Annotated in this window: 54 protein-coding genes and 4 tRNA genes (2 of these 58 cut by a window edge); 30 read left to right on the plus strand and 28 right to left on the minus strand. The window is 74.8% G+C overall.

The features are described 5' to 3' along the window. Positions 1–740 carry the 3' portion of an amidophosphoribosyltransferase gene (gene purF / locus ACI79H_RS07120; protein WP_456553682.1) on the plus strand. Its footprint begins 799 nt before the window's first position, so the window shows 740 of its 1,539 coding nt (coding positions 800–1,539); the start codon falls outside the window, past its left edge; its stop codon occupies positions 738–740. Then, entirely contained in the window at positions 737–1,798 is a 1,062-nt protein-coding gene (purM, locus tag ACI79H_RS07125) for a phosphoribosylformylglycinamidine cyclo-ligase (RefSeq protein ID WP_456553683.1), read from the plus strand. Before purF ends, purM begins: the two co-directional genes overlap by 4 nt. A 71-nt stretch (positions 1,799–1,869) precedes the next feature. Here the strand turns inward: purM and ACI79H_RS07130 are convergent, their stop codons facing one another. Both ACI79H_RS07130 and ACI79H_RS07135 read right to left on the minus strand, forming a co-directional pair. Then, a complete protein-coding gene (locus tag ACI79H_RS07130; protein WP_456553684.1) occupies positions 1,870–2,100 on the minus strand; it encodes a DUF3073 domain-containing protein in 231 nt (76 codons plus the stop codon). A gap of 162 nt (positions 2,101–2,262) precedes the next feature. Continuing rightward, positions 2,263–3,327 carry a Glu/Leu/Phe/Val family dehydrogenase gene (locus ACI79H_RS07135; protein ID WP_456553685.1) on the minus strand — a complete coding sequence of 355 codons (1,065 nt, stop codon included), beginning with the start codon at positions 3,325–3,327 and terminating at the stop codon, positions 2,263–2,265. Between the two features lie 143 nt (positions 3,328–3,470). Between ACI79H_RS07135 and ACI79H_RS07140 the strand changes: the two genes are divergently transcribed. The 8 genes from ACI79H_RS07140 (at position 3,471) to ACI79H_RS07175 (ending at position 12,815) form a co-directional block, all read left to right on the plus strand. After that, positions 3,471–4,457 (plus strand): sugar ABC transporter substrate-binding protein, encoded by a 987-nt coding sequence (locus tag ACI79H_RS07140; RefSeq protein ID WP_456553686.1) that lies wholly within the window; start codon positions 3,471–3,473, stop codon positions 4,455–4,457. Between the two features lie 23 nt (positions 4,458–4,480). Then, positions 4,481–5,539 (plus strand): ABC transporter permease, encoded by a 1,059-nt coding sequence (locus tag ACI79H_RS07145; protein ID WP_456553687.1) that lies wholly within the window; start codon positions 4,481–4,483, stop codon positions 5,537–5,539. After that, on the plus strand, positions 5,536–6,339 hold the full coding sequence (locus ACI79H_RS07150; RefSeq protein ID WP_456553688.1) for an ATP-binding cassette domain-containing protein: 804 nt from the start codon (positions 5,536–5,538) through the stop codon (positions 6,337–6,339). Before ACI79H_RS07145 ends, ACI79H_RS07150 begins: the two co-directional genes overlap by 4 nt. 357 nt (positions 6,340–6,696) lie before the next feature. Then, positions 6,697–8,004 (plus strand): M23 family metallopeptidase, encoded by a 1,308-nt coding sequence (locus ACI79H_RS07155; protein ID WP_456553689.1) that lies wholly within the window; start codon positions 6,697–6,699, stop codon positions 8,002–8,004. 43 nt (positions 8,005–8,047) lie between these two features. After that, positions 8,048–8,917 carry an MBL fold metallo-hydrolase gene (locus ACI79H_RS07160; protein ID WP_456553690.1) on the plus strand — a complete coding sequence of 290 codons (870 nt, stop codon included), beginning with the start codon at positions 8,048–8,050 and terminating at the stop codon, positions 8,915–8,917. Beyond that, positions 8,914–10,233 carry a class I adenylate-forming enzyme family protein gene (locus ACI79H_RS07165; RefSeq protein ID WP_456553691.1) on the plus strand — a complete coding sequence of 440 codons (1,320 nt, stop codon included), beginning with the start codon at positions 8,914–8,916 and terminating at the stop codon, positions 10,231–10,233. The genes ACI79H_RS07160 and ACI79H_RS07165 overlap by 4 nt, the downstream gene beginning before the upstream one ends. Further along, the gene (mftG, locus tag ACI79H_RS07170) at positions 10,226–11,752 is read left to right on the plus strand and encodes a mycofactocin dehydrogenase MftG (RefSeq protein ID WP_456553692.1); all 1,527 of its coding nucleotides are present in this window, start codon (positions 10,226–10,228) and stop codon (positions 11,750–11,752) included. Before ACI79H_RS07165 ends, mftG begins: the two co-directional genes overlap by 8 nt. A gap of 109 nt (positions 11,753–11,861) precedes the next feature. After that, positions 11,862–12,815: a phosphotriesterase family protein gene (locus ACI79H_RS07175; RefSeq protein WP_456553693.1), complete on the plus strand. Its 954-nt coding sequence runs from the start codon at positions 11,862–11,864 to the stop codon at positions 12,813–12,815. A gap of 67 nt (positions 12,816–12,882) precedes the next feature. On the opposite strand, the gene ACI79H_RS07180 is transcribed toward ACI79H_RS07175, so the two are convergent. Next, positions 12,883–13,101, minus strand: coding sequence for a hypothetical protein (locus ACI79H_RS07180; protein ID WP_456553694.1), 219 nt, complete (start codon positions 13,099–13,101; stop codon positions 12,883–12,885). Between the two features lie 251 nt (positions 13,102–13,352). Here ACI79H_RS07180 and ACI79H_RS07185 point away from each other — a divergent pair, with 251 nt between their 5' ends. Both ACI79H_RS07185 and ACI79H_RS07190 read left to right on the plus strand, forming a co-directional pair. Beyond that, on the plus strand, positions 13,353–14,063 hold the full coding sequence (locus ACI79H_RS07185) for a phosphodiesterase (RefSeq protein WP_456553695.1): 711 nt from the start codon (positions 13,353–13,355) through the stop codon (positions 14,061–14,063). Between the two features lie 164 nt (positions 14,064–14,227). After that, positions 14,228–15,259, plus strand: coding sequence for a glycosyltransferase (locus ACI79H_RS07190; protein WP_456553696.1), 1,032 nt, complete (start codon positions 14,228–14,230; stop codon positions 15,257–15,259). 49 nt (positions 15,260–15,308) lie between these two features. Here the strand turns inward: ACI79H_RS07190 and ACI79H_RS07195 are convergent. The 6 genes from ACI79H_RS07195 to ACI79H_RS07220 all read right to left on the minus strand — a co-directional run bounded on the left by ACI79H_RS07195 (position 15,309) and on the right by ACI79H_RS07220 (position 18,190). Next, positions 15,309–15,382 (minus strand) — tRNA-Phe (locus ACI79H_RS07195). A 22-nt stretch (positions 15,383–15,404) separates the two neighbouring features. Further along, positions 15,405–15,481, minus strand: a tRNA-Asp gene (locus ACI79H_RS07200). Positions 15,482–15,497: 16 nt separating this feature from the next. Beyond that, a tRNA-Glu gene (locus ACI79H_RS07205) sits at positions 15,498–15,570 on the minus strand. A 125-nt stretch (positions 15,571–15,695) separates the two neighbouring features. Beyond that, positions 15,696–16,031 (minus strand): hypothetical protein, encoded by a 336-nt coding sequence (locus ACI79H_RS07210; protein WP_456553697.1) that lies wholly within the window; start codon positions 16,029–16,031, stop codon positions 15,696–15,698. Positions 16,032–16,054: 23 nt separating this feature from the next. Further along, positions 16,055–17,614, minus strand: a complete 1,560-nt coding sequence (locus ACI79H_RS07215; protein WP_456553698.1) for a metallophosphoesterase family protein — start codon at positions 17,612–17,614, stop codon at positions 16,055–16,057. 54 nt (positions 17,615–17,668) lie between these two features. Beyond that, a complete protein-coding gene (locus ACI79H_RS07220) occupies positions 17,669–18,190 on the minus strand; it encodes a GtrA family protein (RefSeq protein ID WP_456553699.1) in 522 nt (173 codons plus the stop codon). A gap of 182 nt (positions 18,191–18,372) precedes the next feature. Between ACI79H_RS07220 and ACI79H_RS07225 the strand changes: the two genes are divergently transcribed. The 3 genes from ACI79H_RS07225 (at position 18,373) to ACI79H_RS07235 (ending at position 20,620) form a co-directional block, all read left to right on the plus strand. Then, complete coding sequence (locus ACI79H_RS07225) at positions 18,373–19,254, plus strand: Rieske 2Fe-2S domain-containing protein (RefSeq protein ID WP_456553700.1); 882 nt, start codon at positions 18,373–18,375, stop codon at positions 19,252–19,254. Positions 19,255–19,712: 458 nt separating this feature from the next. After that, positions 19,713–20,468, plus strand: coding sequence for a maleylpyruvate isomerase family mycothiol-dependent enzyme (locus ACI79H_RS07230; protein ID WP_456553701.1), 756 nt, complete (start codon positions 19,713–19,715; stop codon positions 20,466–20,468). Positions 20,469–20,547: 79 nt separating this feature from the next. Next, positions 20,548–20,620: transfer RNA gene (locus ACI79H_RS07235), tRNA-Lys, on the plus strand. Between the two features lie 23 nt (positions 20,621–20,643). Here ACI79H_RS07235 and ACI79H_RS07240 read toward each other — a convergent pair. Further along, a complete protein-coding gene (locus ACI79H_RS07240) occupies positions 20,644–21,075 on the minus strand; it encodes a hypothetical protein (protein WP_456553702.1) in 432 nt (143 codons plus the stop codon). A gap of 176 nt (positions 21,076–21,251) precedes the next feature. Here ACI79H_RS07240 and ACI79H_RS07245 point away from each other — a divergent pair, with 176 nt between their 5' ends. From ACI79H_RS07245 to ACI79H_RS07280, 8 genes are all read left to right on the plus strand, one after another. Next, positions 21,252–21,452 carry a hypothetical protein gene (locus ACI79H_RS07245; protein ID WP_456553703.1) on the plus strand — a complete coding sequence of 67 codons (201 nt, stop codon included), beginning with the start codon at positions 21,252–21,254 and terminating at the stop codon, positions 21,450–21,452. Between the two features lie 153 nt (positions 21,453–21,605). Further along, complete coding sequence (locus ACI79H_RS07250; RefSeq protein WP_456553704.1) at positions 21,606–22,100, plus strand: DUF2975 domain-containing protein; 495 nt, start codon at positions 21,606–21,608, stop codon at positions 22,098–22,100. Further along, the gene (locus ACI79H_RS07255) at positions 22,100–22,345 is read left to right on the plus strand and encodes a helix-turn-helix domain-containing protein (RefSeq protein ID WP_456553705.1); all 246 of its coding nucleotides are present in this window, start codon (positions 22,100–22,102) and stop codon (positions 22,343–22,345) included. The genes ACI79H_RS07250 and ACI79H_RS07255 overlap by 1 nt, the downstream gene beginning before the upstream one ends. Continuing rightward, complete coding sequence (locus ACI79H_RS07260; RefSeq protein WP_456553706.1) at positions 22,342–23,283, plus strand: ABC transporter ATP-binding protein; 942 nt, start codon at positions 22,342–22,344, stop codon at positions 23,281–23,283. The genes ACI79H_RS07255 and ACI79H_RS07260 overlap by 4 nt, the downstream gene beginning before the upstream one ends. Then, the gene (locus tag ACI79H_RS07265) at positions 23,280–24,080 is read left to right on the plus strand and encodes a hypothetical protein (RefSeq protein WP_456553707.1); all 801 of its coding nucleotides are present in this window, start codon (positions 23,280–23,282) and stop codon (positions 24,078–24,080) included. Before ACI79H_RS07260 ends, ACI79H_RS07265 begins: the two co-directional genes overlap by 4 nt. After that, positions 24,077–25,315, plus strand: coding sequence for an NAD(P)/FAD-dependent oxidoreductase (locus ACI79H_RS07270; protein WP_456553708.1), 1,239 nt, complete (start codon positions 24,077–24,079; stop codon positions 25,313–25,315). Before ACI79H_RS07265 ends, ACI79H_RS07270 begins: the two co-directional genes overlap by 4 nt. Positions 25,316–25,521: 206 nt before the next feature. After that, positions 25,522–28,176 carry a putative bifunctional diguanylate cyclase/phosphodiesterase gene (locus tag ACI79H_RS07275; protein ID WP_456553709.1) on the plus strand — a complete coding sequence of 885 codons (2,655 nt, stop codon included), beginning with the start codon at positions 25,522–25,524 and terminating at the stop codon, positions 28,174–28,176. A gap of 328 nt (positions 28,177–28,504) precedes the next feature. Next, on the plus strand, positions 28,505–29,113 hold the full coding sequence (locus tag ACI79H_RS07280) for a hypothetical protein (RefSeq protein ID WP_456553710.1): 609 nt from the start codon (positions 28,505–28,507) through the stop codon (positions 29,111–29,113). Positions 29,114–29,122: 9 nt separating this feature from the next. On the opposite strand, the gene ACI79H_RS07285 is transcribed toward ACI79H_RS07280, so the two are convergent. Genes ACI79H_RS07285 through ACI79H_RS07300 form a run of 4 tightly spaced genes read right to left on the minus strand, consistent with a single transcriptional unit; the run spans position 29,123 to position 33,155 of the window. After that, the gene (locus ACI79H_RS07285; protein ID WP_456553711.1) at positions 29,123–29,770 is read right to left on the minus strand and encodes a phosphatase PAP2 family protein; all 648 of its coding nucleotides are present in this window, start codon (positions 29,768–29,770) and stop codon (positions 29,123–29,125) included. 6 nt (positions 29,771–29,776) lie between these two features. After that, positions 29,777–30,847, minus strand: coding sequence for a lysylphosphatidylglycerol synthase transmembrane domain-containing protein (locus ACI79H_RS07290; protein WP_456553712.1), 1,071 nt, complete (start codon positions 30,845–30,847; stop codon positions 29,777–29,779). Next, positions 30,844–31,443: a hypothetical protein gene (locus ACI79H_RS07295; protein ID WP_456553713.1), complete on the minus strand. Its 600-nt coding sequence runs from the start codon at positions 31,441–31,443 to the stop codon at positions 30,844–30,846. Before ACI79H_RS07295 ends, ACI79H_RS07290 begins: the two co-directional genes overlap by 4 nt. After that, positions 31,440–33,155: a phosphatase PAP2 family protein gene (locus tag ACI79H_RS07300; RefSeq protein ID WP_456553714.1), complete on the minus strand. Its 1,716-nt coding sequence runs from the start codon at positions 33,153–33,155 to the stop codon at positions 31,440–31,442. The genes ACI79H_RS07295 and ACI79H_RS07300 overlap by 4 nt, the downstream gene beginning before the upstream one ends. A 96-nt stretch (positions 33,156–33,251) precedes the next feature. Between ACI79H_RS07300 and ACI79H_RS07305 the strand changes: the two genes are divergently transcribed. Beyond that, positions 33,252–34,148, plus strand: coding sequence for an ABC transporter substrate-binding protein (locus ACI79H_RS07305; RefSeq protein ID WP_456553715.1), 897 nt, complete (start codon positions 33,252–33,254; stop codon positions 34,146–34,148). 5 nt (positions 34,149–34,153) lie between these two features. On the opposite strand, the gene phaZ is transcribed toward ACI79H_RS07305, so the two are convergent. The 3 genes from phaZ to ACI79H_RS07320 form a co-directional block, all read right to left on the minus strand. After that, positions 34,154–34,993, minus strand: a complete 840-nt coding sequence (gene phaZ, locus ACI79H_RS07310; protein WP_456553716.1) for a poly(3-hydroxyalkanoate) depolymerase — start codon at positions 34,991–34,993, stop codon at positions 34,154–34,156. After that, complete coding sequence (locus ACI79H_RS07315) at positions 34,977–36,683, minus strand: PHA/PHB synthase family protein (RefSeq protein WP_456553717.1); 1,707 nt, start codon at positions 36,681–36,683, stop codon at positions 34,977–34,979. Before ACI79H_RS07315 ends, phaZ begins: the two co-directional genes overlap by 17 nt. A gap of 82 nt (positions 36,684–36,765) precedes the next feature. After that, complete coding sequence (locus tag ACI79H_RS07320; protein ID WP_456553718.1) at positions 36,766–37,947, minus strand: acyl-CoA dehydrogenase family protein; 1,182 nt, start codon at positions 37,945–37,947, stop codon at positions 36,766–36,768. A 133-nt stretch (positions 37,948–38,080) separates the two neighbouring features. On the opposite strand from ACI79H_RS07320, the gene ACI79H_RS07325 reads away from it, so the two are divergent. After that, entirely contained in the window at positions 38,081–38,785 is a 705-nt protein-coding gene (locus tag ACI79H_RS07325; RefSeq protein ID WP_456553719.1) for a hemerythrin domain-containing protein, read from the plus strand. A 70-nt stretch (positions 38,786–38,855) separates the two neighbouring features. Here ACI79H_RS07325 and ACI79H_RS07330 read toward each other — a convergent pair whose 3' ends face one another. Beyond that, positions 38,856–39,914: a YihY/virulence factor BrkB family protein gene (locus ACI79H_RS07330; protein ID WP_456553720.1), complete on the minus strand. Its 1,059-nt coding sequence runs from the start codon at positions 39,912–39,914 to the stop codon at positions 38,856–38,858. Positions 39,915–40,193: 279 nt separating this feature from the next. Here ACI79H_RS07330 and ACI79H_RS07335 point away from each other — a divergent pair, with 279 nt between their 5' ends. Then, the gene (locus ACI79H_RS07335; protein ID WP_456553721.1) at positions 40,194–40,361 is read left to right on the plus strand and encodes a hypothetical protein; all 168 of its coding nucleotides are present in this window, start codon (positions 40,194–40,196) and stop codon (positions 40,359–40,361) included. 61 nt (positions 40,362–40,422) lie between these two features. Here ACI79H_RS07335 and ACI79H_RS07340 read toward each other — a convergent pair whose 3' ends face one another. The 3 genes from ACI79H_RS07340 to ACI79H_RS07350 all read right to left on the minus strand — a co-directional run bounded on the left by ACI79H_RS07340 (position 40,423) and on the right by ACI79H_RS07350 (position 44,571). After that, positions 40,423–42,219 (minus strand): acyl-CoA dehydrogenase, encoded by a 1,797-nt coding sequence (locus ACI79H_RS07340; protein ID WP_456553722.1) that lies wholly within the window; start codon positions 42,217–42,219, stop codon positions 40,423–40,425. A gap of 88 nt (positions 42,220–42,307) precedes the next feature. After that, the gene (locus ACI79H_RS07345) at positions 42,308–44,062 is read right to left on the minus strand and encodes an MDR family MFS transporter (RefSeq protein ID WP_456553723.1); all 1,755 of its coding nucleotides are present in this window, start codon (positions 44,060–44,062) and stop codon (positions 42,308–42,310) included. Then, on the minus strand, positions 44,059–44,571 hold the full coding sequence (locus tag ACI79H_RS07350) for a MarR family winged helix-turn-helix transcriptional regulator (RefSeq protein WP_456553724.1): 513 nt from the start codon (positions 44,569–44,571) through the stop codon (positions 44,059–44,061). Before ACI79H_RS07350 ends, ACI79H_RS07345 begins: the two co-directional genes overlap by 4 nt. A 191-nt stretch (positions 44,572–44,762) precedes the next feature. On the opposite strand from ACI79H_RS07350, the gene hrpA reads away from it, so the two are divergent. Then, positions 44,763–48,698: an ATP-dependent RNA helicase HrpA gene (gene hrpA / locus ACI79H_RS07355; protein WP_456553725.1), complete on the plus strand. Its 3,936-nt coding sequence runs from the start codon at positions 44,763–44,765 to the stop codon at positions 48,696–48,698. Positions 48,699–48,708: 10 nt separating this feature from the next. Here hrpA and ACI79H_RS07360 read toward each other — a convergent pair whose 3' ends face one another. After that, a complete protein-coding gene (locus ACI79H_RS07360; protein ID WP_456553726.1) occupies positions 48,709–49,104 on the minus strand; it encodes a hypothetical protein in 396 nt (131 codons plus the stop codon). A gap of 194 nt (positions 49,105–49,298) precedes the next feature. Between ACI79H_RS07360 and ACI79H_RS07365 the strand changes: the two genes are divergently transcribed. Next, positions 49,299–49,688: an ATP-binding protein gene (locus tag ACI79H_RS07365; protein ID WP_456553727.1), complete on the plus strand. Its 390-nt coding sequence runs from the start codon at positions 49,299–49,301 to the stop codon at positions 49,686–49,688. Between the two features lie 73 nt (positions 49,689–49,761). Further along, on the plus strand, positions 49,762–49,929 hold the full coding sequence (locus ACI79H_RS07370) for a hypothetical protein (RefSeq protein WP_456553728.1): 168 nt from the start codon (positions 49,762–49,764) through the stop codon (positions 49,927–49,929). 54 nt (positions 49,930–49,983) lie between these two features. On the opposite strand, the gene ACI79H_RS07375 is transcribed toward ACI79H_RS07370, so the two are convergent. Next, complete coding sequence (locus tag ACI79H_RS07375; RefSeq protein WP_456553729.1) at positions 49,984–51,297, minus strand: sulfate adenylyltransferase subunit 1; 1,314 nt, start codon at positions 51,295–51,297, stop codon at positions 49,984–49,986. A 68-nt stretch (positions 51,298–51,365) separates the two neighbouring features. Here ACI79H_RS07375 and ACI79H_RS07380 point away from each other — a divergent pair, with 68 nt between their 5' ends. Beyond that, complete coding sequence (locus tag ACI79H_RS07380; RefSeq protein ID WP_456553730.1) at positions 51,366–51,587, plus strand: hypothetical protein; 222 nt, start codon at positions 51,366–51,368, stop codon at positions 51,585–51,587. Here the strand turns inward: ACI79H_RS07380 and cysD are convergent. The 5 genes from cysD to ACI79H_RS07405 form a co-directional block, all read right to left on the minus strand. Continuing rightward, complete coding sequence (gene cysD / locus ACI79H_RS07385; RefSeq protein WP_456553731.1) at positions 51,578–52,486, minus strand: sulfate adenylyltransferase subunit CysD; 909 nt, start codon at positions 52,484–52,486, stop codon at positions 51,578–51,580. The genes ACI79H_RS07380 and cysD overlap by 10 nt on opposite strands. 84 nt (positions 52,487–52,570) lie before the next feature. Further along, positions 52,571–53,308, minus strand: coding sequence for an inositol monophosphatase family protein (locus tag ACI79H_RS07390; RefSeq protein ID WP_456553732.1), 738 nt, complete (start codon positions 53,306–53,308; stop codon positions 52,571–52,573). Positions 53,309–53,312: 4 nt separating this feature from the next. After that, entirely contained in the window at positions 53,313–54,023 is a 711-nt protein-coding gene (locus ACI79H_RS07395) for a PaaI family thioesterase (protein WP_456553733.1), read from the minus strand. A 22-nt stretch (positions 54,024–54,045) separates the two neighbouring features. Beyond that, the gene (locus ACI79H_RS07400; protein ID WP_456553734.1) at positions 54,046–55,551 is read right to left on the minus strand and encodes a sensor histidine kinase; all 1,506 of its coding nucleotides are present in this window, start codon (positions 55,549–55,551) and stop codon (positions 54,046–54,048) included. Further along, positions 55,548–55,656 carry the 3' portion of a response regulator transcription factor gene (locus ACI79H_RS07405; RefSeq protein ID WP_456553735.1) on the minus strand. Its footprint extends 650 nt past the window's final position, so 109 of the gene's 759 nt are visible here — the last part of the coding sequence; its start codon lies off the right edge, out of view — the gene reads right to left on this strand; its stop codon occupies positions 55,548–55,550. The genes ACI79H_RS07400 and ACI79H_RS07405 overlap by 4 nt, the downstream gene beginning before the upstream one ends.

Here is a 55,656-nt window from a genome sequence, read left to right on the forward strand (position 1 = left end):
TCGCGCGCCCCGACACCACGATCTCCGGCCGCGGCGTGCACGCCGCCCGCGTCGAGATCGGCCGGCGGCTGGCCAAGGAGCACCCGGTCGAGGCCGACCTGGTCATCCCGGTGCCCGAGTCCGGCACCCCGGCCGCCGTCGGCTACGCGCAGGCCTCGGGCATCCCCTACGGCCTGGGCCTGGTCAAGAACTCCTACGTCGGGCGCACCTTCATCCAGCCGAGCCAGACGATCCGTCAGCTCGGCATCCGGCTCAAGCTCAACCCGCTGCGCGATGTCATCCGCGGCAAGCGGCTGGTCGTCGTGGACGACTCGATCGTCCGCGGCAACACCCAGCGCGCCCTGGTGCGGATGCTGCGGGAGGCCGGTGCCGTCGAGGTGCACGTGCGCATCGCCTCGCCGCCGGTGAAGTGGCCCTGCTTCTACGGCATCGACTTCGCCAGCCCCGCCGAGCTGGTCGCCAACGGCCTGGACCTGGACGGCGTCCGCGCCTCAATCAACGCCGACTCGCTGGGCTACGTCTCCGAGCAGGGCCTGATCACCGCGACCGAGCAGCCGGCCAACCGGCTGTGCACCGCCTGCTTCACCGGGAAGTACCCGATCCCGCTGGAGGAGCCGGAGGTGCTGGGCAAGCACGTCCTGGAGGGCATCGGCAGCCGCGCCCTGACCGGGTGGACCGGCCAGCAGGCCGGCAGCGCCACGGTGCCGGGCGGCGCCGAGGACGCCCTGCTGCGGCCGTGAGCGGCGAGGAGTTCACCTACGCCGCCTCCGGCGTCGACATCGACGCCGGCGAGCGCGCCGTCGCCCTGATGCGGACGGCGGTCGAGCGCACCAACCGCCCCGAGGTCGTCGGAGGCCTCGGCGGGTTCGCCGGGCTGTTCGCGCTCGACACCGCGAAGTACCGCCGGCCCCTGCTCGCGTCGTCCACCGACGGCGTCGGCACCAAGATCGCCCTGGCCCGCCAGCTGGACCGGCACGACACCGTGGGCATCGACCTGGTGGCCATGGTCGTCGACGACCTGGTGGCCTGCGGCGCCGAGCCGCTGTTCCTGCAGGACTACGTCGCCTGCGGCACGGTCGTCCCGGAGCGGATCGCGGCGATCGTCACCGGCATCGCAGCCGGCTGCACGCTGGCCGGCGCCGCCCTGGTCGGCGGCGAGACCGCCGAGCACGGCGACCTCATGGACGCCGACGAGTACGACCTGGCCGCGACCGCCGTGGGCGTCGTCGAGGCCGACGCCGTCCTCGGGCCCGAGCGCGTCCGCGCCGGGGACGCCGTCGTCGCCATGGCCTCCAGCGGGTTCCACTCCAACGGCTACTCGCTGGTGCGCCGGGTGGTGTCCGCGGCCGGCCTCGACCTGCACGCCACCCCCGCCGGCCTGACGCGGGCCCTCGGCGAGGAGCTGCTCGAGCCCACGCGCATCTACGCCCTCGACTGCCTCGCGCTGGTCGAGCGGCACGGTGTCGACGCCGTGCACGCCTACGCGCACATCACCGGCGGCGGGCTGGCCGGCAACACCGCGCGGGTCGTCCCCGACGGGCTCGAGGCGGTGCTCGACCGCTCCACCTGGGCGCTGCCGGCCGCGGTGCGCCTGATGGAGGAGCGCGGGGTGCCGCGCGCGGAGTCCGAGCGCGCGTTCAACTGCGGCGTCGGCATGGTCGCCGCCGTCGCCCCCGAGGTGGCCGACGACGTCGTCGCGCAGCTCACCGAGCGGGGCGTGCCCGCGTGGGTCGCCGGCACGCTGCAGGAGCGCCCGGACGACGGGCCGGCCGCGCGCCTCGTCGGCACCTACCGCTGAGGGCCGCACGACAGCACCGCCTCACCCCGGAGGGAGAGGCGGTGCCCGGTGTCGGAGCAGGGCCGGCCGCGTCAGCGGGTGGCGGCCCAGTCGTCCCCTGAGTCGTCGTCCGCCCAGCGGTCGGCGTACTCGTCGTCGTCCTCTTCGTCGTCGTCGTCGTCCTTGGCCGCGCTGGGCGCGGTGTAGGTCGACGACGACCCGGCCAACTCCCGCTGCAGAGCGGTGAGGTCGGTGTTGGGTGAGCTGTACTTGAGCTCACGGGCCACGCGTGTCTGCTTGGCCTTCGCTCGGCCGCGCCCCATCGGCTCGACCCCCTCGTTACCGGAGTGCGGCGGCCCAGCCCGCGGCTGGACGGCCCGCGTGGCGACCCCGACTGAGTGACTGTGTCTCGGACAACCTTACGACACGGATCTCCGCGGAGCACACGTCCCCTCCCCGGAAGGGTGCAGCCGCGTCGTGCGACGTCAGCGCGGCAACCGGATCGCGGCCAGCCGGCCCACCGACCGGATGCGCTCCTCGGCCAGCCGGTCGGCGGCGACGGCCGGGGAGACGCCCTCGGCGTCGGCGGTCCGCAGCACCCTTTGGGTGACGTCGAAGATGCCCGCCGCCCGCGCCCGGGCGCGCTCGAACGAGAAGCCGTGCCGCTCGTCCTCCACCTGGATGACGCCACCGGCGTTCACCAGGTAGTCGGGGGCGTACAGGATGCCGCGGGCGACCAGGTCGTCCGCGATCCCCGGCGCGGCCAGCTGGTTGTTGGCGCCGCCGCAGACGATCCTCGCGGGCAGCACGGCCACGGTCGCGGCGTCGAGAGCGCCACCCAGGGCGCACGGGGCGTAGACGTCGTGCGGCGTGCGCACGAGCTCGGCGGTGTCGGCGGCCACCCGCACCGCGGGGTGTCGTCCGCGGACCCGCTCGACGGCCGCCGGGTCGACGTCGGTGACGACGAGCTCGGCGCCGTCGGCGGCCAGCAGGTCGACGAGCTCGGACCCCACCTTGCCGACCCCGGCCACCGCGACCGTGCGGCCGGCCAGCGACGGCTGCCCCCACGCGTGCTCCGCCGCGGCGCGCATCCCCTGGAAGACCCCGTAGGCGGTGAGCACCGAGGAGTCCCCGCAGCCGCCGTAGGCCAGCGAGCGCCCGTGCGCGAACCGGGTCTCCCGGCCGACGACGTCGAGGTCGGCGTTGAACGTGCCGACGTCGCAGGCGGTCAGGTACCGCCCGCCGAGCGCCTCGACGAACCGCCCGTAGGCGCGCAGCAGGGCCTCGGTCTTCTGCGTGCGCGGGTCGCCGATGATCACCGCCTTGCCGCCGCCGAGGTCCAGGCCGGCCAGGCTGTTCTTGTACGTCATCGCCCGCGACAGCCGCAGCGCGTCAGTGACGGCGTCGGCCTCGGTGGCGTAGGGGTGGAAGCGGGTGCCGCCCAGCGCCGGCCCGAGGGCCGTCGAGTGGACGGCGATGACGGCCCGCAGGCCGGATCCCGGGTCGCTGCAGAAGACGACCTGCTCGTGCCCGGAGTCCAAGATGTCCACGGCGCCGAGCGTAGGACCCGGGTACCGGCCCCCGGTGCGTCGCACCGGCCGGGCAGGACCGGCGCCGCTCCGGCAGGCATGATGCACCGTTGGACACCGGCGGAGGGCAGCGCAGCTCCTCCGCGGCACACAGGAGGACTCCCATGCCCGCACCCCGGCGACTTCTCGCGATCGCGCTGGCCGCACCGCTGCTGCTGGTGGCGTGCACCACCGACGGCGGCGACGACTCGGGCGGCGGCGGGGGCTCCGCGGAGGCGGGCGGCGGGGACGGCGACCTGACCTTCACCGTCGTCACCCACGGCTCGGCCGGCGACGCGTTCTGGGACGTCGTGCAGAACGGCGCCGAGGCCGCGGGCGAGGACCTCGGCATCGACGTCGACTACCAGAGCGACGGCGACCCGCAGCGCCAGGCGCAGCTCATCGACGCCGCCGTGAACCAGGACGTCGACGGCATCGTGGTGTCGATGGCCAACCCCGACGCGCTGCAGGAGTCGGTCGAGGCCGCGGTCGCCGCCGGCATCCCGGTGGTCACGATCAACTCGGGCGGGGACCGCTCGGCGGAGTTCGGCGCCATCGGCCACGTGGGCCAGGACGAGACGATCGCCGGTGAGGGCGCCGGGCGCGAGCTGGCCGCCGAGGGCGCCCGCAACGTGCTGTGCGTCATCCACGAGGCCGGCAACATCGGCCACGAGCAGCGCTGCGCCGGTGCCGCGACCGGCCTGGGCGCGCAGGTCACCCCGCTGCAGGTGGACATCAACGACCTCACGGGCGCGCAGTCGACCATCACCTCGCAGCTGCAGAGCGACCCCACCATCGACGCCGTCCTTGCGCTGAACTCGGCCGTCGCGGCGGTGGCTGTGGAGTCGGCCGCCGACGCGGGCTCCGACGCCAGCATCGCCACCTTCGACCTCAACCAGGACGTCATCAGCGGCATCCAAGACGGGTCGATCGCCTTCGCCGTCGACCAGCAGCAGTACGAGCAGGGCTACCTGCCGATCGTGATGCTGAAGCTGTACGCCGAGAACCTGAACACCGTCGGCGGCGGGCAGCCGGTGCTCACCGGCCCCGGCATCGTCGACGCCACCAACGTCGACGAGATCGCCGACCTGGCCTCGGCCGGCACGCGCTGAGCACCGCGGGAGCACCGCTCCCGGTGGGCACCGACCCGGCGGGAGAGCCCTCGACGCGGCGGGCTGACGAGCGGCTGAGCGCCGTGGGCCCGCTGCGGCGGTTGCTGGTCAAGCCCGAGCTCGGCGCGCTGGTGGGCGCCGTCGCGGTCTTCACCTTCTTCGCGGCGCAGTCGGAGGTCTTCCGATCCGCACGCGGCATCGCCAACTGGCTGGACCCCGCCTCGACGCTCGGGATCATGGCGGTGGCCGTCGCGCTGCTCATGATCGGCGGGCACTTCGACCTCTCGGCCGGCGTCATGACCGGCACGACGGCGCTGACCGTCGCCATCGTCGCGGTCGAGTTCGAGCAGAACATCTGGGTCGCCATCGGCGTCTCGCTCGTCGTCGCCCTGCTGATCGGGTTCTTCAACGGCTGGCTGGTGACCCGCACCGGCCTGCCCAGTTTCATCATCACGCTGGGCACCTTCCTGATGCTCCAGGGCCTCAACCTGGGCCTGACGAAACTGCTGACCGGCACCGTCACCGCCGCCGGGCTGGGCTCGGTGCCCGGCTACGGCAGCGCCGAGTGGGTCTTCGCCTCGCGCATGACGATCCTCGGCGCCGAGGTGCGCGTCGCCGTCCTGTGGTGGGTGCTGTTCACCGCGCTGGCCACCTGGGTGCTGCTGCGCACGCGCTTCGGCAACTGGGTGTTCGCCACCGGCGGTGACGAGGTCGCCGCCCGCAACGTCGGCGTTCCGGCCCGGCGGACGACGATCGCCCTGTTCATGACGACGGCGACGGCGGCCTGGTTCGTCGGGACGACGCTGGCGGTGCGGCTGACCTCCGTCCAGGCCAACACCGGCACGGGGCAGGAGCTCATCTACATCGTCGCGGCGGTGATCGGCGGCTGCCTGCTCACGGGAGGCTTCGGCTCGGCGATCGGGGCCTCGCTCGGGGCGCTGATCTTCGGCATGACCCAGCTGGGCATCCCGTACCTGCGCTGGGACGCCGACTGGTTCTACTTCTTCCTGGGAGCAATGCTGCTGCTCGCGGTGCTGGCCAACCGGCTGGTCCGGCGGTACGCCGAGGCGGCGCGCAGATGACGGCGACGACACCCCCGCCCGCCCCGCCGCTGCTGGAGCTGCGCGACGTCGGCAAGGACTACGGCTCGGTCATCGCGCTCGACGGGATCAGCACCACGGTGCGGGCCGGCGAGGTCACCTGCGTGCTCGGGGACAACGGCGCGGGCAAGTCCACGCTGATCAAGATCCTGGCCGGCGTGCACCGCGCGGACCGCGGGGAGCTGCTGCTCGACGGCCGCCCCGCCGCCTTCGGCTCGCCGCGGGAGGCGCTGGACGCCGGCATCGCGACCGTCTACCAGGACCTGGCGATGATCCCGCTGATGGCGATCTGGCGGAACTTCTTCCTGGGTGCGGAACCCACCCGCGGGTGGGGGCCGTTCCGCCGGTTCGACGCGGCGCGGGCCAAGGAGACGACGCGGCGGGAGCTCGCCGCCATGGGCATCGACATCCGCGATCCCGACCAGCCGGTGGGCACGCTCTCCGGCGGCGAGCGGCAGTCGGTGGCGATCGCGCGCGCGGTGCACTTCGGCGCCCGGGTGCTCATCCTCGACGAGCCGACGTCGGCGCTGGGCGTCAAGCAGGCCGGCGTGGTGCTGCGGTACGTGGCCCAGGCGCGCGACCGGGGGGTCGGCGTCGTGCTCATCACGCACAACCCGCACCACGCCCACCCGGTGGGCGACCGCTTCCTCGTCCTCAACCGCGGCCGCAGCCTCGGCTCGTTCGCCAAGGCAGACGTCACCCGCGACGAGCTGACCCGGCTGATGGCCGGTGGGGCCGAGCTCGACCAGCTGGCGCACGAGCTGGAGCGGCCGGCCGGCTGATCCGGCGTGCGACCTCGACTGCGCGGTGCGGTGGCCGTCCTCGCCGTCGACCGCGCGGCTCGCTGCCGTGCCGCGCGGTCGACGTCCGCGGCGGAGGTTGTCGACATACCGACGGTGCTGAAACGGTCACCGATCGAAGTTGGCGCGGCGCGTCCTGTGGTGCGCGTGTTGCCTTTGTGACGGGCGGTGACGCTGCGACTCTCGTCGGGCAGCACACCCCTTCCCCTTCCCCGGGAGTCAGCCATGCCCCACCGCCGTCCGACCGGATCGGCGACCGCGCGCCCCGGTGCCCGCCGGGCTCGACCGCGCCGGTCGCTCCGGTCCGCGCTGGTCGCGGCCGTCGCCGGAACGGTCCTGGTGGCCACCGCGGGCCCGGCCCTCGCCGTCCCCCCGCCGCCGCCGAACCCGACCGACAGCGAGATCGGTGCCGCCAAGTCGCAGCAGGACGCCGCGGCGGCCGAGGTGGGGCGGATCGCCGGCCTGGTCGCCAGCGCCGAGGCCGAGCTGGAGCGCCTGGGCGTGCAGGCGGAGGCGGCGGGCACCGCGTACGAGGTCGCCAACGAGGCGCTGCAGGTCGCGCAGGAGAAGGCCGACGAGGCCGCCGCGCAGCTGGCGGTCGCCGCGGAGGCCGTCGCCGCGGCGCAGGTGCGGATCGCGCACTTCTCCCGGGACAGCTACATGCAGGGCGGGTCGATGACCACCACGGCGGTGCTGCTCGACGCCACCGGGCCCGGGGAGCTCATCCAGCGCGCCGCCATGCTGGACTACGTCGCGGCGGACAAGGTCGACGTGCTCGGGCAGATGGAGACCGCCCGGATCGCGCAGGCCCAGGCGGAGGCCGCCGCGCGCGGCGCACGGGACGAGATGGCCGCGGCCGAGGAGTCCGCGCAGGCCGCGAAGGCGCAGGCCGACGCCCAGGTGGCGGTCCAGCGCGGCGCGTACGCGGAGATCGAGGCCCAGAAGGACGTCTACGAGCAGCAGCTCGAGGCCGCCAACATCCAGCTGCTGGAGCTGCAGGGCGCCCGGAACGCCCACCAGCAGTGGCAGCAGCAGAAGGCGGCCGAAGAGGCCGCGCAGCGGGCGGCGGCCGAGCGGGCGGCGGCGGAGGCGGCCGCGGCCGCGGCGGCGGCGCGGGCCAGCTCGGGCGGCTCGGGCGGCTCGGGCAGCTCCGGCGGGACGTCGGCCGGATCGTCGGGCGGCTCGGGCGGCTCGGGCAGCTCCGGCGGGACGTCGGCCGGATCGTCGGGCGGCTCGTCCGGCGGGCCCTACGTGAAGCCGACGTCGGGCCGGGTCTCCAGCTGCTTCGGCTGGCGCTGGGGAGCGCTGCACGGCGGCGTGGACATCGCCGCGCCCATCGGGACGCCGGTCTACGCCGCGCACTCCGGTGTCGTGCAGCGGGCGGGCACGGCCAGCGGTTTCGGCTACGCGGTCTGGATCCTCGGCGACGACGGCTACGTCACCGTGTACGGCCACGTCAACGAGTACTACGTCCGCGCGGGGGAGCGGGTGCGGGCCGGCGAGGAGATCGCGGAGGTCGGCAACCGCGGGGAGTCCACCGGGCCGCACCTGCACTTCGAGGTGCACCCGCGCGGCAACATGTACGCGGGCCACTCCGACCCGGCGCCGTGGCTGCGGGCCCGCGGCATCGAGCTGGGCGGGTGCTGACGCGGCTGCACGCGCGGGGCGGCGCGGCGCTAGCGTGCCGGGCGTGAACGCTCCGGTCGACCCGCGCAGCACCTGGCAGCTCCCGGCCTTCGGCGCCATGCCGCGGACGGCGGACCTCGAGCCGCTGGTCACGCGGGTCCTGGCGCCCAACCCCTCCGGGATGACCCTCGACGGCACCAACAGCTACCTGGTGGGCGCCCCCGGCAGCGGCGCGGCGGTGCTGGTCGACCCCGGCCCCGACGACGCCGCGCACCTCGAGGCGGTCGAGACAGCGCTGGCCGCGCGCGGCGCCCGCCTGGCCGCCGTGCTGGTCACCCACCACCACGGGGACCACGCCGAGGCGGCGCTGCCCTGGTCGGCGCGCTTCGGCGCCCAGGTGATGGCCGGCAGCGGCGAGGTGGCCGGACCCGACGGGCGGGTGCTCACCGGGGGCGACCGGCTGCGCCTGGCCGGCACCACGGTCGACGTCGTGCCGACGCCGGGGCACTGCTCGGACCACCTGGCCTTCCGGCTGGAGTCCGGTGCCGTCCTGGTCGGCGACCACGTCCTGGGGCGCGGCACGTCGGTGGTCACCCATCCCGAGGGCGACGTCGTCGCCTACCTGGAGTCGCTGCGCCGGGTGCGCGACCTGGGCCCGAGCGCCCTGTACTGCGGGCACGGACCCGAGCTGACCGAGGACCCCGGCGCGGTGCTCGACTACTACCTCGCCCACCGGGCCTTCCGCGAGGGGCAGGTGCTCGCCGCGCTGCAGGACGGCGCCACGACGGTCGACGAGCTGGTGGCCACCATCTACGCCGAGGTGCCCCGGGCGGTCTGGTCCGCCGCCGCCCAGTCGACCCGCGCGACGCTGGACAAGCTGGCCGCCGAGGGGCGGGTCGAGCAGGCGGCCGACGGCACGGTGCGCCCGGCGTGAGCACCCCGGTCCCCGTCGTCCGCAGCGCCGACAGCGAGCGCGACCAGCGGCGGGCCGCCGCCGCGCTCGCCGCGGCCGGGGTGCGCCGCGGGGACCGGCTGCTGGTCTCGGCCGCCGCCTCGCCCGCGCTGCTGGCCGTCGTCCTCGGCGCGCTGCGCACCGGGATCGTCCCCGTCGTCCTGGACCCCGCGATGCCGGCCGCGGAGCGCGCCGCACTCGCCGAGGACGCCGATCCGGCGCTCGACGTCGCCGACGACCCCGCCCGGCTGCTGGCCGGCCGGGACGAGGCCGAGCTCGCCGACGTGCCGCTGGCCCGGCCCATGCACTACACGTCGGGGACGACGGGGCGGCGCAAGGGCGTGTGGTCCGGCGTCCTCCCCGACGACGACGCCCGGGCGCTGGCGGCCGAGGAGATCGAGCTGTGGGGCTTCGGCCCGCACGACCGGCACCTGGTGCTCTCGCCGCTGCACCACAGCGCCCCCCTGCGCTTCGCGGTGCACACCCTGCTGGCCGGGGGAGAGGTGCTGCTCCCGGGCGCCTTCGACGTCGAGCGAGCCGCCCGGACGATCACCGGGTTGCGCCCGACCACCACGTTCTGCGTGCCGACCCACCTGCAGCGGCTGCTGGCGCGCGACGACGTCGACTGGTCCTCGTTCCGCCGCCTCGTGCACGCCGGCGCGCCCTGCCCCGAGCCGCTGAAGCGGGCGGTGCTCGCGGCGCTGCCCGACGGCAGCGTGTGGGAGTTCTACGGCTCCACCGAGGCGCAGTTCACCGTCTGCTCGCCCGACGACTGGCTCGCGCACCCCGGCAGCGTCGGGCGGGCACGGCCGGGGCGGCGGCTGGAGGCCGACGAGCGGGGCCAGCTGTGGTGCGCCGTGCCACCGTGGGCGCGGTTCGAGTACTGGCGCGCGCCGGAGAAGACCGCCGCGGCCTGGCGGGGCGACCGGGTGACCGTCGGCGACCTCGGCCGGGTGGACGACGACGGCGTGGTCTGGCTGGACGGCCGCCGCGAGGACCTCGTCATCTCCGGCGGCGTGAACGTCTACCCGGCCGAGGTGGAGGCGGTGCTCGACGCGCACCCGGGCGTGGTGGAGAGCGCCGTCTTCGGCGTGCCGGACCCCGACTGGGGGCAGCGCGTCGTCGGCGCCTACGTCGGGGACGCCGACGTCGCCGACCTGACCGGCTGGGCGCGGGAGCGGCTGGGTGCGGCCAAGCGGCCCAAGGCGCTGCACCGGCTCGACGAGCTGCCGCGGACCTCGACCGGCAAGGTGCGCCGGCTGGACCTGCCCGCCGTCCTGGGCCTGGACGGTGCCTGACCCCGGCATCCGCCGAAGTGGCCACTTCGGCGGGTCGGGGGCGTGGGACGTCGTCGTGGTGGGCGCCGGGACGGCGGGCTGCGCGCTCGCCGCGCGGCTGGCCGACGCCGGGCGGCGGGTGCTGCTGCTCGAGGCGGGGCCGGTGCCGGCGCCCGGGGACTGGCCGGCCGAGGTGCGGGACGCGACGAGCTTGGCGGCCAGCGCGCCGGGTCACCCGGCCAACTGGGACCTCGCGGCCGAGGTCGTGCCCGGCCGCGCCGTGCGCGTGCCCCGCGGCCGGATCGCCGGGGGCTCCAGCGCCCTGAACGCCGCGGTCTTCGTGCGCCCGGCGCGTGCCGACCTCGACGGCTGGGCCGCGGCCGGCAACCCGCTCTGGGCCCACGACGCGGTGCTCCCGGCCCTCCGCCGGATGGAGTCCGACGCCGACTTCGGCGACGCGCCGGGTCACGGGCGGGACGGGCCGGTGCCGGTGCGCCGGCTGCCCACCCCCTCCCCGCTGGCCGACGCCTTCGCCGCCGCGAGCGCGGAGCTCGGCCTCCCGGCAGAGCCGGACAAGAACGGCGACGCCGCGCCCGGCCACGGGCCCATCCCGTTCAACGTCGACGGCGGCGTGCGGGTCAACGCGGCGATGGCCTACCTCGGACCGCGGCGGGGGCTGCCCACCCTCACCGTGCGCGGCGGCGTCGCCGTGCGCCGTGTCCTGGTCGAGGGCGGCCGCGCGGTGGGCGTGCTCACCGACGAGGGGCCGGTCCGGGCCGGCGAGGTCGTGCTGAGCGCCGGCGCGGTCGGCTCGGCGCACCTGCTGCTGCTGTCGGGCCTCGGCCCCGCCGGTGACCTCGCGGCTGCCGGCATCGACGTCGTCGCGGACCTCCCCGGCGTCGGGACGGCGTCCAGCGACCACCCGCTGGTCTACCTGCCCTACCGGCCGGCCGAGGGGCTGCCGGCGTCCGTCCTGCCCCTGCACGGGGTCCTGCACGCGCGCGTGGACGCCGAGGGCCACGAGGTCGAGGTGCTGCCCTGGCTGCGGCCCTTCCCCGGGGACGCCGAGCCGCTCGTCGGGATCGGGCTGCAGCACCCGGTGGCCCGCGGCCGGCTGGGGCTGGACCCGCGCGATCCGGCCGGCCCGCCGCTGCTGGAGTACCGCTACCTGCGCGAGGAGGCCGACCGGCGTGGGCTGCGCGCCGGGGTGCGGCTGGCGGCGGCGCTGCTCGCGGCGGACGCGTTCGCCGGGACGGCCGGGCCGTCGGCTGCCCTGCCCGGGGCGGTCCTGGACGACGACGCGGCGCTGGACGGCTGGATCGCGGCCCGCACCGGCACCGCCGTGCACCTCTCCGGCACCGCTCCCATGGGCCCGGACGGCGATCCCGGCGCGGTGGTCGACCAGCACCTGCGCGTGCGGGGCGTCGCGGGCCTGCGCGTCGTCGACACCTCGGTGCTGCCGTGGGTGCCCAGCCGGGGGACCGCGGCGGCCGCGGTGCTGCTGGGCGAGCGGGCCGCCGAGCTGGTGAACGGGGCCTGAGCGGTACCGGTGCACCGCTGCGGGGTGCGGCCCGGCATCATCGCTCCCGTGTGAGGGCGGTCACCCGCCGCCCCGACCGCCAGGAGGAACCGTGCCGCAGGTGCAGACCGTGCGAGGCCCCGTCGACGTCGCCGAGCTCGGCCCGACGCTGATGCACGAGCACGTCTTCGTGCTCACCCCCGACGTCCAGCAGAACTACCCCGAGGAGTGGGGCAGCGAGGAGCAGCGGGTCGCCGAGGCCGTCAGCAAGCTCCAGGAGCTCGCCGCCGTCGGCGTGCGGACCATCGTGGACCCGACGGTCATCGGCCTGGGCCGCTACATCCCGCGGATCCAGCGCATCGCCGAGCAGGTCGACCTCAACATCGTGGTGGCCACCGGCTGCTACACCTACGACGAGGTGCCCTTCTTCTTCCACCACCGCGGGCCGGCGCTGAACGCGGCGCTCGGCACCGAGGTGCCCGACCCGATGGTCGACCTCTTCGTCCGCGACGTGGAGGAGGGGATCTCCGGCACCGGCGTGCGGGCGGCGTTCCTCAAGTGCGCCATCGACGCCCAGGGGCTGACCCCGGGGGTCGAGCGGGTGATGCGCGCCGTGGCCAAGGCGCACCAGCGCACCGGCGTCCCGATCACCGTGCACACCCACCCCGGCAACCGGACCGGCCTCGACGTGCAGCGCGTCCTCGGCGAGGAGGGCGTCGACCCGGGCCGGGTCGTGCTCGGGCACAGCGGGGACACCACCGATGCCGACCACCTCAGCGAGCTGGCCGATGCCGGCTTCGTGCTGGGCATGGACCGGTTCGGGATCAACCTGGACACGACCTTCGAGGCGCGGGCCGACGTCGTGGTCGAGATGTGCCGGCGCGGCTACGCGGAGCGGATGGTCCTGTCGCAGGACGCCTCCTGCTACATCGACTGGATCGACCCGGGGGTCATGGAGCTCCTGACCCAGTGGCGCTACACGCACATCCACCAGGAGGTGCTGCCCTACCTGCGGGAGCACGGGGTCTCCGACGACCAGATCGAGACGATGCTGGTGACCAACCCCCGGCGCTACTTCTCCTAGGACCGATCGTCCCGGCGGCGCGCAGGCCGCAACCGCCGGGACGCCGGAGTCCGGGGCGCCGCCGCGCTCAGCGGACGGCGGGCAGCTCGCTGGTCGACGTGCTGCTCGACAGCGGCGCCCACGCGTCGGGGTGCGGCTTCCCGGCCTGCGCGACCCACGACTCGCCGCGGCCGGCGCCCGACTGGCGCGCGACCGTCGCCGGGCGGGCGCTGAGGCTGACGATGAGAGCCAGCAGCACGAGCAGCCCGACGAGCACACCGCCGAGGACCAGGAGCGTCGAGAGCATGCGACGAAAGTAGTGGGGTGGACCGGTCCGTGTCAGCGGACCCGGCGGTCAGATTCCGCCGAAGATGACCGGTTCTGTGAGCACTGTTCGCTGCCCAGTCGCGGTGCAGGCGCCACCGGCGCGTGAGGAGTGCACAACACCGGCCCGCCACGGTAGCCGCCCGGCCCCCGGTTGGGAACATGGCCCCTGCGCACGCCTGCGTGGGGCCGGGTCGGCCCGGGTAGGGGGCGCGCGGCGAGGGGAGGACCGAGGTGGCAGACCTACCGCGAGGCGCCGGCCGGCTGGTGGCGGTGCCGCTGGCCGCCCTGGCCCGGTGGCGCGGCGGCAAGCCGATGCACCCGGCCGGCACCGTGTGCCGGGGGGTCCTGGAGCGGCACGGCGGCGACCGGCCGTGGGGCGTGCCGTTCCTGGACACCACCGCGCGCGAGGACGTCGTCGTCCGGCTGTCCCGGGGTGCCGGGCTCCCGGCCTCGCTCCCGGACCTGCTGGGGCTCGCGGTGCGGCTGGACGCCGGTGGGGGCGCGCCGGTCGACCTGCTGCTGTCGACCACCGGCCGGGGGCGGCTGACGCGCCTGATGCCGGTGCTCCGGCGCGACGCCGCCGCCCCGTACAGCTCGATCATGGCCTACCGCTCGGACGCCGGGGCGGTCCGGATCGCCGCCCTGCCGACCACCCGCGACGTCCCGTCGGACCCCGGGCCGCAGGCGGCGGAGGTGCGCCACCGGCCGCTGCGCTTCGTCCTCGCCGCCGCCCGCGGCCTCGGCCCGTGGCAGCCCTTCGGCCGGCTGGTCTTCGGCGAGCCGGTGCCCTCCGCGGACCCGGACCTGCGGTTCGACGCGGTGCGGCACCCGCCGTCGGGGCTGGTGGCCGACGGTCCGATGGCGCGGTTCCGGGCGCCCGCGTACGCCGCGGCCCAGGAGGCCCGGGGCGGGTCAGCGGCCAGGACCGGCACGCTCCGCTGACCCCCCGGATCGGGGTGCTCACCCGATGGAGTCGGTCACGGGTTGGCGGCGGAGTGGCAGGGTAGGGGGAGAAGCCGCCCCGCCCGGAACCCGCTGGCCAGGGCGCCTGACGTCGAGCGCCGCACCGACGCAGCGGTCGACCGCACGAGGAGCAGAACAGCACAGTGATCGCGCCAGAGCATCCCCCGGGTGCGCCGGCACCCGGGGCGCCGGGCCGCCTGCGGCTGGCCAGCGTGCCGTTCGGCGACCGCTACGTCGACGCGGTGCTGCCCGGCACCGCCGTCCGGGTGGGCGCGCCGGGGGAGCCCAGCAGCTGGCTCGACGAGGCCTACCTGGCCGAGCACGCCGGTGAGGTCGACGTGCTGCACCTGCACACCGGCTACGGGCACCTGGACGTGCCCGAGCTCGAGCGCTGGGCGGAGACGGTGCGGCGCCTGGGCGTCCCGCTGGTGGTCACGGTGCACCAGCTGCGCGACGCCGCGCAGGGCACCCGCGCCCGGCACGACGCCCACCTGGCGGCGGTCCTCGGGACGGCGGAGGTCGTGCTGACCCTGACGCCGTCGGCTGCCGACGAGATCGCCGACCGCTACGGCCGCACCGCCATCGTGGTCGCCCACCCCTCGCTCGCCGTCCCGGACCCCGAGCTGGGCGCCGAGCGCGGCCTCGTCGGCGTCCGCCTGGGCGTCGCGAGCGCAGCCGTGCCCGAGCCCGCGGCGGTGGCCCGGGCGGCGGCGTCCGGCGCGGTCTCCGGCGGCGGCCGGCTGCGGGTGCTGGCCCCGGCCGGCTCCGGCGTCGACCCCGGCGTGCAGGCGATGGCGGTGGACGGCGAGCTGGAGCTGGTGGAGTTCCGGCCCCACGAGCTGACCGCGCAGCTGCAGCAGCTGCACGTCGCGGTGCTGCCGGAGAGCTGCGGGACGCACTCGCGGGACCTGGAGGTGTGCCGGGACGTGGGCACCCGCGTGGTGGCGCCGAGCTGCGGGTTCTTCGCCGACCAGTGGTCGGAGGTGGTCACCTACGCCAACGACGAGGTCGACGGCCTGGACCCGGTCTCGCTGACCGCGGCGGTCTCCGCCGCGCTCACCCGGCCGATGCCGCGGCCGGCCGACCGGGCGTGGCGGGAGGAGCAGCGCGAGGCGGTGCGCCGGGTGCACGCCGAGGTCTACGCGCAGGTCGCCGCCGACCGCACCTGGGTCTGAAGGCGGCCCCGGCTGCCGGGATCCGGCGGCGGGGTGGGGGAAGAGAGTGTGGGCAGGGGCGGGGTCGAACCGCCGACCTCTCGCTTTTCAGGCGAGCGCTCGTACCGACTGAGCTACCTGCCCCTCCCGGTGCTCGCGCACCGGGTGGCGACCCTGACGGGACTCGAACCCGCGACCTCCGCCGTGACAGGGCGGCGCGCTAACCAACTGCGCTACAGGGCCAAACTGTGTCGTGCTGTGCCCCCAACGGGGTTCGAACCCGTGCTACCGCCTTGAAAGGGCGGCGTCCTGGACCACTAGACGATGAGGGCTCGTTGTGCCGGGGGCAGAGGGAACAATACATGCCGCCGGAGCGGCTCCCGCACAGGGTCCGGCCCTGCGTCCCCGACGGGGCCGTGCCCCGGCCGGGAGGCCGGCATGCATGGGCCGGGCCGGGTCAGCCCAGCGACGCGGTGAGCTCGACGCGGTCCGCGGTCACCGAGGAGCACTCCAGGTCCAGCTGACCGGCGGAGACGCTCTCGCCCTCGGCGCAGGAGACGCTGGCGCCGCCCACGCTGAGCGCCGCCCTGCCGTCCTGGGTGCCAGAGAAGCTGAGCGTCGTGCCCAGGATCTCGACCTGGGCGTCGGTGCCCTCGAGGGTCACGGTGCACGAGCTGGGCGAGCAGGAGACGTTCTCGGAGCCGAACGTGCACCCGGACAGGGCGGCGAGGCCCAGCCCGCCGGCGAGCAGGCCGGTGGCCAGACGGGCGCGGGAGGTCGTGGTCGCGGACATGGGCCGAGGGTAGGGCCGGTCGGTCACCCGGTCGGGGATGCCGGGCTGCCGTCGGAGGAGCGGTCGCCCTCCTCGTCGCCCGCGTCCTCCTCGCCTTCGCCGTCCTCGTCCGTGCCGTCGTCGCCCGGCGCCGCGACGACGGTGCGCTGGATGGTCACCTCGGACTCCCCCAGCCCGCCGAGGGTGATCTCGTCGTAGGCCTGCAGCCGGCCGGTGTCGGCGTCGAAGTAGAGCACCGTGCAGGTCAGGGGTTCGGGGAACTCGCCCTCGAGCGCGCGCAGCCCGGCTCCGCCGGTGGACCCCTGCACCATGAGCAGGGTGCCGTCGTCGAGCTCGGAGACGTCGCGGTCGTGGGTGTGGCCGGCGAGCACCACCGGCGCGAGGCCGTCGAGGGGCGGAGCCTGCTTCGGGTCGTGGACGAGGGCGACGTCCGGCGGCGTGTCGAGCGACTCGACCAGCTCGGCGAGCCGTTCGCCGGAGCGGACGAGCACCTCGGGGCCGGCGTCGTCGTCACCGGTGCTCTTGTCCGGGGTGAAGCGCGGGTCCCGCGCCCCGACGATCGAGATGCCCGCGATCTCGGTGGCGGAGTCGTCGAGCACCGTGGCGTTGGGCTGGGCGGCGACCCGCTCGGCGGTCACCGCGGAGTCGTGGTTGCCCCGGATGAACACGTAGGGCACGCCGAGCCGGCCGACGGAGTCGATGAGCGCGTTCTCGGGCGGGCTGCCCCAGTCGGTGATGTCGCCGGTGTCGAGCACGCCGTCGACCTGGAACTGCCCGACCACCTGCTGGACCAGGTCGAAGCCGGCCGGGTTGAGGTGCAGGTCGGAGACGTGCAGGAGGGCGACGGTCCGGTCGGCCGCGCCGGGCGGGGGGAGCGCGGACAGGGTGCTGTAGAGCGAGCCGACGTTCGCCACGAGGTCCTCGAGGGAGGCGCGGTAGGCGTCGAAGCGGGCCACGATGTCCTGGGCGCTGCCGATGAGGCTGTTCGCGTTGACGAGCAGGCCGGTGTAGGTGGGCGTGGACAGGGCCTCGGGCCGCCAGGTCGCGGCTCCGATGCCGCCGATGCCGAGCAGCAGCGCTCCGGTGAGGCCGGCGGCCAGCAGTGGTTCGCGGCGCCGCCGGAGCACCAGCCAGGAGACCAGCGCCGCGCCGAGCACGGCCACCAGAACGGTGATCAGGACGAGCCGGACGACGGCGTCCTGCAGGTCCTCGGTCACCCGGTCGACGACGCCGGCCAGCCGCACGGGATCGCTGGCCAGGGCCTGAGCTCGGACCTGGTCCACCCGCTGCAGCTGGACGTCCAGCCGCAGCGGGCCGTCGAACACGTCGACGGCGAGCGAGCCCAGCGGGGGGACCGCGACCTCGGCGCCACCGGAGCCCGGGCGGATGGCCAGGGTCGCGTCGAACGGCCCGATCGGCGCCGAGATGCGCGCGAAGAGCAGCACGGCGACCACGGCGCCGGTCAGCGCCAGCGCGACCCGGGCCGCCCACGTCCCGGCCCGGCGCCCGCGGTGGCGCCACGGCGACACCGCGCCCCGGGGCGGGTCGTCCCGGAGCTCGGTCGCTGCGCCACCGGCGGTCATCCTCCCCACGCTAGCGAGGAAGGCGCAGGCGCGACGGCGGAAGCGGCGAGCGGCTCAGATCCCGGAGCTCGCCGGGCGCCGGAAGATCCAGCGCAGGGCGATGAAGCGGAGCAGGCCGATGATCGCCGTCACGGTGACCACGGCGGTGATCTGCAGCCAGACCGGCGCGTCCGCAGCGGTGGTGTTGATCCAGCCGAGCGTGACGCTGGTGGCCACCAGGCCGATGGCGGCGACGGTGCTGGCCTCCCACTGGGCGGTGAACCAGCCCACCCGGTCCTCGGCGTGGAAGGTGAGCCGCCGGTGCATCTCGTTGGCCAGCAACGTGGAGAAGACGGTGCCGATCAGGTGCGCGGCCAGGTAGCCCAGCCCCTGGAGGGGGATGAACAGCAGCGCGTAGAGCAGGGTGGTCGAGCCGCCGACCAGGACGAAGCGGGCGAACTGCGCCAGGGTGTCGTCCTCGCGGAGCCGGTCGACCAGCCGCGTCATCCAGGGCGCCGGGGGTGCGATCTCCGCGACCGGCTCCGCGGCGACGTCGCGGTCCGGCGGACGGCGGCGCAGCAGGGACGGGCGGGTCACGAAGGGCCTTCCGGACGGCGGGAGGGGCGGCGCGACCCACTTTCCTCCTCGCGCCGCCCGTTGTCACAGGTCAGCATGCCCGTAACGGGTGACGGAACCAGCGGTTTTCCTCGCGGAGCAGCCGGACGAGACCGCCCCGTTACCCGGGAGTCGTCGCCGCGCGCCGCGGGTAGGGGGCGCCCATGAGCCTCATGGGGATCCTCGACCGGGTCGCGGACGTCGCGACGTTCGACAAGGCGATCGAGCCGGCCCGCCGGGCGGTGCTCGGCGCGCTGAAGCCGCCGGCGGTCAAGGACTTCCTGCACGGCACCTGGATCGGGCACCCGCTGCACCCGATCCTCGTGCAGGTACCGGTGGGCAGCTGGGTGTCGGCCGGCCTGCTGGACGCCATCCCGCGGATGCGCCCGGCGGCCACCACGCTGATCGGGCTCGGGGTGGCCGCGGCGGTGCCGGCCGCGGCGTCCGGGGCGGCCGACTGGTCGGAGCAGGGGACCGGCGTGCGCCGGCTGGGTGCGCTGCACGCCGTCGCCAACACCGTGGCCCTCGGGCTGTACGTCGGCTCGCTGGCCGCGCGGCGCAAGGACCGGGGCGTGCTGGGCAGGGTGCTGTCGTACAGCGGGCTGGCGGTCGCCGGCGGCTCGGCGGCGATCGGCGGGCACATGTCCTACGCGCAGTCCTCCGGCGCCTCGCACGCGGCGACGGCGATCCGGGCGCTGTCCACGGACTGGCTGGACCTCGGCCCGCTGGACGACTTCCCCGAGGGCCGGCCGACGCTGCGCACGGGGTCCGGCGGCTCGGGGGACGTCCCGCTCGCCGCCGTGCGGCGCGGCACGCGGGTCGACGTCTTCGTCGGCGCGTGCTCGCACCTGTCCGGGCCGCTGCAGGAGGGCACGGTCGAGGAGGTGCGCGGCTCGCAGTGCCTGGTGTGCCCGTGGCACGGCTCGGCGTTCGACCTGGACAACGGGGAGCCGCGTCGCGGGCCGGCGGCCAACCCGCAGGAGAAGCTCGAGGTGCGCATGGAGGCCGGGCGCGTGATGGCGCGGGTGCCGAGCCGGCACCGCTGAGAAGAGCCGGCCCGGCCGGCCCGGGGGGAACGGGTCGGCCGGGCCGGGGCACAGGGCGCCCGGGCAGAGCCGGGCGGGCAGTGATGACCCTACGTAACCGGCGACGACGGGTGGCATCCCCTGAACGGGTGGAAAGCCCGCACCCTCGGTGACGGACAGCACACATCACGCCTCCGCGGTTCGCGTCGTCGCCGGTCGGGCAGGGGGCGCAGGTGTTCTTCCTCTTCTCCAGCCGGCTCGGCTGCCTCGGCTCCCTGGCCCTCTCCGCGCTCCTGACGCTGGTCCTGCTGCTGGTGCTCGACGTCCTGTGACGGCCGACGTCGCGGCGGTCAGGTCCTGGAGGTGCCGCTCCGAAGGGCGTTGATCCCGCTCGGGAGGCGGGAGCATGCTGGTCGCGCCGGGGACGGCGGCCGGCGATCACGGGGTCCGGTACCCGCTGCTGACCCCGGAGGTCCGCCATGACCGCGACCACCACCGCCCGCACCGGCCCCCGGACCGCGCGGCTCACCAGGGACGAGGCCGTCCGGCTGGCCGGTGCGGAGTACGGCCGTTTCGCCGCCCAGCTGCGCCGGCTGGACCCCGCCGACTGGGCGCGGCCCACCGACTGCACCGCGTGGGACGTCCGGCAGATGGCCGCACACGTCCTGGGGATGGCCGAGATGGTGGCGACGGTGCGCGCGCTGGTGCGGCAGAACGCGCTCGCCGCGCGGGCCGGTGGCGGCATCGACGCGCTCACCGGGCTGCAGGTCCGGGAGCGGGAGCACCTGACGCCGGCGGAGATCGTCACCCGGTTCACCGAGGTGGCGCCGCGCGCCGCCCGGGGCCGCCGCCGGTTGTCCCGCACCATCGGCCGCCTGCCGCTGCCGGAGAAGCAGGTCGTGGGCGAGAGCAGGGAGCTGTGGCGGTTCGGCTTCCTCGTCGACGTCGTCCTCACGCGGGACACCTGGATGCACCGCACGGACATCGCGCTCGCGACCGGGCGCCGGCCGGAGCTGACCGCCGCGCACGACGGGATCCTCGTCGCCGACGTCGTGCGGGAGTGGGCCGAGCGGCACGGCCGGCCCTACCGGCTGCGGCTGACCGGTCCGGCGGGTGGCGAGTGGTCCTCGGGCACCGACGGCGAGCGACTCGAGCTCGACGCCGTCGAGTTCTGCCGGGTGCTCTCCGGGCGGGGGAGCGGCACCGGTCTGCTCGCCCAGGAGGTCCCGTTCTGAGCTCGCCGGAGCGCGAGCGCCGCGGCGGCTGGGCGATACCCTCGCAGCGGGCCGCAGCCGGGATGCCGCTGCACCCGCCGGGCCTCTAGCTCAACTGGCAGAGCAGCGGACTTTTAATCCGCGGGTTGTGGGTTCGATCCCCACGGGGCCCACCGGTGAGCGCGGCCCGGGGAGGTCATCGACCAGGCGGGTCGAGGACGGCGAGCACCCGGTCCAAGTCGGACGACCTGGCCGCCAGCTCGACGGTGGCCGTCGGGGTGGTGATGCGGACGACGTCCAGCCGGGGGTTGATCGACCAGAACTCTCGGCGGGACGGGCGACGTCTCGGGCCGCCGTGCACGGAGAGGACGGGCACCTCGAAGGGGCGCCCACGCGGGATGCGCACACCTCCGGGACCACCGGGCCGCATCCGCAGGTGTCCCCGCGAGGGCAGCACGACACCGTGCCGCCACCTGGCCGACAGGGGCTCCTGCACGCCGTCGACGACGCGCAGCGCCGCTTCGGCCGCGCCTCCGCCTACAGCCCGGCGGGTCACCACGACGGCGACGACGGCACCGACGACGCCGCCGACGGCGACCAGTAGTAGAAGCTGCACCCACGACGACATGCGCAGAAGCACACCAGACCGGGCAGCGCCGCACCCGGCAGGCACGAACGGGTGAGGGGGCGGACCTGACCCTGCAGCCGATGGGCTCGTCGGTCCCCGGCTCAAGCGGCGCCGGTGCGCGGCCGATGCTGGGACAGTGGGGGAGCCCCGCGCGTCAGCACGACCGAGGAGAACCGATGGACTTCATGCGCCGCTTGCAGGCGGAGAACCCGATCCTCTTCCTCGTCGTGCTGTTCGTCGGCATCTTCATCGCCTTCCAGCTGCTGCTCTACGTCGCCGAGCTGATCCTCGGGCCGTTCGGGTTGCCGGGCTGGGCGCCGCTCGTGCTGGTGCTGATCGGGTTGGTCGTGGTGGCGCGGAGGCAGAACTCCCGCTGACGCCGACGGTGTGCGCTGACGCGCAGTTCCGGGCCGCAGAACTGCTCCTCGGCGCACACCGTTGGCCGCCGAGCCGACCCGCATCAGCGACACGCATCGCTTCTCGATCCGAACCGATTGACTTTCGATAGCTAGTCGGCGAGAGTCGATCGCATGACGCACTTGCGCCGCGTGGTTCTGCCCCTGCGGGTCCTGCTCGCCATCGCCGTCCTGGGCCTGCTCGCCGCCCAGGTGTGGGGCGTCCCGGCGATGCTGCCGGACCTCGCCGACCCGACGCTGGAGCGGTCGTCCGTGCGCGGGACGATGTTCGTGGTCGCGGTCCTCGGGCTGGCCTGCGTCCAGGCGGTCGTGGTCTGCACCTGGCAGCTGCTCACGCTGGTCACCGACGACCGGATCTTCAGCGCGGGCGCGCTCCGCTGGGTGGACGGGATCGTGCGGGCCGTCGTCGTCGGCTGGCTGATGCTGCTCGCCACGTTCGTCTGCTCGTACTACTTCGTCGTCGACGAGGTCAGCGACGGCGCGGCGCTCCCGGCACTGCTGCTGCTCCTGCTGCTCGTCGGCGCCGTGCTCGGCCTGCTCATCGTGGTGATGCGCGCCCTGCTGCGGCAGGCGACCGCCCTGCGCACCGACCTCGAAGCGGTCATCTGATGCCGATCGTCGTGCGCATCGACGTCGAGCTCGCCCGCCGCAAGATGAGCGTCGGCGAGTTCGCCGAGCGGGTGGGGCTCACGCCCGCCAACGTCGCCGTCCTCAAGAACGGCCGGGCCAAGGCCGTCCGGTTCAGCACGCTGGAGGCCATGTGCCGCGTGCTGGAGTGCCAGCCCGGCGACCTGCTCGAGTGGGTACCGGACGGCGAGGTCGCGGCGCAGCCCGAAGCGACGGCCCAGCGGTGATCGAGGTCCGCGGTCTGACGAAGCGCTACGGCGCCACCGTCGCTGTCGACGGCCTGGACTTCGACGTCGCCCCGGGAACCGTCACGGGCTTCCTCGGCCCTAACGGGGCGGGCAAGTCGACGACGATGCGGATGATCCTCGGCCTGGACCGGCCCACCGCCGGGCACGCGCTCGTCCACGGCCGGCCGTTTCCCGGCTACGCCGAACCCCTGCGCGAGGTGGGGGCGCTGCTCGACCCCGGGGCGCTGCACCCGGGCCGGACGGGGCGCGGCCACCTCCGGGTCGCCGCGCGCACGAACGGGCTGCCGGACCGCCGGGTCGAGGAGGTCCTCGAGCTGGTCGGCCTCAGCAGCGTCGCGAGACGCCGGATCAAGGGCTACTCCCTCGGCATGCGCCAGCGGCTCGGCATCGCGGCCGCCCTGCTCGGCGACCCCCGGGTGCTGCTCTTCGACGAGCCGGTCAACGGCCTGGACCTCGACGGCGTCCGCTGGATCCGCGGGCTGCTGCGCCGGCTGGCCGACGAGGGGCGCACGGTCCTCGTCTCCAGCCACCTGCTGACCGAGATGCAGCAGATCGCCGACCGGCTGCTCGTCATCGGGCGCGGCCGGCTCATCGCCGACGCGACGACGGCGGACATCCTGCGCGGACTGGGCGGTGGCCGGGTGCGCGTCCGGACGCCGCGGGCCGACGAGCTGCTCGCCCGCCTGCACGGGGCCGGGCTGGCCGCCGAACGCGTGGCGCCCGACGAGCTGCAGGTCCGCGGCACCACGGAGCACGTCGTGGGGGAGGCGGCCGCCGCCGCGGCGATCCCCCTCCACCACCTGTCCGAGACGGCGCAGTCGCTGGAGGACGCCTACCTGGCGCTCACCGGTGACAGCGTCCAGTACACGGGCGGTGGCCCGGCCGCGGCCACCACGACCACGGGGACGACACGATGACGGCCACGACCACGGCGCCGGCCGCGCGCCGCACCGGGCAGGACGTCCCGACGAGCCGGGTCCTCGCCCGGACCTGCGCCGCCGAGTGGGCCCGGCTGTGGTCGGTGCGGACCACCTGGTGGTTCGCCGCCGCGGCGGCCGTCGTCATGCTGGGCATCGGCGCCGTCGCCGGCTCGGAGGCCGATCCGGACGGCGGCCGGGACGCCGCGTGGGCGGCCTCGACCCTCACGGCCATGCCGGCCCAGTTCGCCCTCCTGGCGCTCGCCCTGACGGCGGTCACCGCCGACCACGCCACCGGAGGGATCGTGCCCACCCTGCAGTGGACGCCGCGACGCGGTGTGCTGGCGGCGGCCCGCACGCTGGTGGCGGTGGGGACCGCCACCGCGATCGGCCTGGTCCTGGCGCTCTCCTCCGCGGTCGCCGCCTACCTGGCGGCCCGGCCGGCGCTGACCCTGCCGCTGGACGGGGGCGTCGACGCGCTCGGCACCGTCGCCTTCGTCGTCGCCACCGGGGCGACCCTGGCCGTCGGGCTCGGCCTGCTGCTGCGCAACACGGCCGGCGGTCTCGTCGCGGTCTTCCTCCTGGTGCTCGTGCTCCCGGTCCTGCTGCCGCAGTTCGGCTACGCGTGGACCGGCGAGGTGGCCCGGGTGCTGCCCGGCTCCGGGGCGGCATTCCTGCTCCTCGGCGAGGTCCCCCGCATGACCCAGGCGTCGTCGGTGACGACGCTGCTCGTCTGGGCCGGCGGCGTCCTGCTCCTGGGCGTGCTCCGGCTCCTGCGGGACGACGCGAACCGGTGAGCCGCGCCGAGCAGGTCGACGTGCTGGTCGTCGGTGCCGGGCTCGCCGGGCTGCACACCGCCACCCTGCTGGCCCGGCGCGGGCGCGAGGTGCTGCTCGTCGACCGGCGCACCGACCTGACGACGGCGATCCGCACCACCGGCATCTTCGTGCGCAGGACGCTCGACGACTTCCCGCTGCCGGCCGAGCACCTCGGGCCGCCCATCCGGCGGGTGGTCCTGTACCCGCCCGGCCCGGGTCGGCCGCTGACGCTGGACAGCGCGCGCGACGAGTACCGGGTGGGGGACATGGGCCCGCTCCACCTGGCCGCGGTGCGCGCGGCGGCCGAGGCGGGGGTGCGCATCGCGCTGGGCACCCGGTACACCGGGCGCGGGCTGAGCACGGCCCTGCTGGAGGGGCCGGGCGGCCCGGTCCGCGTGCGGGCGCGGTTCCTCGTCGGTGCCGACGGAGCGCGCTCCCGGGTGGCCCGGGACCTCGCGCTGGACCGCAACCGGCAGCTGCTGGTGGGCGCGGAGGAGGTGTTCCCGGTGCCGTGCACGGGGGAGCCCGCGGCGTTCCACTGCGTCCTGGACCCCTCGATCGCGCCCGGCTACCTGGCCTGGGTGGTCAACGACGGGCGGCACGCGCACGTGGGGGTGGCGGGCTACGCCGACCGCTTCCCCGACGGTCTGGTCGGGGCGCTGCGACGGTTCGGCGCCACCGCGCCGGGGCTCGCGGGCACCGGCCGGCCCCACGAGGTCGAGCGGCGCGGGGGACCGATCCCCGTCGGAGGCCTGCTGCGCCGGATCAGCTGCCCGGACGGGCTGCTCGTCGGGGACGCGGCAGGGGCGGTGTCGCCCCTCACCGCCGGCGGTCTCGACCCGTGCCTGCGGTTGTCCGAGCACGCCGCCGCGGTCCTGGACGAGGCCCTGCGGAGCGGGACGCCCGACGCCCTGGCGCGCTACGACGGAGCCGGGCTGCGGCGCAGCTTCCGTGGCCGGGTTCTGCTGCGCCGGGGGCTGGCCGGGGTGCGCACGCCCGCGACCGCTGCGGCCGCCTTCGGCCTGCTGCGCACGCCGCCGGGGCGAGCGGCCGCCCGCCGCATCCTGTTCGGGGACCGGTCCTTCCCGACACCCCCCGAGGCAGGGCGCTCAGTCCCGGGCGCAGCCCGGGGCCGGCGGGACGACGAGCTCGCGGCGGATGCGCAGCCGGCCGGGCAGGCGCGGGCCGGGCGCGGCCGGGCGGGCGGCGCCTGAGCGGTCGGGGCGGGCGGGCATGTCGATCACAGGTCTCCTCCGTGCTGCGGGATGCCCCGAGCATCGGGCAGGGGTCTGACAGTTCCCCGGGCCCCGGCTGGGAGCAGGCTGGCAGCGCAGGGCGTGCGACTCCCCCCGACGGGGTGGGGGACGCCCTCAAGAGCACCCGCTCGACGTGCCGATACGGGCTCGTGCGACTTCCCCGGGTGACGCGGCACCGCCGTCGGCGCGGCGCGCCGCTGTGGCGGTACCTGACCGCTCTCGTGCTGCTGCCCGTGATCGGCGTCGCCGTGCTCGCGACGGCCGCGGCGCAGACGCGCGCGGACCAGGTCACGAGCGCCACCCGTGCCGAGGAGGCCATGCGCGTCCTGTCCTTCCTCGACGCCGCCCGCAGCGGCGCGGAGCAGGAGCTCGTCCCGGTCCTCTCGCTCAAGGTCGTCGGCGACCCGGCGCTGGCCGCCGCGCTCGGCGTCCCCGAGAACCTCGTCGCCATGCAGCGCTCCGCCGCGGCCGCCGACGCCGCGGACGCCGCCCGGCGGACCGACGACGCGCTGGCCGCCGTCCCCGACGGCTCGATCGGGACGGAGGCGGCGCAGCGCGCCACCGCCGAGCTGGCCGAGCTGCGCACGTCCTCCCTCGGGCGCGAACTGGACATCCAGGACGTCTACCTGCGCTTCCTCGCCATCTCCACCGACCTCATGACCGCGCAGGAGGAGGCGGCCGCGGCCGCCACCGCCGAGGGCGTGCCCGCTGCGACGCTGCGCGCCATCCGCGACGTGCAGACCGCCGCGCAGCTCGCGCACATCGCCAGCCGGCAGATGCCGCTGTACCTGGGGTCGATGTTCATCTCCATCGGCGACAGCATCGTGGGCTCGCGCACCGCCTGGGAGACGTCCTGGCTGGACTACAGCGACGCCCAGCGGCAGATGGCGGGCCTGTCGCAGCCCGGGCTGGTCGCGGCCTGGGAGGAGGTCCGAGCCTCCGCCGCCGTGGCCGAGGTCGACCGACGGCTCGCCCAGGGCCTGCTCGACCCCGGCGCGGTGCCCTCGCTCGGGGACATGGTGGCGCTGATGCTCGCCAGCCAGGAGCGCGGCGTCGTGCTCGCCGACCTGGTCGCGACCGCCGTCGACGAGGCCCAGGTGCTGGTGGCCGCCGACCGCGAGCACGCCGGGAACGCGCTCCGGGGCGTCGTCCTCGTCGGAGCCTGCCTGCTCGTCGGCTCCGTGGTGGGTGCCCTCGTCCTCGGACGCAGCGTCGCCCGCGCCCTGCGCCTGCTCGCCGGCCAGGCGCAGCAGATCAGCCGCGGCTCGCTGGTGGAGGTCGAGGTCGCCGGCCCGCGCGAGGTCCGCACCGTGTCGGCGGCGCTGGCCACCGCCGTCGCCGGCCTGCGGCGCATCCAGGACCAGGCCCAGGCCGTGGCCCGCGGCGACCTGGACAACGCCCTGCTCGACCAGCCGCTCCCCGGCCCCCTGGGCGAGGTGGTGCACGCCTCGGTCAAGGAGATCGTGCACTCGGTCCGCCAGCGCGAGGAGCTGCAGTTCGCCCTCGCCCACCAGGCCACCCACGACGCGCTCACCGAGCTCCCGAACCGCGCCCAGGCGGTCAGCCTGGTGACGGCGGCACTGCACCGCGGCCGTCGCTCCGGAGAGATGACCGGCCTGCTCTTCGTCGACCTCGACGGCTTCAAGGCGGTCAACGACGGGCACGGGCACGCCGCCGGCGACCAGGTGCTGCGCGAGGTCGCCCACCGGCTCGTCGCCGCGGTGCGCCCCGGCGACGTCGTCTGCCGGCTGGGCGGGGACGAGTTCGTCGTCCTCGTCGAGCCCGTGCGCAGCGAGCACGACCTGGTCGAGCTCGCCTCCCGCCTCATCGACGCCGTCGGCGAGCCGATCGCCGTGCAGCGCGCCCGCGTCCGGGTCGGCGCCAGCGTCGGCGTGGCGGTGGGCCGGGACGGCAGCACCGACGCCGACGCGCTGTTCGCCGAGGCCGACACCGCCGCCTACCGCGCCAAGGCCCGCGGCCGGGGCCGGGTCGAGGTGTTCGACGAGACGCTCCGCCTCCAGCTCAGCCAGCGCGCCGAGCTCGAGGCCGCCATCGCCTCCGGCCTGGCCGGCGGCGAGATGCAGGTGGCCTACCAGCCGGTCGTCGACGTCGCGACCGAGCGGCTCACCGGCTACGAGGCGCTCATCCGCTGGGAGCGGCCGGGGCAGGGCCTGGTCCCGCCGGACCAGTTCATCGCCGTGGCCGAGGGCTCGCGCCTGATCGGCGAGGTGGACCGCTGGATGCTGCAGGCCGCGACCGCCCAGCTGGCGAGGTGGCGCGCCGAGTCCCCGGCCGCGCCGGGGGAGCTGGACCCGACGATGGCGGTCAACATCTCCGGGCGGCACCTCGTCGACCCGCGGGTGGTCACCGACGTCGCCGACGCGCTGCGGACCTCCGGCCTGCCCGCCCACCTGCTCGTCCTGGAGGTCACCGAGACGGTGCTCGTCGACGCGCCGCTCGCCCACGAGCACCTGGCCGAGCTGCGGGCCCTGGGCGTCGGCATCGCCATCGACGACTTCGGCACCGGCTACACCTCGATCGGGCAGCTGCGGCACATGCCCGTGGACACGCTCAAGGTCGACCGCAGCTTCGTGGCGTCGGCGGAGCCCGCGCACCGCGAGCTCGTGGCGCTGATGATCCGGGCGGCCCACACCTTCGGGCTGACCGTCGTCGCCGAGGGCGTCGAGGAGCCCGAGCAGCTGGCACGGCTCCGGGCGCAGGGCTGCGACCGCGCGCAGGGCTTCCTGTTCCACCGCCCCCTGGACGCCGAGCAGGCCGGCGCGCTGCTGCGCCGGCCGGCGGTGGCCGGCACCCGCTGAGCCCGCGGGGGACACGCCGCGACGACGGCGCGCTCCCGCGGTGACCACGCCGTCCACCGGCCCGGGCACGCTCGCGACGGCGCGTTCCTGTCGACATGTGGCCGCCCCGGGGGACGGGCCACCGGCTCGTCCAGGGGCCTCGGCAACGATCCGGACACGCGGCGTCCCGAGTGCGTCGGCGCGGCGCCCGGACGGCGTCGGCGGCACCTACCTTTCCTCCATCGCGTCGCCCACCGGCGGCGCGGTGCCCGCCCTCCTTCCCCTGGGGCGGGCCCGCCATGGATGGACGGGCAGCGGTGAGCGACATGGATGGTCAGCAGTGAGTGTCATGGGTGGTATCCCGGGCAGCGGTGTCGTCGCGGACACCGGCGTCGAGGCGTGGTGGCTCGTCGCCGGCCGCGAGGACGCCCCCGGGCCGGTGGTCGCCGGCCCCTTCCCCGACCGGGCCGAGGCGGGCTGGTCGGCCGCGGCCCTGGCCGACGGCGCCGACGCGCGCCCCGCGTACGGCGTGCGCGTGGCCGACGGCTCGCTGCGGCGTCGTCCCTCGCCGCAGGAGTGGGCGTGGCTGGACCACCTGACCGCCCAGCTCGACCGGCTGCCCGACGACTGGTGCCCGCTGCTGGCGGAGGAGGACCCGCTGACCACGCTGGTGGTCGAGGTCACCGCGGCGCTGGCCGAGGCGGGGCTGCCGCTGCACGACGCCACCGGTGCGGACGGCCCGCTGGGCGGCGCCTGCCTGACCCCGACGCCCGACCTCGACGGCATCGTCGTCGCCTGGCGCCAGCACGACCGGGTGAGCGTCGACCAGGTGCACGGTGCCGCGGCCGACTCCGCGGTGCAGCAGGCGATGAACCGGGCGCTGGCCGAGGTGCTCGCCGTCCGCGGCCTCTCGCCCGAGGCGTGGGGCGGGGCGGTCGTCGTCCGCCGGGAGGTCTGACCGGCCGGCTCACCGCACCGGGGGCAGCTGACCGACCCGCTCCCGGACGGCCATGAGCAGCGCCGGCCAGCCCAGCGCCAGACCGGCGCCGATCAGCGCCCCGGCGACGGTGTCGGAGAGCCAGTGCGCGCGGAGGTACACCCGGGACAGCGCCATCACGGCGCCGAACACCACCGCGCGCACCTCCCAGCGCCAGCGCCGGGGGCCGGGCGGGGCGAGCACCAGCACCAGGCCGACCGCGGTGACGGTGCCGGCGATGGCGTGCCCGGAGGGGAAGGAGGCGGCGGTCGTCTCGATCAGCGCGCCGGGCGGGCGCGCCCGGTCGACGGCGGCCTTGAGCGGTCCGATGAACAGCTCGCTGGTGAGGACGGCGAGGGCGAAGGCGGCCAGCCGCAGCCAGTGCCGCCGCCAGGCGATGAGCAGCAGCGCCGCGATCCGCAGCGGCCAGTTGACGTAGGCGCTGCCGAGCACCGACATCACCTCGGCGACGGCCGTGGCCGGACCGTTCTGCACGTCGCCTGCCCAGCGCCAGACCGTGTCGTCGACGGCCTGCACGGCGGGGCGGGTGGCCGGCACGACGACGAGCAGGGTGAGGACGACGGCGGCGGTCAGCAGGCAGGCGCTGGCCACCAGCCCCCGGCGTGCGTCGACGAGCACCGGGCGCTACACCGACTCCGGCACCAGGGCGGTGCGGGGGGCGGTGCCCGGCTCGCGCCGCCACGACCGGTTGCGCCGCCAGTAGACGTAGCAGCCCAACCCCGCCGGGATGGGGAGCACGTAGGTCAGCGCCCGGAAGACCAGCACCGCGGCGGCCACCAGCGCCCGCGGCCCGCCCGCCGCGGACAGGCCGGTGATCAGCGCGAGCTCGATCACCCCGAGCCCGCCCGGCGTGAACGGGACGGCGGTGAGCAGCCGCGCGAAGGCGAAGACCGCCAGCGCCTCCACCACGCTGACCTGGTCACCGTCGACCCCGACGAAGCGCAGCGCCAGCAGCAGGACGAGGAACAGCGAGAGGTGGCTGACCAGCGTGGCGAGGGTGATCCAGTGCCACCGCGCCCGCAGCAGCAGCGCCGTCCGGTCGCGGAACTTCGTCGTGGCCCGCTCCCAGCCGGTCACCGGGCCGCGGCCGAAGGGCCGGCGCAGCGCCGAGGCGACCCGGGCGGCGCCGGTGCCGATGCGCTCGGCGCCCTCGCGGCTGCGCAGCAGCGCGCCCAGCAGGACGACGGCGACGACCAGGGCGGCCAGCCCGAGCAGCCCCGCGGTCACCCGGCCGGCCGTCGGCGGAGCGCTCAGCGCCAGCAGGGCGAGCGCCAGCACCGGCAGCGCCAGCTTGGCGAAGTTGTTCCACAGGCCCGAGACCAGCAGCGCCACCGACGTCCGCGAGCGGGAGAAGCCCCACGAGGAGTTCATGGCGTAGGTCAGGCCCAGGGAGATCGCCGCGCCGCCGACCACCGTGTTGGACACCGCCGTCGTCGTCTGGGTGGAGACCAGGGCCTGGCGCAGCTTCAGCCCGGGCGTCGTCGCGACCATGACGAACTGGTAGGTGGCCAGGTTCCAGGCGGCCGCCAGTGCCAGGACGGTCACCTCGAGCCAGGTCATGTCGCGCACCGGCGTCCAGACGTCGGCCAGGCTGGTGAACTGGGGCAGGAACCAGGCGAAGACCCCCACGACCAGCGCCACGGACAGCGCGCCGCCGAGGACCTGCCGGCCGCGCAGCCGGCCCCGCACGTTCACCGGTCGCCGTCCGGGGGATCGAGCTCCAGCCGGCCGTCGGTCTGCTCCTCGACGGCGGCGCGCACGGCGTCCCGCGGGACGGCGCCCAGACCGGAGGTGGCGAAGCCGAGCGGCTCGGCGCGGTTCTCCCCGCTCAGCCGGAACAGCACGCTGATGCAGCCGCCCTCGAAGACGTAGTAGCGCGTGCCGACGTACTCCGGCGTCACCTGGGTGACCCGCTCCCAGCGCTGCATCGCCTCCCGGTCGCTGGGGATGAGCGTGGCGCCGTTGGTGTCGCAGGACTCGTCGAGGCGGATCTCGACCGCGCGCACCCCGTCGCGGTTGGAGTCCAGCCAGAAGCGGGCGTCCTCCTGCGTGACCTCGAGGCCGGAGACGTCCCAGCCCAGCGGGATGACCTCGAGGCACGGCACCCAGGTCGCCGTCGGCACCGACTGCGCGAGCAGGACGACCCCGTTGGCCGGCGTGCCCTCGTCCCCCTCACGGCAGGCCACGACCTCGGAGTCCAGCACGACCGGGCGCACGCAGCCGGCGACCAGCAGCGGGGCCAGGAGCGCGGGGAGGAGGAGCGCGAGGAGCGAGCGCCGACGGCGCCTCACAGCGGCGACCCGAGCAGGCCGACGGTGACGACGGCGGCGACGCACGCCATCGCGACGGTGACCACGGTCAGCCCGAAGCGGCGCCAGGTCCACCGCTGGATGTGCACCGGGGGCAGCTGGAAGGGCAGCAGCCGGAGGAAGTCGGCGTGCAGGTCCCGCCCCTGCTGGCGCAGCATCCGCCGCAGCTGGCTGGGCATCGTCAGGCCGCGCGTGGCCGCGAAGGCCTCGGCGATCTCCTCGTCGGAGAACTGCCGGCGGGCGCGCGCGTACACCTGCGCCGCGTCCGTGCGCAGCGCCATGACCAGCATCATGTTGGCCAGGTCGACCGCCTGCCGCCACGGGCTGGGCCGCACCTCGGCGAAGGCGGAGTCGATCAGGAACAGATCGCCGTCGCGCACGAGCAGGTTGGCCGGCTTGATGTCGCGGTGGGCCATGCCGATGTCCCACATCCGGCGCACCGCGGCCAGCCCCTGGTCGATGATCCGGTCGTCGATCTCGGCCTCGCCGACCTCCACCGCGCCGGAGATGAACTCGGTGACCAGCAGGTACTCGCGCTCCGGGGTGATCTCCACGATGCCCAGGGGGTGCGGCACCGGCAGCGAGGCCTCCCAGAACAGCCGCAGGATGTAGTCCTCGTACTGCACCAGCCGACGGACGCTGTGGAACGGCTTCTCGTCCTCCAGCCGGCCGTAGAGCAGCGTGCGGCCCAGCTTGTACCAGCGGTCCGAGCGCACGTGGGTGATCGCGTAGAGCTTGCCGAACACGCAGCTCTCCTCGTCGCCCGACGACGGGTGCGCCTTGACCGTGATCCGCAGCGGCGTCGAGCCGCCCGAGCCGGCCAGGGCGAAGGGCTGCACGTCGGTGGCGAGCAGGCCGAGCTGGTCCTGCAGGGCCCGGACGATCGCATCGCCGCGTTCGCCGGAGACGTCCAGGTGCGCCGGCCGCCCCCGGCTGTAGCGCACCGGGTACACGGAGTTCGGCGTGAGCAGCCGGAACGCGGCCAGCGGCGCGGCGACGCCGAGCACCACGCCGGCGACGATGCCCGAGGGGTGGTCCTGGGCGAGGTACATGCGGGAGAGCGCGGTGATCACGAGCAGCCCGCAGACCACCCACTTGCCGACGGTCCGCTTGGTGCCGGGCGGCACCAGCGCGTACACGGTGCTGACGAGGAACGCGGCGAGCACCGTCATGGGCAGGGACGGCATGGAGAAGCCGGACCACGGACCGACGATCTCCACCTCGAACGGTCGCGGCCGCTGCAGCGTCGTCGCCGTCACCGCGGCGACGTTCACGACGACGAGGACGACGCCGAACCAGACGAACAGGTGCCGCCAGCGCCGGAACGCCACGAGCAGCACCAGGTTGGCCAGCCACATGACGTGGAGGGCCCGCTCGGTGGCCAGCAGGCCGGCCACCTCGGCGATGTCGATGCCGACCGGCGATCGCAGCTCCGCGAAGGCCTGGAGCACCCGGGTGTCGGCGACGTCGAAGTAGCGGATGGTGCCGGTGACGACGACGACCGCCCAGGCGACCACGACCGCCCCGCTCAGCCCGAGCCACCACTTGCCCGACGTCCGCAGCTGGCGCGGCAGGGCGGGCGGCTCGCCCGAGGGACGGCGCCGGCGGCGGACGCGCGCGATGGCCGGCGGGGACGGTCGGACGGCCGGCCCCGCCGTGCCGGCGCTGGGCAGCGCCTGCGGCACGGACGCCATGCCTGGGGATGGTGCCCTGCGGGCGGCGCCGCGACCATCCCCTTTCGTCCCGCGGCCGTTCTACGGTGGGGTTCCGCCGGGGCGGGAGGTGATGCGGTGCGCGCACGGTGGGCGGTCCTCGCCGTCCTGCTGCTCCTGCTGCCCGCGTGCGGCGGGGAGCCCGACGCGGGCACCGGACCGCCGTCGAGCGTTCGGTTCGCGTCCTACGACTTCCCGGAGAACCAGATCCTGGTCGAGGTCTACGCCGAGGCCGCCCGCCGGCGGGGGGTCCTGGTGTCGGTGCAGCACGGCATCGGCACCCGCGAGGTCGTCTCCCCGGCGCTGCAGCAGGGCGTGGTCGACGTCGTCGTCGACTACCTGGGGACGGCGCTGGCCTTCGCCCGGCCGCAGTTCCCCCGCCCGCCGGAGGCGCCCGAGGCGATGCACGCGGTCCTGACCCGGACGATGGGCGGGCGCGGGGTCGACGTCCTCCCGCCGTCGAGCGCCGAGGACCAGAACGGCTTCGTCGTCACGCGGGCGTTCGCCGCCGAGCACGGCATCCGCACGCTGTCCGACCTCGTGCCGCTCACCCCCGAGCTGGTGTTCGGCGGCCCGCCGGAGTGCCCCGACCGGCCGTTCTGCCTGCTGGGGCTGGAGCAGGTCTACGGCATGCGCTTCGGCGACGTGCTCGCCATGCCCACGCGGGCGGCCACCCTCGAGGCGCTGCTCTCCGGGCAGGTGGACGTCGGCATGCTGGAGACCACCGACGCCCGCCTCGCCGTCGCCCCCGTGCTGCTGCTCGCCGACGACCGTGCCCTGCAGCCGCGGGAGAACGTCGTGCCGATGGTGCGGGCGGACGTGGCGGAGCGGTGGGGCGAGCCCCTGCGCCGGGCGCTCGAGGACGCCAGCGCCCGGCTGACGACCGAGGACCTGATCCAGCTCAACCGCGCCGTCGAGCTGGACGGGATCTCGCCCGCCGACGCCGCCGCCGACTGGTGGGACGAGCGCGACTGACCGGGTCAGGCGTCGAGGAACGCCTCCACGACCGGCGCGAGCTGCGGCGCCTCGGTGACCAGCGCGACGTGCCCGCCCGGGTAGACGTGCAGCCGCGCGTCCGGGAGCAGCCGGGCCATGACCCGGGCGTTGACCACGGGCACGATCGGGTCGTCGTCGCCGGCGAGGACCAGCGTCGGCTGCCGGATCAGCCCGAGGAAGGGCAGGCTGCTCCAGCCGGTGCTCGCGGCCAGCTGGTAGTAGTAGCCGCGCCGGGGGCCCAGCCGGGTCGCGGCGTGCAGCGCGCGGGCCGCCCGCTCGGGCTCGTCGCGGATCGTGCCGCCGTAGATCTCCCCCGCGATCCGCCGCGCGTACTCCGGGTCCCGGTGCCGCCGCGGCGTGAGCATCCGCGCCAGCACCCGCGGGTGCGCGGGCACCATGAGCGCTCCCGTGCCGGTGGCGGCGAGCACCAGCCGGCGGCAGCGCCGGCGGTGCTGCACGGCGAAGTGCTGCGCGAGGCCGCCGCCCCAGGACAGGCCCAGGACGTCGACCGGCCCGTCCAGGCCGAGCCGGTCGAGCAGCCCGGTCACCACCGGGCCGAACGTGGCCAGGGTGTACGGCACGACCGGCGGCGGGGACCCACCCACCCCCGGGACGTTGAACCGGACGACCGTGCGCCGCGGGTCCAGCGCGTCGACGAAGGGCTGCAGCACCTCCAGGCTCGCGCCGATGCCGTTCATCAGCAGCAGCGGTGGCACGGCGGCGTCGGTACCGGCCCGGACCGACGTCCGCAGCGTGCGGCCGCCGGCCGTGACCGAGCGGACCCGATCGCCCGTGCCCGGCCGCGCGCTACTTGTCGAAGACATACGTGCCCGGGGCCTCGCCCAGCACCTCGAGCCCGCCGGCCAGGTCGGTCGGGGCGGGGACGCGCTCGCCGCACCGCTCCGCGAGCCACGCGGTGAAGTCCGGCCACCAGGAGCCCTTCTCCGTCCGGGCGGTGCGCAGCCACTCCTCCGCGTCCGGCGGGGTGTCGTCGGCCACCTGGAAGGTGGACTTCGGGTTGCCCGGCGGGTTGACCAGCGAGGCGATGTGCCCGCTGGTCGACAGGATGAAGCGGCTCTCCCCGCCGAGCAGCTGGGTGCTGCGGTAGCAGGCCTGCCACGGGCAGAGGTGGTCGGCGATACCCGCTGTGACGTAGGTGTCGACGGTGACCGCGGACAGGTCCACCGGCGTCCCGAGCATCGTCGCGCCGCCGGCCTCGGTCAGCGCGTTGCCCAGCGCGACGTCGATGAAGTCCCGGTGCAGTCCCGCGCTCATCCGGGTCGTGTCGGCGTTCCAGAAGAGGATGTCGAAGTTCGGCGGTGGCTTGCCCTGCAGGTAGTTGTTGACCCAGTAGTTCCAGATCAGGTCGTTGGGTCGCAGCCAGGCGAAGACCTCGGCCAGCTGGGCGCCGTCGAGGTAGCCCTTGCGGCGGGAGCGCTCGGTCGCCGCGCGGACCGACTCCTCGTCCATCAGCGCCGACACGGTGCCCGCCCGCGACCAGTCCAGGACCGTGACGGCGAAGCTCGCCGCGCTCACCCGGTCCTGCCGGCCCTCGGCGGCCAGGTGGGCCAGCACCATCGCGGTGATGATCCCGCCGGAGCAGAAGGCCTGCAGCGCCACCCGCTCGCTGCCGGAGGCGTGCTCGACGGCGTCCATCGCGTCCAGCAGCGCCGACCCGTAGGTGTCCAGGCCCCACTCGGCGTGCCGCTCGTCGGGGTTGCGCCACGAGATCATGAAGACCTGGTGGCCGGCGCCGACGTAGTGCTCGACGATGCTGCGGCCCGGGGCGAGGTCGGCGATGTAGTACTTGTTGATCGTCGGCGGCACCATCAGCAGCGGGACCTCGTGCACCGTGTCCGTCGTCGGCCGGTAGCGGATCAGCTCGAACACGTCGGTGCGGAAGACGACGACGCCCGGCGTCACCGCGAGGTCCTCGCCGACGGAGAACGCGTCCGGCTCGACCATCGAGGGCACCCGCGGCGGGGCGGCCAGGTCGGTGGCCATGCGCCGCAGCCCCTGCACGACGTTCCTCCCGCCGGTGTCGATCAGCGCCTTCCAGCCGAGCGGGTTGAGCACCGGCACGTTGGACGGCGCCAGGGCGTCGACCAGGTTGGTGGCGGTGAACCGGATGCGCTCGTCGTCCTGCCAGTCGAGATCGGCGTCCTCGATCAGCTCCCAGGCGGTGCGCGCGGCGGCCAGGTGGGTCTGCATCGCCCGGCGCAGCAGCGGGTTGCCCGACCAGGCGGGGTCGGCGAACCGCTTGTCCTTGCCGCCGGGTGCCAGCTCCGAGCGGCCCAGGGCGATCCGGCCCAGCTCGGAGGCGAGCTCGCCGGTGCGCCGGGCCACCGTGACCGGCTGCCGGCCCAGCGCGGCGCCGAACCGCAGCGCCGTGCCGGCCGGCGGGACCAGCCGGCGCAGCGGCCCGCGGGCGGCGTCGACCAGCACCATGTCCAGCCCGAGCGCGCCCTCGGCCGCTGCCTCCGGGACGTCGGGCTGGCGTGCCGTCGTGGTCATCGCGTCTCCTCCGCGGCCGGTGTGAGTCAGCTCACTGAAGCACACCCGCCGTCGCCCGGCAGGGGGAGCGGGACCCCTCGGCTCAGGTGATCGCGCTGGTGCCGGTCACCGCCCGGCCGACGATCAGCGTGTTGACCTCGCGGGTGCCCTCGTAGGAGTAGATGGCCTCGGCGTCCGCGGCGAACCGGCCCACGTGGTTCTCCAGCAGGATGCCGTTGCCGCCCATCAGCTCGCGGGCGTAGCCGACCGTCTCGCGCATCCGCATGGTGCAGAACGCCTTGGCCAGCGAGGCCTGCTCGTCGCTCATCGTGCCCTCGTCCTGCAGCTGCGAGAGACGGGCGCACATGGCGGCCGAGGCGGTGATGTTGCCCAGCATCCGCACCAGCAGGTCCTGCACCAGCTGGAACTCCGCGATCGGCTGCCCGAACTGCTCCCGCTCGGTCGCGTACCGCAGCGCGTGCTCGTAGGCCCCGCGCGAGCAGCCGACCGAGGACCACGCCACCCCGGCGCGGGTCATCTTCAGCACCTTGGCGGTGTCGCGGAAGCTGTTCGCCTCCTGGAGCCGGTTCTCCTCGGGCACCCGCACGTCCTCGAGGGTGATCAGGGCGTTCTGCACGACCCGCAGCGCGATCTTGTCCTGGAGGTCGACGGTCGAGAAGCCCGGCGTCCCCTTCTCGACGACGAAGCCGAGGACCTGGTCGGACTCCTCGTCCTTGGCCCAGATGATGATCAGGTCGGCGAAGCTGGCGTTGCCGATCCACTTCTTCTGGCCGTTGAGCACCCACGTCCCGCCCTCGCGGCGGCAGGTCGTCTGCGCGCCGCGCGCGATGTCGGACCCGGCCTCGGGCTCGGTCAGCCCGAACGCGCCGATCAGCTCCATGCGCGCCATCGCGGGCAGCCAGCGCTCCTTCTGCTCCTCGGAGCCGCACAGGTAGATCGAGCCCATCGCCAGCCCGCCGTGCACGCCCATGAAGGTCGAGATGGACGCGTCACCCCGGGAGAGCTCCATGGCCACCATGCCGTCGAACAACGAGGACCGGCCCGGGCAGCCGTAACCGGAGTAGGGGTTGCCGGCGATGCCCAGCCCGGCCAGGCCGGGCACCAGCTCGTGGGGGAACTCGCCGCGGGTCCAGTAGCCGTTGATGACCGGCTCGACCTGCTCGTCCATGAACGTGCGCACCCGGTGCAGCAGCGCCCGCTCCTCGTCGGACAGCAGCCCCTCGAGGTCGTAGAAGTCCGAGGTCACCGGAGGGGCGTCACTCATGGCTGGCTGTCTCCCTGCAGTCGTGGTCGTCGTCCGCCCCTACCCGCCCGGCCGCACCGGCAACGTGACGAATGCGTGACCACCCGAACGGGCACCGAGGGGTCCACCCCCCCGACGTCCCCGAGGAGCACCCGTGAGATCCATCGCAGACCAGACCGACGAGGAGCTCGGGGGGCCGGGCAGCGTGCTGGTCCGCCAGCGCCGCGACCACGTCGAGCTCGACCGCCTCCTGCACGAGCTCGACGGCGCCACCGGTACGGCTCAGGAGGAGGTGCTGACCCGCATCGACCGGCTGGTCTTCAGCCACGCCTTCGCCGAGGAGACCGTCATCTGGCCGGTCGTCCGGCGCGTCCTCCCGGACGGCGAGGCGTTGACGCTGCAGATCGAGGAGGAGCACCAGGAGGTCAACGAGCTGGTCACCGCCCTCGAGCGGGACGGCCTGGAACACCCCGAGCGCCCGGCCCGGCTGCGGCGCCTGACCGAGGTGCTGCGCGAGGACGTGCGCGACGAGGAGGACGTCATGTTCCCGCGCCTCCAGGCGGCGGTGAGCCCGGCCGAGCTGCGGGCACTGGGTCGCCGGTGGGAGGTGATGCGCCGCATCTCGCCGACCCGGCCGCACCCGACGGTGTCCCGCCGACCGCCGGGCAACGCCCTGTCGGGCCTGCCGCTGTCGCTGATCGACCGCACCCGCGACCTGGTCGACGCCGGTGTGCGGCGCGCGCCGGACCGGTTCGTCCCCGCCGGCCGGGCGCTGAGCGCGGGCCTGGCCCAGGTGGCCGGGCTGGTCGAGCGGATCCCGCTCTCCCGCACCGGCGACCGGCCGCCGACCAGCCGGTAGCCGCCCCCGAGAACGCGTCAGGCGCCCTCTCCCGCGGAGGGAGGGGGCGCCTGACGGGCTCTCGCAGCCGTTACGTCGTCTGCTTGTCCTTCGGGTTGGCCCGGGCGTCGAGCTGGATCTCCTTCTCGGCCCTCGGGACGCCCTCCTTGAGCTCCTTGGTCCGCTCGATCTCCGCGTCCAGCTCGATGCCGAAGAGCAGGGCGACGTTGATCAGCCAGAACCAGATGAGGAACACGACCACACCGGCCAGCGCGCCGTAGGTCTTGTTGTAGCTGCCGAAGTTGCCGACGTAGAACGCGAAGGCGGCCGAGGCCACGATCGCCACGAGGATGGCCACACCGGCGCCGGGGCTGACCCACTTGAAGCCGCGCAGCTTCACGTTCGGCGTCGAGTAGTAGAGGACGGCGATCATCAGCGCGAGCACGACGAGCACGACCGGCCACTTCACGACGTTCCACACGGTCTGGCCGGTCTCGCCGACCCCGATGGCCGAGCCGATGGCGTCGACGACCGGGCCGCTGAGCACCAGCAGCGCCAGGATGATGGCGGCGAACAGGATGCCGACCAGCGTCACGAGCAGCTGCAGCGGCTTGAGCTTCCAGACCTTGCGCCCCTCGGGCGTCTCGTAGACGACGTTCGCCGCGCGGGTGAACGCGCCGACGTAGCCGGAGGCCGACCAGACGGCCGTCGCGAGACCGATGACCAGCGCGAGGCCGGCGGTCCCGCTGTTGCCGGCGATCTGGTCGATGACCGGGTTGAGGGTGTCAGCGGCGGACTCCGGCACCACCTCGGTGAGGGCGTCGGTGAGCTCCTGCGGGTCGGTGAGCAGGCCGACGATGGACACCAGGGCGATCAGCGCCGGGAACATCGCCAGGACGCCGTAGTACGTCAGCGCCGCGGCCCAGTCCGTGAGGTTGTCCTCGCTGAACTCCTTGAGCGTGCGCTTGATGGTGCCGCCCGTGGTCGGCTTCGGGTCGGCGCCGACAGGGGCGAAGTCGGCCCGGGTGCCGCTGATGACGTCGTTGTCCGGGGCGGGGTCGCCGCCGGCGCGGTTGCCCTCGAAGCGGGCCTCGCTCGTCGAGCTGCTCGCGTCGTTCGAGCGGCTGGACGAGCCGGTGGGTCGGGTCATGGAGTCCTCCGGGTCGGGGAAGGCGCGGAGCCCTCGATCGGAGGAGGCGGTGCCCAGATCCGCCCGGTTCCATACCGGAGGGCGGCGCGCCGTTGCCGAACGGAGATCAGACCCCGCGTGAGCGGACGCCGGGGCGCGGGGATGACTCCGGTCACACTCCGTCAGGTGAAGTGCACGACATGACGATTGAGACGTGTCGGGACAGGGGATGAAGCCCCTCGACGTGCCGCCGCCCCTGACCCGACGGCGGCACCCGGACGCAGGGGGAGAAGAACGACGATGGTGATGTGGCCGGCCGTGACGCTGATCGGCTTCCTGGTCCTGACGGCCCTGGTGATCGCGATGGGCACGCAGTCCACCGCCCGCTACGAGCGCGAGCGTGCCGAGCGCACCCCCGCTGCCCGTCCCGCCACCGCGGAGCCCGTGGGCGCGGCGCAGGCCGCCTAGCCCGGACGACGAGCACCGGACGCCCCGCTCCCTCCCCGGAGGGCGCGGGGCGTCCTGCTGCTCAGAGCACGTCGGGCGGGGTGTCCAGCACCGTGCGGTCCAGCGAGCCGAGCAGGTCGAACTGCGCCCCGGTGCGGGGCAGCTCCCAGCGCCAGAAGTAGCGGGCGGCGGCCCGCTTGCCGTCGTAGAAGGACCCCTCGCCGCCCGTGGTGGCCAGCGCCTGGTCCAGCCACAGCCAGGCGACGACGACGTGCCCGGCCGCCTCGAGGTAGACGTGCGCGTTGGCCAGCGCGAGCTCGGGGTCGCCGGTGCCCCAGAGCGTCGCGGTGACCTCGCCGAGCCGGGCGACCGCGGCGTCCACGTCGGCGGCGAACTGCGCCCACTCCGTGCCCGCGCCGCGCGCCGTCGTCGCGCCGATGGTCTCCGCGAGCAGCGCCAGCCCCGCGCCGCCCTGCATCACGACCTTGCGGCCGAGCAGGTCCAGCGCCTGGATCCCCTGGGTGCCCTCGTGGATCGGGTTGAGCCGGTTGTCCCGGTAGAACTGCTCGACGGGGTAGTCGCGGGTGTAGCCGTAGCCGCCGTGCACCTGGATGGCCAGGTCGTTCGCGGCCAGCCCCCACTGCGAGGGCCAGGCCTTGGCGATCGGCGTCAGCATCTCCAGCAACAGGTGGGCCCGCTCCCGCCCCGCGGCGTCGTCGGCGGTCTGCTCCTCGTCGACCAGCCGCGCGCAGTACAGCCCCAGCGCCAGCCCGCCCTCGGCGTAGCTCTTGGCGGCGAGCAGCATCCGGCGCACGTCCGGGTGCTCGATGATCGGCACCATGGGGGAGGCGGGGTCCTTGGCTGCGGCCGGCCGGCCCTGCGTGCGGGTGCGGGCGTACTCGAGCGCGTGCAGGTAGCCGGTGCAGCCCAACGCGCTCGCGCCCATCCCGACGCCGATCCGCGCCTCGTTCATCATGTGGAACATGTAGGTCAGGCCGCGGTTCTCCTCGCCCACGAGGTAGCCGACCGCGCCGGCCCGCCCGCCCGGGGTGTGCACGCCCTCGCCGAAGTTCAGCAGCGTGTTCGTCGTCCCCCGGTAGCCCATCTTGTGGTTGAGCCCGGCCAGGACGACGTCGTTGCGCTCGCCGAGCGAGCCGTCGTCACCGACCAGGAACTTGGGCACGACGAACAGCGAGATGCCCTTCACGCCGGCCGGACCGCCGGGGACCTTCGCCAGCACCAGGTGGACGATGTTCTCGGTCAGCTCGTGGTCGCCGCCGGAGATCCACATCTTGTTGCCGGTGAGCCGGTAGGTGCCGTCGTCCTGGCGCTCGGCGCGGGTGGTGATGTCGGCCAGGGAGGACCCGGCCTGCGGCTCGGAGAGCGCCATCGTGCCGAACCAGCGGCCCTCGACCATCGGCGCGACGAAGGTGCCGATCTGCTCCTCGGTGCCGTGCGCCAGGAGCAGCCGGGCGTTGGCCATGGTGAGGAACGGGTAGCCCGACGTGCCCACGTTGGCCGCCAGGAACCAGGCCAGCACCGCCTGCCCGACGCTGTGCGGCAGCTGCATGCCGCCGTGCTCCTCGTCGAAGGTGCCGGCCATCAGTCCGGCCTCGCCGAAGACCCGCAGGGCGCGGCCGACCTCCGGGATGAGCTCGACCCGGCCGTCGACCATCCGCGGCTCGTGCTCGTCGGCGGTGCGGTTGTGCGGGGCGAAGTGCTCGGTGGCCACCTGCTGGGCCAGGTCGAGCACCGCGTCGAAGGTCTGCCGCGAGTGCTCGGTGAACCGCGGGCGCTTCGTCAGCGACTCGACGTCGAGCCACTCGTGCAGCAGGAAGTCGAGGTCGCGGCGGGACAGGATCAGCGAGGGGCCGGGCATGACGCCAGTGTGCGACCGGCGCGCGAGGGCGGGGAAGCGGGGCTCCGGATCGATCCCCGGAGCCCCGGTTCCCCGCCCTCGGTGGCGGTCAGCGGGCGGTGTCGCCCGGGCGGCCGGTCGGCGGCGGGGTGGACGTCGGCGCCGCCGCACCGGCGGCCTGCACCGCCTGCTCGCCCGCGTCGGTCTCGTCGGTGGGCGCCTGCCCGGCCGACTCCGCCTGCGCGGCCTGGATGCCCGACTTCTCGCTCAGCTTCAGCTGCGGCAGGAAGAGGAACACGAAGAACCCGATCGCGACGACGCCGGCGGCGATGAGGAACACCAGGTCGACCGAGGCGGTGAAGCCCTCGCGGAAGGGGTCCACGAGCAGCGGGAACTCCGCGATCCGGGTGGTGTCGGAGGTGACCTCCTCGATGCCCGCCTGGCTCAGCTGCTGGGCCTGGGCGGCGGCGTCCGGGTTGCTCGCCGCCGCGGCGCCGATCCGGTCGCCGATCTCCTGCGGCAGCCGGGTGAACAGCAGCGAGAGGAAGGCCGCCGTCCCGATCGTGCCGCCCATCTGGCGGAAGAAGGTGACCGACGACGTCGCGACGCCCATCTCCCGCGGGGAGACGGCGTTCTGCACGGCGAGGATGACCGGCTGGAAGTTGAAGCCCAGCCCCAGGCCGAGCATGACCATGAACGGCACCAGCGCCCAGACCGAGGTGTCCGGCCCGACGACGAACGACATCGACGTCAGGGCGACGACCATCAGCGCCACGCCGACCAGCGGGAACACCTTGTACCTGCCGGTCCTCGAGATCGCGATGCCGGAGCTCATCGCGCCGGTCATGATCCCCAGCACGAGCGGCACCATCTGCAGGCCGGCCACCGTGGCGCTGGAGCCCTTCACGATCTGCAGGTACTGCGGGAGCAGCAGCAGCCCGCCGAACATGCCGGCGCCCATGACCACCGAGCCGATGCCGCTGACGGTGAAGGTGCGGTTGCCGAACAGCCGCAGCGGCAGCAGCGCGTCGTCCCGGTAGGCCCGCTCGGCCAGCACGAACAGGACGAAGCCGACCACGCCGATGGCGTAGCAGGCCACGGCCCGCCCGGAGGTCCAGCCCCAGATGCGGCCCTGCTCGGCGACGATCAGCAGCGGCACCAGGAAGGCGACGAGGGTGAGCGCGCCGGGCCAGTCGATGCGGTGCTCGCGGCGCTCGTGCGGCAGGTGCAGCACCCTCCACACGGCGGCGAAGGCGATCGCGCCCAGGGGCACGTTGACGTAGAAGATCCAGCGCCAGCCGTCGACGCCGAGCAGCGAGGTCTGCCCGGCGAAGAAGCCGCCGATGACCGGGCCGAGGACGCTCGAGGAGCCGAAGACGGCCATGAAGTAGCCCTGGTACCGGGAGCGCTCCCGCGGCGGGACGATGTCGCCGATGATCGCCAGCGCCAGGGACATGAGCCCGCCGGCGCCGATGCCCTGCACCGCGCGGAAGGCGGCCAGCTGGTACATCGAGTCGGCCATGCCGCACAGGATCGAGCCGAGGACGAAGACGCCGATCGCGAACAGGTAGAACGGCCGGCGCCCGTAGATGTCGGAGAGCTTCCCGTACAGCGGGGTGGCGATCGTCGAGGTGATGAGGAACGCCGTCGTCGCCCAGGCCTGCAGGTCGTAGCCCTGCAGGTCGTCGGCGATGGTGCGGATGGCGGTGGAGACGACGGTCTGGTCCAGCGCCGCCAGGAACATCGCGACCATGAGGCCGACGAGGATCGTGACGATCTGCCGGTGGGTGAACGCGCCGTCCGCGCCGGGTGCGGCGGCTGATCGCCGCCGTGCCTCGCGCTCGGCTGCGGTGGTCTGGCTCATCGGAGGTCTCCCGGTACGGGCGTGGAGGCCGCGTCGCCCGGCAGGGCGGCGGCGAGGTCGTCGAGGAAGCGGCCGAGGAGGTCGCTGAAGGTGGCGAGGTCGTCCTCGCCCCAGGTGCTGGTGATGCGGTCGAGGACGGCGGCGCGGTCCCGGCCCAGCTGCTCGAGCGCGGCGAGCCCGGCGTCGGTCACGACGAGCCGGGTGGCCCGGCCGTCGGACTCGTCGGCCACCCGGCGCACCAGGCCCTCGGCGACGAGGACGGCGACGTGCCGGCTCACCGTCGAGGGGTCGGCGCGGACCTCGTCGGCCAGCGCGCCCTGGCGGAGCGGCCCGAGCCGGACGAGCGGGTGCAGCAGCACGAGCGCCGCGCGGTCGCGTACGTCGGGCGCGAAGTGCACCTTCGCCGCGGTGACCAGCCGCAGGAAGCGCGGCATCTGCTCGGACAGCGTGCCCACGGAGCGGTCGCGCGGCGGCGAGGCGGTCCGGTGCGGGCCGGGGGGAGGGGACATGACGGCCCTTCGAGGTGGAGCAGGGAGCACGCCGAGCATAAGACGGTTGTTGGATGCAAGCACGTAGTTGCAGACTGCACCGGTTGTGATCCTGGCGACGTCGCAGGCCCGGCCCGGCCGGTGGGATCCTGGAGCCGGTGGGGCGAGCCGCCCCGTACCCCTGACGACCCCGAGAGGAACGCGAGCCACCGGTGAGCTCCCCGCAGGACGACCTCCGCGCGCGCCTCGCCGGCCTGACGCTCGCCGACGAGCACCGGCTGCGCCGCCGCCTCGACGGGCTGCGGAGGACGCGGGACGCCGGCGCAAGGGAACGGCAGCAGGAGCGCCTCGTCGCCGACGTCGTCGCCGCGGAGGAGCGCATCGCCCGCCGGCGCGCGGCGGTGCCCGCGGTCTCCTACCCAGAGGACCTGCCCGTCAGCGCGCGCCGCGACGACATCGCCGCGGCGCTGCGCGACGCGCAGGTGGTCGTCGTCGCCGGCGAGACCGGCTCGGGCAAGACCACGCAGCTGCCGAAGATCGCCCTCGAGCTCGGCCGGGGCGTCCGCGGCCGGATCGGGCACACCCAGCCGCGCCGGATCGCCGCGCGCAGCGTCGCCGAGCGGATCGCCGAGGAGCTGGGGACGCCGCTGGGCGAGGCGGTCGGCTACAAGATGCGCTTCAACGACCAGGTCTCGGACTCGACGCTGGTCAAGCTCATGACCGACGGCGTGCTGCTCGCCGAGATCGCGCACGACCGGCTGCTGCGCCAGTACGACACGATCATCCTCGACGAGGCCCACGAGCGGAGCCTCAACATCGACTTCCTGCTGGGCTACCTGGCCCAGATCCTGCCGCGGCGCCCGGACCTGAAGCTGGTCATCACCTCGGCCACCATCGACGTCGAGCGGGTCGCCGCCCACTTCTCGGGCGCGCCGGTCGTCGAGGTCAGCGGCCGCACGTACCCGGTGGAGGTGCGGTACCGCCCGGTCGTGGACCCGGACGACCCGGAGGCCGACGAGGACCGCGACCAGGTGACGGCGATCCTGGACGCCGTCGACGAGCTGACCGCCGAGGGCCCGGGCGACATCCTCGTGTTCCTCGCCGGTGAGCGCGAGATCCGCGACACCCAGGACGCGCTGGCCGACCGCGAGCTGCGCGACACCGAGGTGGTCCCCCTCTACTCGCGGCTGTCGGCCGCCGACCAGCACAAGGTCTTCGCCCCGCACACCGGACGGCGGATCGTGCTGGCCACCAACGTGGCCGAGACCTCGCTGACCGTGCCGGGCATCCGCTACGTCATCGACCCGGGGACCGCGCGCATCTCGCGGTACAGCCACCGGACCAAGGTGCAGCGGCTGCCGATCGAGGCGGTCAGCCAGGCGTCGGCGCGGCAGCGGTCGGGCCGGTGCGGCCGGCTCGGACCGGGGATCGCCATCCGGCTGTACACCGAGGACGACTTCGACGCCCGGCCGGAGTTCACCGACCCGGAGATCCTGCGCACCAACCTCGCCTCGGTGCTGCTGCAGATGGCCGCCCTCGACCTCGGCGCCGTCGACGAGTTCCCCTTCGTCGACCCGCCGGACCGCCGGGCCGTCGCCGACGGCCTGGCGCTGCTGGAGGAGCTGGGGGCGCTCGACGAGCAGGGGGCGCTCACGCCGACCGGCCGCTCGCTGGCCGCCCTGCCCCTGGACCCGCGGATCGCCCGCATGGTGGTGGAGGCCGACCGCCGCGGTGTGCTGGAGGAGGTCCTGGTCATCGCGGCCGGGCTCACCATCCAGGACCCGCGCGAGCGGCCCACCGAGCACCAGCAGGCCGCCGACGAGCTGCACCGCCGCTTCGCCGACGAGAACTCCGACTTCCTGGCGCTGCTCAACCTGTGGCGCTACCTGGGCGAGCAGGCGGAGGCGCTGAGCGGCAACCAGTTCCGCCGCACCGTGAAGCGGGAGTTCCTGCACTACCTGCGCATCCGGGAGTGGCAGGACCTGCACGGCCAGCTGCGCGGGACCGCCCGGCGGCTCGGGATGGAGCTGCGCGGGGCGGCCACCGAGCCCGACGAGCGCGGCATCACCGCGTCCCTGCTGGCCGGTCTGCTGTCCCAGGTCGGCATGCAGGCGGAGCCGGCCAGGACGAGGGACGGCAAGCCCGGCCGCCCGGGCCGGGAGTACCTCGGGACGCGGGGCACCCGGTTCGTCCTCGCGCCCGGCACGCCGCTGGCGAAGAAGCCGCCGCGCTGGGTGGTGGCCGCCGAGCTGGTGGAGACCAGCCGGTTGTTCGCGCGCACGGTGGCGCGGATCGACCCGGAGACCGTCGAGCAGCTGGCCGACCACCTGGTGAAGCGCCAGTACTCCGAGCCCCGGTGGGACGCGAAGCGCGGCTCCGTCGTCGCCACCGAGCGGGTCACGCTCCACGGCCTGCCGCTGGTCGTCGGCCGGCGCGTCCAGTACGGCTCCATCGACCCCGAGGTGAGCCGGGAGCTGTTCATCCGGCACGCGCTCGTGCAGGGGGAGTGGACGACCCACCACCGCTTCTGGGCGGAGAACGCACGTGCGATCGAGCAGGTCGCCCAGCTCGAGGAGCGGGCCCGCCGGCGCGACATCGCCGTGGACGACGAGACGCTGTTCGAGCTCTACGACGCCCGCGTCCCGGCCGACGTCGTCAGCACCCGGCACTTCGACAGGTGGTGGAAGCAGGCGCGGCACCGGACGCCGGACCTGCTCACCTTCACGCCGGCCATGCTCACGAACGCCGCGGCAGCCGGTCAGGTGCGGGTGGAGGACTTCCCGGACGAGGTGCCGTTGACGCAGGGGTTGAGCCTGCCGCTGTCCTACGCCTTCGCCCCGGGTTCCGCCGAGGACGGGGTCACCGTCGACGTCCCGCTGGGCGTGCTGGACACCGTGGTCGACCGGACGTCGGGGGAGTCGCTGGCGTTCACCGTCCCCGGGCTGCGCGAGGAGCTGGTCACCGCCCTGCTGCGCACACTGCCCAAGCAGCAACGCCGGGCGCTGGTGCCGATCCCCGACCGGGTGCGCGAGGTGCTGCCGCACATCGACCCCGGTGAGCCGCTGCTGCCCGCGTTGGAACGGGAGCTGCGCCGGGCCGCGGGCGTCGTCGTCCCGCCCGACGCGTGGCAGCCCGGGCAGGTGCCCGACCACCTGCGGGCCACCTTCCGGGTGCTCGACGACCAGCAGCGCCCGCTGGCCACGGGCAAGGACCTCGCCGCGCTCAAGGCGCAGGTGGCACCGCAGGCCCGGGCCACGCTGGCCGCCGCGGCCGCGTCGGTCGAGCGCAGCCGGATGACCACCTGGGACGTCGGCACGCTGCCGCGCACCGTCGAGGTCCGCCGCGGCGACCACCTGGTCACCGCCTACCCCGCGCTGGTGGACGAGGGCGCGACCGTCGGCGTCCGCGTCGTCCCCACCGAGGTCGAGGCCGGGCGGCTGACCTGGCGCGGGGCGCGGCGGCTGCTGGTGCTGGTCGCCGGCTCGCCGACCAAGCAGGTGGTCAAGAGCCTGACCCCGCGCACCCGGCTGGCGCTGCAGTTCAACCCCGACGGCGAGATCCCGGCGCTGGTGGACGACTGCGTGGACGCCGCCGCCGACGAGCTGATCGCCGCGGCAGGCGGCCCGCCGCGGGACCAGGCGGCCTTCGACGCGCTGGTCGCGACGGCGAAGCGGGAGCTGCACCCGCTCACCGTCGACGCCGTGCAGAAGGTGGAAGCCGTGCTCACCCAGGCGCGCGAGGTCGCCGTCGCCATCGGGGCGGCACCGGCACGCCGGGTGCCCGAGGCGGCGGTCGCCGACCTGCGCCGCCAGATGACCGGCCTGCTGCACCGAGGCTTCGTCGCCGCGGCCGGCCGCCGCCGGCTGCCCGACCTCGTCCGCTACCTGCGGGCGATGGCCCACCGCCTGGAGAAGCTCCCGGCCAACGCCGTCCGCGACGAGCTGTGGACGGCGCAGGTCGCGGCGGTCACCGCCGAGTACGAGCAGCTGCGTCGCGAGGTGCCCGCCACCGGCGCCCCGGACGACCCGGTGGTCCGCGTGCGCTGGATGGTCGAGGAGCTGCGCGTCGGCCTCTTCGCGCAGGGCATCGGCACGCCGCGCCCGATCAGCGAGCAGCGCGTCTACAAGGCGATCGACGCCCTCCTCTGATCCGCCGGGCTCAGCGGGCCGGGTCCGCCTGGTCCTCCTGGGCCCTCTGGTCGGTCTCCCGCAGCAGGGCCGAGATGCGTTGCCGGGTGACGCCGAAGAGGGCGGCGATCCGGTTGATGCTGATCTGCTCCGCCTGCAGGGCGGCGGCCTGCTCCCGCCGCCAGGTGTGGCCTGCCGCGGAGAGGGCCGCCAGCACGGTCGAGATGCGCTCGACGATCAACGGGCGGGACTCGGCGGTCACGATCTCGAGCCACGGCTCGCCGCCTCGCCGCCGCCGCAGCAGCGTCTCCGCACGGGCCCGGGACTGCACGAGCTCGTCGACGCACCGGTCGAGCTCGGTGACGAGGTCGGCGAGAGCCTGCTCGGCCACGTCGGGGGCCTTGTCGTGGTGTGCGTCGGCGGGCACAACCCCTCCGTTCCTGGGTGGGATGCGTCGCACACTACCAAAGTGAATAGGTGTTGCATGCAACCAGCATTGCGACGCAACGGGTCTGACATGCAACGGGCCTTGCGCTCACGGGCCCGGACGTGGTTTGTTGTGCGCAACGCAGTCGTCGGGGAGCGCCCCCGGGCCACGACCTCGCCGCAGATCGGAACTCCATGTCCAGCCGCAACGCCAGCTTCGACCTGCCGCCGACCGCCGGGAGCGTGCGCGTCGCCCGCCACGTGCTGCTGGAGCTCATGCGGGCGTGGGCCGTCCCGCACGACCAGGAGGACGGCGCACTGCTGCTCACCGAACTGGTCACCAACGTCGTCGACCACGTCGAGGGCGAGGCGGAGCTCACCGTCGAGGTCACCGCCGGCGAGGACTGGCTGCGCATAGCCGTCGTGGACGGGTCCGCGGTGCGGCCCGTCGTGCGGGAGCTGTCGACGGACCGACCGCGCGGCAGGGGCATGCGGATGGTCCAGCAGATCGCCGACCGCTGGGGTGTCGAGGACCACCTCGGCGGCAAGCGCGTGTGGTTCGAGCTCCGCCTGCCGGGGATGTGACCGGGAGGCTGGTTTGCCGTCGGCGCTGATCGGGGAGGGGTTCGGGGGAAGACGACCGAGAGGAAGGACGGCGATGAGCGAGCCGAACAGCAGCCAGGCCGCGGGCGAGGGTCTCTCCGACGAGGAGATGATCGAGACGGTCGCCGGGCAGACCGACAGCGCCTCGGAGAACGCCGACGTGGCGGGCAAGGACTGGAACGGGGAGGCCGCCGAGGCCCCCGCTCCGACCGACGAGGCCTGAGACCGGACGCACGCGGTCCCGGCTCCCCCCTCGGGGAGCCGGGACCGTCGTCGTTCAGGGCGCGACCAGCATCCCGGCGCCGACGGTCGCGTTGGTCGCCTCGTCGACGATGATGAACCGCCCCGTCGCCCGGTTGCGCGCGTAGTCGTCGACGAACAGCGGCTGCGTGGTGCGCAGCTGCACCCGGCCGATGTCGTTGAGCCCCAGCTCGCCGGCGGCCTGGTCGCGGTGCAGCGTGTTGACGTCGAGCCGGTAGGCGACGTCCTTCACCACCGCCCGCACCGAGCGCGTCGTGTGCTTGATCGCCAGCCGCTGCCGGGGGCGCAGCGGCTGGTCGGTCATCCAGCAGACCAGCGCGTCGAGGTCCTGCGTGGCCCGCGGGGCGTTCGCCGGGCGGCAGACCAGGTCGCCGCGGGAGACGTCGAGGTCGTCGGCCAGCCGCACGGTCACCGACATGGGCGGGAACGCCTCGTCCACCGGACCGCGCGGGCCGTCGATGCCGGCGATCGTCGTCGTCAGGCCGCTGGGCAGGACCTGCACCTCGTCGCCCGTGCGCAGCACGCCGCTGGCCACCCGGCCGGCGTAGCCGCGGTAGTCGTGGTGGGCGTCGGACTGCGGCCGGATCACGTACTGCACCGGGAACCGGGTGTCCACGAGGTTGCGGTCGCTGGCCACGTGCACGTGCTCCAGGTGGTGCAGCAGCGAGGGCCCGCCGTACCAGGGCGTGTTCTCCGACCGGGTGACCACGTTGTCGCCGTTGAGCGCGGAGATGGGTACGACGGTCAGGTCGGGGATGTCCAGCTTCGCGGCGAAGGCGGTGAACTCCTCGCGGATCGCCTCGTAGGCGGCCTCGGACCAGTCGACGAGGTCCATCTTGTTCACCGCGACCACCAGGTGCGGCACCCGCAGCAGCGAGGCGAGGAAGGCGTGCCGCCGGCTCTGCTCGAGCATGCCCTTGCGCGCGTCCACCAGCACGATGGCCAGGTCGGCGGTCGAGGCGCCGGTGACCATGTTGCGGGTGTACTGCACGTGGCCGGGGGTGTCGGCCAGGATGAAGGTGCGCCGCGGGGTGCTGAAGTACCGGTAGGCGACGTCGATGGTGATGCCCTGCTCGCGCTCGGCGCGCAGGCCGTCGGTGAGCAGCGCGAGGTCGACGTAGTCGCCCTTGCTGGCCCGCTCGACCGCCTCGTACTGGTCCTCGAACACCGCCTTGCTGTCGTACAGCAGCCGGCCGATCAGCGTGCTCTTGCCGTCGTCGACCGAGCCGGCGGTGGCGATCCGCAGGATGTCCTTGCGGGCGAGCGCGATGTCGTGCGCCTGCTCGGCGGCGGCGGAGTGCAGGTCCACGGGCTCTTCGACGGGGGTCATCGGGCGATCTCCTGGCGGCGGGCGGCGGGGCGGCGCACCCTGGGGCGCGGACCCCGGGAGAGGTGCGCATGTTCGTGTTCGCGGTGGCGGCGCCCGCGCTGCTGGTCGTCGTCCTGGGCTACGTCGTCGGCTACGCCGTGGGCGCCTGGGTGACCGACCTGTTCGGGACGACGTCGCCGGTGGTGGCCGAGCGCGTCGGCTGGACGACGGGGCTGCTGCTCCTGGCCGTCGCGGTGCGCGTCGTGGTCGTGCTCCGGCGGCGCAGCCGTCGGCGGGCGCATCAGAAGTAGCCCTCCTTCTTGCGGTCCTCCATGGCGGCGTCGCTGACCTTGTCGTCGCCGCGGGTGGCGCCGCGCTCGGTCATCCGGGTCACCGCGATCTCGGCGATGACCTCCTCGACCGTGGTCGCCCGGGACGGGACCGCCGCGGTCAGGTTCGCGTCGCCGACGGTGCGGTAGCGGACGGTCTCGCGGCGCACCTGCTCGCCCTCGCGCGGCCGGATGAACTCGTTGACCGCGTAGAGCATCCCCTGCCGCTCGACGACCTCCCGCTCCTGCGCGAGGTACAGCGCGGGGATCGCGATCTCCTCGCGGAGGATGTACTGCCAGATGTCGAGCTCGGTCCAGTTCGACAGCGGGAAGACGCGGATCGACTCGCCGAGGTGGATCCGGCCGTTGTAGAGGTCCCACAGCTCGGGCCGCTGGTTCTTCGGGTCCCACTGGCCGAACTCGTCGCGGAAGGAGAACATCCGCTCCTTGGCGCGGGCCTTGTCCTCGTCGCGCCGGGCGCCGCCGAACAGGGCGGTGAAGCCGTGCTCCTCGACCGCGTCGAGCAGCACGGGGGTCTGGATCCGGTTGCGGGAGCCGTTGGGCTCCTCCTTGACCGTGCCGGCGGCGATCGCGTCGGGAACCGAGGCCACGACCAGCTGCACGCCGAGCTCGGCCACCCGCTTGTCCCGGAACTCGAGGACGTCGGGGAAGTTCAGGCCCGTGTCCACGTGCATCACGGGGAAGGGGATGCGGGCCGGCGCGAAGGCCTTGCGGGCCAGCTCCAGCATCACGATGGAGTCCTTGCCGCCGGAGAAGAGCAGCACCGGCCGTTCGAGCTCCGCGACGACCTCGCGGATCACGTGGATGGACTCGGCCTCCAACGTCTCCAGCTGGCTCAGCCGGTAGTCAGGCGTGGTCACGTGGGGGAGCTCCGGAGGTTCGGGGGCAGGCTCTTCCAGGGCACCAACCCCATCGGATCGGTGCGGATTCCCCTCCAGTGTCCGCTATCGCCCCGCGCGCACCGCAGCCAGGATGGGCTCGACCAGCTCCGGACGGCAGACGACCAGGTCGGGCAGGGAGAGCTCGGCTGCGTTGTAGACCAGCGGTGTGCCGTCGATCCGGCACGTGACCAGCCCGGCGGCGCGCGCCACCGCGACCGGCGCCGCGGAGTCCCACTGGTACATCCCGCCCGAGTGCACGTAGGCGTCGACCTCGCCGCGCACCACCGCGAGCACCTTGTAGCCGGCCGAGCCCATCGGCACGAGCTCGCCCTCGAGCGCCCGGGCGACGGCGTCGGCCTCGGCCGGCGGGCGGGTGCGGCTCACCGCGATGCGGACCGGTCCGCCACCCCGGGCAGGCAGGGCCGGCGCCGGATCGGTCACGAGCACCTCGCCCAGGCCCGGCAGGGCGACCGCGGACGACGACAGCTCGCCGCCCGCCCACAGCGCGACGTGCACCGCCCAGTCGGTGCGGCCCGCCTCGCCGTACTCGCGCGTGCCGTCGAGCGGGTCGACGATCCACACCCGGTCGGCGGTCAGCCGCCGTGCGTCGTCGGCGGCCTCCTCGCTGAGGACGGCGTCGTCCGGGCGCTCGGCGGCGAGCACCCCGCTGATCGCCCGCTGGGCCGCGGCGTCCCCGGCGTCCCCGAGGGCGCGACCGGTCAGCTCCCCGTCCGCCCGCAGGGCGAGCAGCACCTCGGCGGCCGCCTGCGCGGCGCGTACGGCGACGGCGACGTCGTCCACCGGCTCAGCCCCGCTGCAGCGCGGTCGCGTCACCGGGACGGCGCGGCGGGGCGTGCCGGCCGCTCGCGTCGGTGATCGCGCCGAAGTAGGCCGCCTGCTTCTCGGGGCGCGGCATGACGAACAGGCCGCGGGCCTCGACGAGCACCTTCTCCGGCGCGGCGGCCAGCGCGATGGTGCCGGTGATGAACGCCTTGCGGCCCTCGTGGGACTCGACCCGGGCACGGAGCAGCAGCGCCTGCTGCAGCGGCAGCGGGCCGCGGTAGTCCAGCTCCAGGTGGGCGGTCATGCCCCACAGGCCGGCGGCACCGGCGGCGCTGCCCAGCATCTGGTCCATGAACAGCGCGCTCATGCCGCCGTGCACGAAGCTCGGCGGGCCCTCGTAGGCCAGCCCCAGGGTGATCTCGGCGACGACGCCGTCGCCCTCGGGTCGCACGACCAGCGGGGGCGCCAGCGGGTGCGCGATGCCGGTGACCGGGTTGAAGACCCGGCGCCCGTTCGACGGGTCGTCGAGCCGGGGCAGCTCGGACGCCGGCCGCCACGGGCCGCTGATCCGGGCGGTCGCCGCGCGCACCAGCTCGGCCGCCGCGGCGACGTCGCCCGTGGCCGCGGTGGTGGTCACCGAGGCCTCGATCAGCTCGCGGAGGGCGTCGCCCAGGTCCGTCGTCGCGGTCAGCAGCTCCGCGTCGGGAGCGGGAGCGATGTCGTCCGAAGTCACGCCGGAATGGTGACAGGCGGCGTCAGCCCGGCTGGTCGCCGGTCCCGCTCCCCGTTCCCGGGTCCGGAGGACCGGTGCGGCGCAGGCGGACGGTGAAGGACGCCCCGCGCCCGGGCGCGGTGTCCAGGTCGATGGTGCCGCCGTGCGCCGCGACCAGGGACGACGCGATGGCCAGCCCCAGCCCGGTGCCGCCCGCCTCGGCGCCCTCGCCGCCCCGGGTGCGGGACGAGTCGGCCCGGTAGAAGCGCTCGAAGGCGCGCGCCGCGTCGTCGGCGGCCATGCCCGGGCCCTCGTCGGTGACCCGGAGCAGGAGCACGTCGGCCGCGGCGTCCTCGGCGATGGCGACGGTGATGCGCGCGTCCGGCGGCGTGTGGGTCAGCGCGTTGGTGACCAGGTTGCCCACCACCTGGCGCAGCCGGCCCTCGTCACCGAGGACGACGGGGACGTCGGTGAGCGACTCGTCCAGGTGCAGCGCGATCGGCCGGTCGGGCTGGACGGCGCGGGCGTCGTGGACCGCGTCCCCGGCGATGGCGGCGAGGTCGACGGGCTGGATGGTGAGGGGCCGGCGCTGGTCGAGGCGGGCCAGCGTCAGCAGGTCCTCGACGAGGCCGCCCATGCGGGCCCCCTCCGCCTCGATCCGGCCCATGAGACGGCGGAGGTCCTCGTCGGACTGGACCGCGCCCTGCCGGTACAGCTCGGCGAATCCGCGGATCGAGGTCAGCGGGGTGCGCAGCTCGTGGCTGGCGTCGCCGACGAACCGGCGCATCTTCTCCTCCGACCGGCGGGCCTCCGCCTCGGAGGCCTGCTGCGCGCGGAAGGCGCTCTCGATGCGCGCCAGCATGCCGTTGAGCGCGGTGGACAGCCGGCCCACCTCGGTGCGCTGGTCGCCCTCGGGGACGCGCTGGGAGAGGTCCCCGGCCGCGATCGCCTGCGCGGTGCGCTCCACCTCGGCCAGCGGGCGGAGGCTGTTGCGGACCAGCAGGTAGCCGGCGATGCCGAGCATCGTCAGGACGACGAACCCGACGACGGCCTCGATGGCGACCAACCGGCTGATGGCCTTCTGGTCGGCCTCGAGGTCGAATCCGACGACGAGCGTGTACCCCTCGGGCAGCTGGCCGCTCATCACCCGCCAGCTCGTGCCGTCGTCCGCGCGCACGGTCATCGGCTGGTAGGAGAACTCGCCGGCGGCCACGCGGCCGGGGTCGATCTCCGGGATGCTGTCCTGGTCCTCGGGACCCTGGAAGTCCACCATGCGCGGCGCTCCAGGAGGGAGGCAGCCGGCGTACGGGACTCCCGGGGCCGTGCGGTACTCCCCGTCCAGGCAGGCCCCGAACACCTCGCGGTCGGCCTGCTTGACGGTCGAGCGCAGGCCCGCGTCCTGCTGCTCCTGCAGGTAGTCCCGCAGCAGGGAGGTCGTGGCGAACCCGGTGGCCAGGAGCGCCACAGCGACCAGCGCGACCAGCAGCGCGACGAGGGTGACCCGCAGCGGGACGCGCGGGCCGGTGGGTGCGGGTGACGGAGCGGTCATGCCCCCCGCGGCAGCCGGAGCGTGTAGCCCACCCCCCGGATGGTGTGCAGGAGGCGCGGCTCGGTGGTGTCGATCTTGCGGCGCAGGTAGGAGATGTAGGACTCC

The sequence above is a fragment of the Blastococcus sp. SYSU D01042 genome, assembly GCF_054050515.1.

What these genes read in the sequence shown, in the direction of transcription:
- ACI79H_RS07300 (WP_456553714.1), bottom strand. Translation starts at nt 33,155, where the DNA reads ATGGCGTCCGTGCCGCAGGCGCTGCCCAGCGCCGGCACGGCGGGGCCG.
- ACI79H_RS07335 (WP_456553721.1), top strand. Translation starts at nt 40,194, where the DNA reads ATGGTGATGTGGCCGGCCGTGACGCTGATCGGCTTCCTGGTCCTGACG.
- ACI79H_RS07350 (WP_456553724.1), bottom strand. Translation starts at nt 44,571, where the DNA reads ATGTCCCCTCCCCCCGGCCCGCACCGGACCGCCTCGCCGCCGCGCGAC.
- ACI79H_RS07340 (WP_456553722.1), bottom strand. Translation starts at nt 42,219, where the DNA reads ATGCCCGGCCCCTCGCTGATCCTGTCCCGCCGCGACCTCGACTTCCTG.
- ACI79H_RS07210 (WP_456553697.1), bottom strand. Translation starts at nt 16,031, where the DNA reads ATGTCCGCGACCACGACCTCCCGCGCCCGTCTGGCCACCGGCCTGCTC.
- ACI79H_RS07215 (WP_456553698.1), bottom strand. Translation starts at nt 17,614, where the DNA reads ATGACCGCCGGTGGCGCAGCGACCGAGCTCCGGGACGACCCGCCCCGG.
- ACI79H_RS07150 (WP_456553688.1), top strand. Translation starts at nt 5,536, where the DNA reads ATGACGGCGACGACACCCCCGCCCGCCCCGCCGCTGCTGGAGCTGCGC.
- ACI79H_RS07380 (WP_456553730.1), top strand. Translation starts at nt 51,366, where the DNA reads ATGTTCGTGTTCGCGGTGGCGGCGCCCGCGCTGCTGGTCGTCGTCCTG.
- ACI79H_RS07230 (WP_456553701.1), top strand. Translation starts at nt 19,713, where the DNA reads ATGACCGCGACCACCACCGCCCGCACCGGCCCCCGGACCGCGCGGCTC.
- ACI79H_RS07370 (WP_456553728.1), top strand. Translation starts at nt 49,762, where the DNA reads ATGAGCGAGCCGAACAGCAGCCAGGCCGCGGGCGAGGGTCTCTCCGAC.
- ACI79H_RS07130 (WP_456553684.1), bottom strand. Translation starts at nt 2,100, where the DNA reads ATGGGGCGCGGCCGAGCGAAGGCCAAGCAGACACGCGTGGCCCGTGAG.
- ACI79H_RS07265 (WP_456553707.1), top strand. Translation starts at nt 23,280, where the DNA reads ATGACGGCCACGACCACGGCGCCGGCCGCGCGCCGCACCGGGCAGGAC.
- ACI79H_RS07180 (WP_456553694.1), bottom strand. Translation starts at nt 13,101, where the DNA reads ATGCTCTCGACGCTCCTGGTCCTCGGCGGTGTGCTCGTCGGGCTGCTC.
- ACI79H_RS07315 (WP_456553717.1), bottom strand. Translation starts at nt 36,683, where the DNA reads ATGACCACGACGGCACGCCAGCCCGACGTCCCGGAGGCAGCGGCCGAG.
- ACI79H_RS07240 (WP_456553702.1), bottom strand. Translation starts at nt 21,075, where the DNA reads ATGTCGTCGTGGGTGCAGCTTCTACTACTGGTCGCCGTCGGCGGCGTC.
- phaZ (WP_456553716.1), bottom strand. Translation starts at nt 34,993, where the DNA reads ATGTCTTCGACAAGTAGCGCGCGGCCGGGCACGGGCGATCGGGTCCGC.
- ACI79H_RS07345 (WP_456553723.1), bottom strand. Translation starts at nt 44,062, where the DNA reads ATGAGCCAGACCACCGCAGCCGAGCGCGAGGCACGGCGGCGATCAGCC.
- ACI79H_RS07140 (WP_456553686.1), top strand. Translation starts at nt 3,471, where the DNA reads ATGCCCGCACCCCGGCGACTTCTCGCGATCGCGCTGGCCGCACCGCTG.
- ACI79H_RS07225 (WP_456553700.1), top strand. Translation starts at nt 18,373, where the DNA reads ATGAGCCTCATGGGGATCCTCGACCGGGTCGCGGACGTCGCGACGTTC.
- ACI79H_RS07400 (WP_456553734.1), bottom strand. Translation starts at nt 55,551, where the DNA reads ATGACCGCTCCGTCACCCGCACCCACCGGCCCGCGCGTCCCGCTGCGG.
- ACI79H_RS07255 (WP_456553705.1), top strand. Translation starts at nt 22,100, where the DNA reads ATGCCGATCGTCGTGCGCATCGACGTCGAGCTCGCCCGCCGCAAGATG.
- ACI79H_RS07320 (WP_456553718.1), bottom strand. Translation starts at nt 37,947, where the DNA reads ATGAGTGACGCCCCTCCGGTGACCTCGGACTTCTACGACCTCGAGGGG.
- ACI79H_RS07280 (WP_456553710.1), top strand. Translation starts at nt 28,505, where the DNA reads ATGGGTGGTATCCCGGGCAGCGGTGTCGTCGCGGACACCGGCGTCGAG.
- ACI79H_RS07245 (WP_456553703.1), top strand. Translation starts at nt 21,252, where the DNA reads ATGGACTTCATGCGCCGCTTGCAGGCGGAGAACCCGATCCTCTTCCTC.
- ACI79H_RS07375 (WP_456553729.1), bottom strand. Translation starts at nt 51,297, where the DNA reads ATGACCCCCGTCGAAGAGCCCGTGGACCTGCACTCCGCCGCCGCCGAG.
- ACI79H_RS07365 (WP_456553727.1), top strand. Translation starts at nt 49,299, where the DNA reads ATGTCCAGCCGCAACGCCAGCTTCGACCTGCCGCCGACCGCCGGGAGC.
- ACI79H_RS07330 (WP_456553720.1), bottom strand. Translation starts at nt 39,914, where the DNA reads ATGACCCGACCCACCGGCTCGTCCAGCCGCTCGAACGACGCGAGCAGC.
- ACI79H_RS07250 (WP_456553704.1), top strand. Translation starts at nt 21,606, where the DNA reads ATGACGCACTTGCGCCGCGTGGTTCTGCCCCTGCGGGTCCTGCTCGCC.